The organism is Paraburkholderia sp. BR10954 (genome assembly GCF_040965775.1).
GTDB classification, from domain to species: Bacteria; Pseudomonadota; Gammaproteobacteria; order Burkholderiales; family Burkholderiaceae; genus Paraburkholderia; species Paraburkholderia youngii.
Genome location: NZ_JBFRCK010000030.1, coordinates 57539 through 102009, shown reverse-complemented (window position 1 = coordinate 102009; position 44471 = coordinate 57539). Strand labels below are relative to the sequence as shown.

Genomic DNA, 44471 nt, shown 5'->3' with positions numbered 1-44471 from the left:
CAGGGGTTCCTGCATCTCATCCATTCCGCGCATCGCATCCGCTGCCAAAGATCATGAACACGATATCCATAACGCCCGTCCCTCAAACCCCGTCTACACGGGACCCAAATTCAACAGCCTGCTAGGCCAGCGCGGCAAACGCTATGGCCTGCAGACGATGTGCGAGGGTGGCGGTCTTGCCAATGTGACGATCGTCGAGAGACTTTGAGAACTGCGCACAGCGGCGCGATGATTCGCGCCCTGTTGTGCCAGAGTTCCCGCTAGACGATCTCAGCGTATTAGCCCAAGCTTGCGCGCGATTGAGACTGCCTGCGTGCGGCTGCGGGCACACAACTTGCCGTTGATATTGCGCAAGTGGGTGCGAACCGTGCTGTCTGACACGAATAGGTTTTCCGCCATTGCGGCATTCGAGTAGCCTTCGGCAAGCAACTGCAATACTCGCAATTCCTTGCGCGTCAGCGGTTCCGGCAGGACTTTGGAGCTGCACGATGAGGCAGGCACGACCTCGGCCGCAGGTGAAGCGCCCAAGGCGTGCAGCAGTCGCCGCATATACTCGCCGAGAAGGGGCGAATTGCCCGAGTCTTCCTGCGTAACGGTGTGGCATTGTTCGAGCAAGGGAATCAGCACGGGGCCTTCATCCAGGATCACACGCACAAAGCCTTCATGACACGTGTGGTGCAATACGGGCATGGCCATGTCGACTGCGGCCTGCGCCATCCCTTTGCGTTGCAAGGCGAGCGCCGCGAGAAGGCCCAGTTTCAGCGCGCGGGTGCGCCGCTCCGATTGTTGCGCCTCGGCAAGCGCAGGTTCGAGCTGCGTCAAAGCGGCATCAGGGTCGCCGAACGCGATTTCCCAGCGGGCCCGGCCGATGACAATGTCCTCGACGTCATTGGCGGGCAAGCTGAGGCGAGCCACGCGCTGCCACAATTCGGCGTCGTCACCGCGATTCAGCTCTTCCTGCGACAAATCGGCGTATCCCTGCAGCAGCAAAAGATGGGAACGCTCAAGCCTCGATGATGCGAGAACACGCGATAATTGACGCTCGACGCCCAGGTATTCCAATTCGGTCAGAAATCGCAACGACCGATCGACATCGCCTCGCTGAAATGCGATTCGCGAGCGCATGCGGTAGCCCATGATGATGTGATCGGGGAGGCCGACATCACGCGCAAGCGGTAAATAGACATTGAGCATGTGCTCGGCCTCGTCGACGTTGTCGGCCTCGTAGACCGAACTCGCGTAGAGCACGCCGGCCCATGCGTTGCCGCTCGTCAGATTGTACGAAGAGGCGCGTGTCGAGCCGACCGCGATGCGATAGCGGGCCGACGCGTCGCGCAGGCGCCCCTGTTGCAGGTCGACAAGGCCTTCCGCCGATTCGGTGTGCATGCGAATGAATTCTCCCTTGTTCTGTACGCGGCGTGCGTTCTCGAACAGGCTGTGCGCCTCATGAGGTTGACCCAGCACGGAGACAATGTGCCCCATCGAGTTGCATAGCACGCCATCGGCAAATGCGTTGATCGACGGCAGGTCCGCAAGCGCCTGCCGGCCGAGGGCATAGCCTTCTTCGAAGCGATCCATCATGGCAAGCAGCATCGGCCGTTGCCCGTTCACATGCGCGAGCACCTCGGGATCCTGGCTTTGCGCGAAGCCTGTTCGCTCCAGCTGTTCCATCGCCTGCAGCGGCCCTTTGGTAAAGGCCAATGCCCAGACGGCAATCACCTGCAAACGCGGGTACATGGCCAGCTCGCGGGGCTGAAACGCCTCGAACCAGCGCGCCAGCAAGCGCATCCGGCCTTGCTCAAGGAAATGATCGACGTGTTGCGCGAGCATTGACAGGGCATACGGACGGTCCGCTCCTTCAAGTGCATGATCGATTGCAGGCACGAGCTGACGCCGCTCTTCGTACCAACCGGCGGCGGTCAAATGCAGGCGAACGATCCTGTCGGGCTGCTCGCGGCGCAATTGCGCACAAAGGTAGTCGGCGAACATGCTGTGATAGCGCCATGTGCGCTCTTGGCCGTCTACCGGCGTGAGGAACAGATTGGTCGCCACAAGGCGGTCCAGTATTTCGTTCGCATCCAGTCTGGGATTCAGGGTTTGGCAAAGGGACGGGCTGAGCTGCCGCAGGATGCTGGTTCGCAGCAGGAACTCACGTATTTCCGCAGGTTGGTGCGCCAGTACGTCCTCTGCCAGATAGGCGGCCACGTCGCGATGCGAGCCCGAGAAACGTTCGACAAAATCGCTTTGGACACCGTGACGTGCAAGAGACATGACGGCCAGTGAAAGCGCTGCCGCCCAGCCCTCGGTTTTGTGGTGCAGGCGTTTCGCGTCATCGGGCGAGGGAGGTGTTTCCATTCGTAGTTCGAACAGACGTTGCGTATCCTGCTGAGTAAAACGCAGATCCTCCGTGTCGATTTCCAGCATGGCATCCTGGACCCGCAGGCGCGCGATGCCGATATCGGGTTCGGCGCGTGTGCCAATGATGATCTGGCAGTTGCGCGGCGAGTGCTCGATGAGTTCGCGTACTAGGCCGATAACGGCGGGTTCGCCCAGCTTCTCGAAGTCATCGAGAAACAGGGCAAATCCTGTTACCTCGCGAGATATCGCCTTCAGTATTTCCAGCGGGTTGGCCACAGGAAGCTCATCGAAGCCGGTCTGGACGAGTGCCGTGCGGAAGCAATTGATGAAACGAGGTACGTCGTTGTCGGCGTGCTCGAGCGTAATCCAGGCGGTGTAGACGTTCGCCTCGTCGAAGTGTCGTCGCGCTTGCGCCATCGCCGTCGTCTTGCCAAAGCCTGCCGGTGCGCGAACCAGCACCAGCCTGGCACGAGATTGCGCGATGCGTTGACAGACATCGACGCGCGCAACCTCGTAACCGGTGGGTTTGGCGGCCACAGGCATACCGACTGGATTGGGATTGCGGGGCAGCGGAGAGAACGACACTGACGCATTCATCATTGGCTCTCTACAGGTGAACTTGGATTGCGCGTTCTGATGATGATTCGTCACGCGGGCCATGCGATAAAGATGCTAGGCGCGGCTGTGGCCATCGACTAGTCCGCATGAATGGATTTCACTCGTCCAAAAATGCGGGTAATTCGCGATCGTCGCCTGTATCTGAAGCTCTCCCGAATCGGCGCACGGCGATTGCCGTCGACCATGGACGGATGAAATCCGTCAGCACCCGCTAATCGACGAACCCGTTATTGCCTAGCATTTCCGTACGCACTGCGAGTGCGGTGAAATCGCATCGCATTACTCAACCTCTTTGGACCTACAGCCATGGCGACGATTCTTCATATCAATAGCAGCATCCGCAGTACAGGCTCCGTTTCCCGTCAGCTGTCATCTGAATTCGTGAGTAAATGGAAGGTCGCCAATCCACGCGATATCGTGATCGAGCGCGACCTGGCGCAAGATCCGGTTCCGCACCTGACTGAACAAATGATGGGGGTGTTTTTCACTCCGGCGGATCAGCGCTCGCCGGAACAAACCCGGACCGTTGAATTGGCCGACGCACTCGTGGAGGAATTGCTTCGCGCCGACGTCATCGTGCTCGGAGCACCGATGTACAACTTCTCGATTAGCTCGGCGCTCAAGGCGTGGATCGATCACGTGACGCGTGTCGGCGTGACTTTCAACTACACCGAGACGGGAGCCGTCGGGCTCGTCAGGGACAAGAAGGTCTATGTCTTTACGGCTAGCGGCGGCGTTTATAGCGAAGGCCCCGCTCAGTCGATGAATTTTCAGGAGACCTACCTCCGGGTGATTCTCGGCTTTATCGGCCTGACCGATATCACAGTGGTGCGTGCCGAAGGTCTGGCAATGGGTGAGCCGTCAGTGGACGCCGCATTGAACCACGGCCGCGAGATGATTGACGGACTGATCTCCGCTTGATGTCGGATAGATAGCCCTTCTGCGAGGAAAAGCGAGAGTTCCGGCGGCTGATGATAACCGCGGCGGCGCTCAGATACGTCAATAGTACTGAGGAAAGCGATGGCTCATGTTATTGCGGCTCCATGTGTGGCGGATTACTCATGTGTGGAGATCTGTCCGGTCAACTGCATCAGCCCTCGCGCCGCCGACCGGGATTTCGACGACGCCGAGCAGCTGTATATCAATCCCGATGTCTGCATAGATTGCGGGGCTTGCGTCGAAGTCTGCCCTGTATTGGCGATTTTCGAAGCGGATTGCTTGCCGGAGAAGTGGCGGCATTACGCTCAAGTCAACCGTGAGCACTTCCTCGGAAAGGGGGAGTGAGTATGCCGTTGCCGTTGAGAGTGGCGGTTGTCGGCGCCGGGCCGGCCGCCATGTATGCCGTCGGGCATCTGCTTGAAACAGGCGGCCTCACGCCGGATATCGACATCTTCGAACGATTGCCCAATCCGTGGGGTTTGGTGCGAGCGGGCGTGGCGCCGGACCACCCGGAAAAGAAGCTGGTGGCAGACCGTCTTTTCGATTTCTATCTGAAGGATCCCCGCGTGCGCTTTTTCGGCAATGTCGAGATCGGCACCGATATCAGCCACACCGAGCTCGCAGAGTGGTACGACGCGGTCATCTATGCCGTTGGCGCGAGTGGCGATACAAGAATGGACATTCCGGGTGAAGCCTTGCCGGGATGCTGGGCAGCGCGGGAATTTGTGGGGTTCTACAACGGCTATCAGGACTACCGGCATCTTGCATTCGATTTGTCGTGCGAAAGGGCGCTGGTGGTCGGCAACGGCAATGTCGCGCTTGATGTTGCCCGCATTCTGACGATGCCGGTGGCGGAACTCGAGCGCACGGACATTGCCGACCATGCGCTCGCAGCGCTGCGTCATAGCGCGATTCGCGAGGTGGTCGTGCTCGGCCGTCGCGGCCATGAGCAGGCAGCGTTTCACAATCCCGAACTGGAGGAACTGGCACATCTGGAAGGGGTGGATGTGGTCGTCGAAGGGGATGCGTTGCCCGGCGAAGACGAGACGATCCCGAGCCATTTGCATTGGGAGACGCGACGCAAGGTAGCCACGCTCCGGCAGATCGCTGCACGGCGCACGCATCCGTCGAACAAGCGTATCGTCCTGCGCTTCCTGGCGTCACCTGTCGAGTTGCGTGGCCGCGGCAAGGTCGAGCAGGTTCTGGTCGCACGCAATCGTCTTGAGCAGAACGATCGCGGAGTCCTGACGGCAAGACGCACGGACGAACAATCGATGCTGAATGCGGGCCTGGTGCTGCGCGCCATCGGCTATCGAGGCACCCCTTTTCCCGGCCTGCCGTTCGATGAAAGCCGCGGCGTCATTCGGAACATCGACGGGCGTGTGACCGATACACATGGATGGCTCAAAGGGGCCTATGTGACCGGCTGGATCAAGCGCGGCTGCCGCGGCATTATCGGCAGCAACAAGAAATGCGCCGGCGCGACGGTGGAGAAGCTGATCGAAGACGCAAGGAGCAATCGATTGCCGCGGACAAGTCTCGACAGGGACGCAGTGCCGGCGCTAATCAGGCAAAGGAAGCCGGAGGTGGTGTTACGTCGGGACTGGCTGGCTATCGATCACGCGGAAATGGATGCGGGCCGCAATACGGGGCGGCCTCGTGTCAAGAAGACCGATGTCGCCAGCATGCTGGCTTGTGCGGCGGCGGCGCGTTAATTTCGCATTCGACGAGGGAGAAGCGTCTTGGTGCAAGCAAAGCATACCTTTTGCCGGATATGTGATCCTCATTGCCCGTTGCTCGCCGAGTTCGACGACAAGGGGAAAGTGATTCGCCTGAGCCCCGATTTCGATCATCCCAGCGGCGGCGTTGCCTGCCACAAGGGACTGTCCTACCTGGAAGTGCATTACAATCCTGATCGCCTGAACTGGCCGAAAAAACGCGCGAATCCCCGCTCCGAAGCGCGTGGCGATTTCGTCGAAACCGATTGGGATACCGCAATGGCCGACATTGGCCGGCAATTGAAATCTGTTCGGGATCGCTATGGGCCGGACTCGGTCGCCGTATATATGGGCAATCCGTGGTCGTTCGACACAGCGGCTTTCATGACTGTCGGCCAGTTCCAGGACGCAATCGGCACGCGCATGCGCTTCAGTGCGAGCACGCAGGATACGGCCAACAAGTTCGTTGTGGCGGGTGAGATATATGGGTCGCAGATGTCGTTGATGATGCCCGATATCTACCATACCGACTATCTGCTCTGCCTCGGCTCGAATCCGAACGTTTCGCGATGGGTGATGTTCTCTACGCCGAATGACGGCGGCGACGCACTGAAGCAGATCACACGGCGAGGTGGCAAGGTGCGCTTTGTCAACCCGCGAAAGATCGAGTCTTCCACCGCCGAGACAGGGCCCACGCTACGCATCAAGCCTGGCACGGACGTCTATTTTCTTGCCGCCCTGCTTCACGAAATCGTCAACCGGGGCGGCGTGAACGAATCGTTGGTGGCTCTGTATGGCAAGCATTTCGACGAGCTGATTGGCTTTTTCCGAGACTATCCCGCATCCAGAGTGGCGCCGGTCATCGGGCTCGATGCGCAGGTGGTGGAGGAGGTAGCTGCGGAGATGATCGCGGCCAGATCTGCAGCCGTCTATATCGCAACAGGTGTCAATCAGAGCCAGCAGGGAAACCTGTGCTACCTGCTCGCGGAGATGATCAACTTCGTCACCGGAAATCTCGGGCGGCAGGGCGGCACCTACAAACCAAATGGACTGCTGAATTATTTTCCGCCGCGTGCGCCGCTGCGGCCCATGGCAACCTCTGTCGGAACATTCGATGTACCGGAGCCGATGGGACACGCGGCATTGCCGGCGGCGCAGTTGCCGGCCCTCATCGAAAACGGTGACGTGCGCGCATTGATCGTGCTGGCCGGTAACCCGCTGCTCACCGTGGGCGGCGGCGATCAGCTGCGCGAAGCGTGCGAAAAGCTGGAGCTCATGGTGAGCGTCGACATCTTTCGCAATGCGACTGCGGAGATGGCCGACTACGTGCTCCCCGCGACGGATTGGCTCGAACGTAGGGACGTCAACACGCTGATGAGCGGTTTGCAGTCCATTCCATATGTGCAATACACGGACGCCATGGAGCAGCCAGCCGAAGGCCGGCGCAGCGGATGGTGGATCCTGGCTCGTATCGCGCAGGCGGCGGGCTTGTCGTCGCCGCTCGATGACAAGCCCAGCCTGAGCGACGGATCACATGAGATCGACGCGATTCTGTCGATGGGAAAACTCTCGATCGACGCGCTGCGAGCAATGCCTGCGCAAACGGCGACCTTTCCTCAGGGAGACCGCGCGATGCTCTTCGAACGCTGTCTCCAGCACGAGGACCGGACGATTGATTGCTTCCCCGCGGCATTCGTCGAAACAGGGCTCATTGCGCGTTGCCATGCCATATTCGCGCAGCGCCTGCTGGAACCGGATGACACGCTGAGACTTATTTCGCTGCGCACGCGTTACATGCATAACAGCTGGTTCGCGAATCTGGAAAAGTTTCGGCTCGGCCGGCAGAGCATCAACCCGCTGAACATCTGTGAGGAAGATGCGTCAGCGCATGGCCTTCACAATGGCGATGCAGTGCGCGTGTTCAACCAGTACGGGACCATCGAAACGCGGGTGCTGATCAACAACCATCTGAGATCAGGTGCCGTTGCGATGACTCACGGGTACGGTAATGCGCACGCGTATGGGCTATCGGTGGCATCCCGCAAGGCGGGCGCCAACTGCAACGCGTTGATGCCAACGAACGCGGACGCGGTCGAACCGTTGAGCTACATGTCGTGGATGTCCGGCGTACCGGTGCAGATCGAGCGAATCGTAGTGTCGTGACCGATGATCCGGTGCCGCATCGTCGGTCTTTGCGAAAACAGGATCGTCGCATCCGACGATGCCAGGACAGGCCCCACCCTCATAAACTGAGTCGGGATCACCTGGTCGTGAACCTTCATCGATGGACCTGTCATGACATTTGAACTGATTGGCGTGGAAGAGGATTTCAGGCGCTCCGTCAGGGCGTTTCTGGAGACGGATTTGACTGCCGGCCTGCGCGAGGCCGGTCGGCGCAGTTCGGGAATTTTCGCCGACTACCCCGACGCGATTCGCTGGCACCGCGCGCTTGCACGCCGAGGCTGGAGCGTTCCGCACTGGCCCGTCGAGCACGGTGGCACAGGGTGGTCGCCATTGCAGCATTACATCTTCGCAAGCGAACTCGCGGACGCGGACGCCCCAATGCGCTCGCCGGTCGGCACTCACATGGTTGCGCCGGTCATCATTGCGTTCGGTAGCGAAGAGCAGAAAGCACGCTGGTTGCCCGGCATTCGCAACGGTGACGACTACTGGGCCCAAGGTTACTCAGAGCCGCAGTCAGGTTCCGACCTGGCATCGTTGCAATGTCGCGCCGTGCTGACGGCGGACAACACGCACTATGTCATCAACGGCACCAAAATGTGGACCACGCACGCGCAATGGGCAAACAGGATGTTTTGCCTTGTACGCACATCCAATGAGGGCAAGCGGCAGCACGGCATCAGTTTTCTATGCTTCGACCTCGACCTGCCTGGCATTACGATTCGGCCGATCATCAGCCTGTCCGGCGATCATGAGCTGAACCAGGTGTTCTTTGACGATGTGCGCGTACCTGCGTCGGCACTGATCGGAGAGCAGGACAAAGGATGGACGATAGCGAAGTATCTACTCGAACATGAGCGTGGGGGAATGTGGGCGCCGCTCCTGCGTGCGCGACTGCGGCGTTTGCATAAGGCAGCGAGCGATGCGTGGGCTCATCTTATGCCAGACAGCGCACCGTGCGTCGAACTCGCGCGCAAACTGATTGAAATCGAATTGGAAATCGATGCGCTAGAGGCGGTTGAGATTCGCACGCTACGGGCCCAGGCGCGAGGTGAGCCGACAGGGATCAGTCCTTCGATAGGCAAGGTGAGCGGGACCGAGACGCGGCAGAGATTGACCGAGCTCGGAATCGAGATTGCCGGTGCGTACGTGAACGCGGGGCTGCGCATGGATTCAGCGGAGCAGGGCGAGTTGCCAGTGCCGGAGGATTCCGTGTTCAACATGGCGGCCTATCTCAACGACCGCGCCGCATCGATCTACGGCGGAACAAACGAAATACAACGCAACATCATTGCAGCGCATCTGCTGGCGCGTTGACGATATCGCACGAGGCTACCTTGCATATGACAGATACCCAAACCATGCTGTATGACAGCCTGCAACGCTATCTCGACGAGCAATACGGCTTCGAGGCGCGCTCACGCGCACTTGCGGCAGCGGTTCATGAGCCGCCGCAGTTGTGGCAGGGCCTCGCGAACGATCTCGGCATCCTCGGCGCAAGCCTGCCTGAACAATGGGGCGGTCTCGGCGGCGGCGTGATAGAGAATCAGCTGATCATGGAGCTTCTTGGCGGAGCGCTTGCGGGTGAGCCTTACCTGTCGACCGTGGTGATCGGCGGTGGGCTGTTGCGCCGGATTGGCGGCAGCATGGCCGAGCGCCTGATTCCGCGCATTGTCGACGGCACGGCCGTGTTTGCATTCGCGCACGTCGAGCCGCCCGGGCACTTCGACCTCACGGATGTTCGGACCACTCTTTCGCACGACGGCGGCACGCTATGCCTGAATGGCCGGAAGGCGGTCGCGTATGGCGCGCCGTGGGCAACCCATCTCATCGTCACCGCACGCAGCGCGGACGCTAGCAATCAGGACATGTCGGTACTGCTGATCGAGCGGGACGCGCCGGGCGTCGTGATGCGCGAGTACCCGACGCGCGATGGCGGGCGGGCGGCGGAAATCCGCTTCGATCAGGTGCGCGTCGCTCGCGACGCGCTGCTCGGTGACGAGGGTGGGGCACTGCCTTTGCTCGAGGAGGTCCTCGACGAAGCGGCGCTCGCGGTGTGTGCCGAGGCCGTCGGTGCGATGCGTCGCCTGATGCGTGACACGCTCGAATATGCGCGGGAACGCAAGCAATTCGGCGTGCCGCTTGCGAGTTTCCAGGCATTGCAGCATCGGATGGCAGACATGTTCATTGCCCTCGAGCAGGCGGACGCATTGACGCAAAGCGTCGTTTCATGCCTCGACAGGCTCGGGCCGCAACGGGCGCGTGCGGTGTCGTCGGCCAAGGTCGCGGTCTGCAAGGCCTGTCGCAAGGTGGGGCAGGGTGCGGTCCAGATACACGGCGCGATGGGCATGACCGAGGAACTGGCTATCGGCCACTACTTTCGGCGTACGACCGTGATCGAAAGTCTGTTCGGATCTCTTGACTACCACGTGCGCAGGTACGAGCGATTGGGACGCGAGTTCGCTTGAGCGGCCGCGCCTCGCCGTCCTGCTCCGCTATGCGTTGCATCTGACATTGCCTCCGATTCTGGACGGGTGAAATCAGATTTCACGCTCTAGTCAATGAACATGACCGTGCATAGGATGCATTCATGCGGCACCGACCCGTTGACTCGCTGGGCAGAGACCGATGCAGACCGTTTCGGAGGTGAGAGATGGACTTCGCAAAAGGTAGGTTGCGTTTGCAGGTCGAAAAATGGTTTGCGCCGCATGCCGCGGCACCGGTTCGCGTCACGCGGATCAGCGCCGCAAGTTCCGGCTTGACGCGTTGCGTCCGTGTCGAAGCCCTTCGCGTGGGCGGCCCCGTTACCATTTTCTTCTTCCGGCACGGCAACGGGACATGGTGCGTGTTTCCTCCCCGATCGGAACGTCCGGCCATGCGCGCTTGATGGCGCTGTGTAACTGCCGACACGACGCGTGCTGCCCGGTAAATCTCACCAACGACATGGCCGAAGCCGCCATTGCAGGTTCTTGCGAGAAAATCCCCGATGTCCGGTTCCGCACCGCCTTCCTATGCACCCGATGTGCGCAACACCAGCGATTCGTCGGTGATTGTCGCGCTAGTCGCCGCCGCGTTCTTTATGGAGAACCTGGATGTGACGATCATCACGACGGCGCTGCCGCAGATGGCGCGCTCGTTGAACGTCACTCCAGCCGACCTCAGCATTGGCGTCACGTCGTATCTGCTGGCGGTCGCGGTGTTCATTCCGCTTAGCGGCTGGGCCGCCGATCGCTTCGGCGTGCGCACGCTTTTCACGAGCGCGCTGGCCGTCTTCACGGCGTCGTCGGTCTTGTGCGGCATGACCGACGGCCTCGCTTCATTCACGGCGGCGCGCATTGCGCAGGGCATCGGCGGCGCGATGATGGTGCCCGTCGGACGGCTGGCCGTGCTGCGTGCGACGCCCAAGGAAGACCTGATGCGCGCGATCACGCTCATCACCTGGCCGGGACTCGTCGCGCCTGTCATCGGGCCAGCGCTCGGCGGCTTCATCGCGGCCTATTCGTCGTGGCGCTGGATCTTCTATCTGAACCTGCCGCTCGGATTAGTCGGGATGCTGCTGTCCCTGCGATTCGTCAGCAATGCGGGCAGAGATACGCAGCGTGCGTTCGATTTTCCCGGCTTCGTCCTCTGTGGCTGCGCCTGCACGATGCTTCTGTATGCGATGGACCTGATCAGCAGGAGTGTCGTGCGATGGCACGAGGTGCTCGTATTTCTCGTTGTAAGCGGTGCGACTGCCGCCGGTGGTTTCGTCCATTTGCGGCGGACACGAAACCCGGTCGTTGATCTCTCCACGTTTCGTGTGAAGACATTCCGCGTTGCGCTCGGCGGCAGTTCGTTGCTACGGATTGCGAACAGTAGTTTGCTGTTTCTGTTGCCGCTGATGTTCCAGATCGGCTTCGGCGTCGATGCGTTCGAATCAGGATTGCTTACCCTGTGGGTGTTTGCCGGTAATCTGTCGATGAAGCTGGTCACCACGCCGATCATGAAGCGCTTCGGCTTCCGTGCGGTGCTGCTCGTCAACGGGACGGTCAATGCGGCCGTGCTTGCGGCGTTGAGCTTTCTCGATCCCGCGACGCCCTATGCATGGATTGGTCTCGTGCTATTCGTGAGCGGACTCTCCCGCTCGTTGCAGGCCACGGCCTTTAATACGCTCGGCTTCGCGGACGTGTCGAATCTGCAGATGAGTGCCGCCACCACCTTGTCGAGCACGTTGAACCAGCTAACGATCGGCGTTGGCGTGGCGTTCGGCTCCATCGTGCTGCGCGCTGCCGAATGGTTGCACCAGCATGACTCGCAGGCAGTCAACCTGAACGACTTCACACTTGCGCTTGCCATCATCGCTGCGTTCAGCCTTGTCGCTATCGTCGACGTATTCAGCCTCGATCGCGATGCGGGCGCGCAGGTGAGCGGCCATGGCCGGCGCGCGTCTACCTGACGCGTTGAAGCTCGCCGTTCGTCTTACAGCTTTACAACATGTTCGTGGACAGAACGTGTTGCAGGCCATCAATCATTCACCAGGAGTGACCAGCATGAACCATGGAACGAAGAGGATTCAACCGCTAGACGCCGGTCGTAATACGAATGAACATAGGCAAAACGGCGCAATGGGCGACGACAGTCGCGAGGACGCGGCCCAGGCGGCGCAGAACTGGGCGTGGTCCAACGCACAAGGTCACTATGACTGGATGGATTCGCATACGCCATCCGCGAGCATCGACTAGTATGACATCCCGTAAATATGTTGAATAAATAACTGGTTCGATTATCATGCCTGGATGAGCCGAGGCCGCCATGCAACGCCAGTGAAGCTGGCGAATAAAGAACGACGAGAACTACTATCGCTGATTGAGCGGAAGACGGCTGCGCAGCGAGATGTGATGCGCGCGCGTATCGCGTTGTGGGCCCACGAGGGTCACTCCCGGCATTTCAGCCGCTTCGGCACTCGCCGCGATCAATGCCGGCTGCGATGCGGTCGACGGCGCGCTCGATGCAATGAGCGGCCTCACTTCGCAGCCGAACCTGTCGAGCATTGCCGCGGCACTGGCCGGCAGCGAGCGCGATCCTGGGCTCAGTCTGGAGCGGCTGCACGAAGCGTCGATGTACTGGGAAGGCGTGCGTCGCTACTATGCACCGTACGAATCGGAGATCAGGGCCGGCACGGCAGACGTCTACCGTCACGAAATGTCCGGCGGCCAGTACACGAATCTGCGGGAGCAGGCGCGCGCGCTCGGAATCGAACATCGCTGGACCGAGGTGTCACGCGCGTACGCGGACGTCAACCGGATTTTCGGCGACATCGTCAAGGTAACGCCGACCTCGAAGGTGGTCGGCGACATGGCGTTGACGATGGCGGCCAACGATCTCAGCGCGGCCGATGTGTGCGACCCGAGGAAGGAAATTGCTTTGCCCGAATCGGTCGTGTCGCTGTTCAAGGGCGAGCTTGGCTTCCCGCCCGCCGGCTTTCCGGCGGAACTGTCGCGCAAGCTCTTGCGAGGCGACCCGCCGCCGCCGTACCGGCCCGGTGACCAGGTTGCGGCCGTCGATCTGGACGCGGCGCGCGCGCAGGGCGAGGCAGCCTGTGAAGAGGCACTGGACGACAGGCAACTCGCTTCGTACCTGACGTATCCGAAGCATACGGTCGACTTCCATGCACACCTGCGTGCCTATAGCGATACCTCCGTATTGCCCACGCCCGCTTTCCTGTATGGCCTGCGGCCGCAGGAAGAAGTTGCGGTCGATATCGACGCGGGCAAAACACTGCTCGTCTCGCTGCAGGGACAGCACGCCGACGTCGGCGAGGGCATGGTGAAGGTTCAGTTCGAATTGAACGGACAGTCGCGCACTGCCGTCATCGAACAGCGCAGTACCGTGCAGACGGGACCGGCGCGAAAGAGCCGGGCGGTTGCCGATCCGGCCGATCCATTGCATATCGCCGCGCCGATGCCGGGCTCGATCGTCACGGTTCCGGTTCAGCCCGGGCAGTGCGTATCGGCCGGCAGCACACTGGTCGCACTTGAAGCGATGAAGATGGAGACGCACATCGTGGCCGAACGCGACTGCGAGATCGCCGCCGTGCATGTGCACGCGGGAGACCGTCTGGCGGCGAAGGATCTGTTGATCGAGTTGAAGGCTGCGGATTGAGTGCGGCGGCGAACGGGGAGGGCGGCGCCCCTCCGGCTCTGGATGGACTTCTGGCCTCCGCTTACCGCCTCATGCGTGCTATACCTTCTGCGCCTGTTCCCATGCTAGCTCCGCAACGCGCACGAAGCGGTCACTCGTGGCGCGCGCGTCGTCGCTGACCGCCGTGCCGCGCGCTACGCGTGCGCGGATGCCGTGCAGGATCGCCGCGAAACGGAACATGTTAAAGGCGATGTAGTAGTCGAGATCGGCGATCCGTTCGCGCCCGGTGCGCTGGCAATAGGTCGCGACGTAGCTTGCTTCGGTGGGCAACCCCAGTTCGGCGAGATCGAGCCCGCCGATCCCACCGAGGATATCCTGGGGCATGCGATACATCATCGCGTGATAGGCGAAATCCGCGAGCGGGTCGCCGAGCGTCGACAGTTCCCAGTCGAGCACGGCAAGCACGCGAGGCTCGGTTTGATGAAACACGAGATTGTCCGCGCGGAAGTCGCCATGGGTCAGCGTGGTTTGGTCACCGGCAGGCAGATGGGCCGGCAACCACTCCACGAGGCGGTCCATGTTCGGGTCGCGGCCCGCGGCTTCGTCAGCAAGATACTGACGCGACCAGCGCTCCACCTGCCGTGCGACGTAACGTCCCGGCCTGCCGTAGTCTGCGAGTCCGAGCGCCGCATAGTCGAGCGAGTGAAGCTGCGCGAGTGTGGCGTTCATCGCATCCATGTATGCCGCGCGCTCGCCAGCGGGTACGCCGCGAAAGCCCGACTCCCAGAAAATGCGGCCCTCTATCATCTCCATGACGAAAAAGCCGCTGCCGAGCACGCTTTCGTCCTCGCAAGTGCCGAAGATCTTCGGCACCGGAAATCCCATCGGGCTGAGCGCCGCCATCACTCGCGCCTCGCGCTCCACCGCGTGCGCGCCCTTGAGCAATTGGCCGGGCGGCTTGCGCCGCAATACGTAGTCGCGCCGCGGCGTCTTTAGACGATAGGTCGGATTGGATTGGCCGCCCTTGAACTGCTCGACTTGCAACGGACCCGCATAGCCGGCTACGTTGTTTTCCATCCATTGGGCTAACGCGAGTTCGTCGAACTTATTCTGTGCCCGGATCGGCCCGGTGCCGGAGAATTGCTCAGTGCCCTGCACGATAGCCTCCTTCGAGCGCCGTGCGCTTGATCTTCTTCGCAATCGACCACTTGTGCACCTCGGTCGGACCGTCATAGATGCGGAACGCGCGTATCTCGCGAAACACCTGCTCGACGATCGAATCCCGCGACACACCGGAGCCGCCCATTGCCTGCACGCATCGATCGGCCACGCGAAAGAGCGCATCGGACACGGCGACCTTCGTCATCGAACTTTCGGTCGTGCCCATATGACCCGCATCGAGCACGCCCGCGCACCAGTCGATCATCAGCGCCGCCTGCTGCAGATCGATCAGATTCTCGGCAAGCATGAAGCCCACGCCTTCGTGATCGATGAGCCGCTTGCCGAACGCATGGCGCCGCGTTGCATAGGCCACGGCAATCTCGTGCGCGCGAGTCGTTGCACCGAGCCAGCGCATGCAATGCGACAGACGCGCCGGAGCCAGACGGATCTGCGCATAGTCGAACCCTGCGTGCACTTCGCCGAGCACGGCGCTCGCCGGCACGCGCAACCCTTCGATGGCAACGCGGGAGTGCCCGCCCGGCATCGAACTGTCGATGGTATCGAGCACCTTCACGATCCTGATCGCCGGATGGGGAAGGTCGACGAGGAACATGGTCGCGCGTGGCTTGTCGCCGTCTTCCGTGCGCGCCATCACGATGCCGACAGCCGCTCCATCGGCGCCGGTAATGAAAGTCTTCGTGCCGTCGATCACCCAGTCGTTGCCGTCGGGCCGCGCGATGGTCTTCAGCATCGACGGATCGGAGCCCGCGCCTTCGTCTTCGGCGGGCTCGGTCATGAAGAAGGCCGAGCGTGCTTCGCCCGACACCAGCTTCGCCAGAAATCGCTGTTGCTGCTCGGGCGTCGCCACCTTACCGAGCAGGAACATGTTGCCTTCGTCAGGGGCCATCGTATTGACCGCGACCGGGCCGACCGGCGAAAGCCCCGAGCGTTTGAGCACGGCAGCCGTTTCGAGCTGGGTCAGGTGTTCGCCGTTGGCGAGAATGTGCGGCGTCATTACGCCGGCCTCGCGCGCGAGACCGCGCAATTCGGCGACTAATTCGGCAGAGGGGCCGTGTGGTCCAAGGCGCGGGTCGTGCTCGTACGGCACGACCCGATCGCGGACGAATGCCTCGACGCGGTCCGCGAGTTCGCGGCTGCGTTCGGTGGGACAGGGAGTGAACATCTGCGGCTTCCTTACTAAAGACTACTGACGAGGTGGCCGCCATCGACGGACAGAACCGCGCCTGTCATGTAGCGTGACGCATCCGATGTGAGCAGCCGCATCGGGCCGTCTAGGTCGTCCAGCCGCCCGAGCCGGCGCTGCGGGATACGTTTGATCAGCGCCGCGCCAGCGGGTGTCTGCCAAAACTGCTGGTTCAGTTCGGTTTCGATGTAGCCCGGCGCGAGCGCATTCACGCGAATGCCGTAACGCGCCCATTCGAGTGCGAGCGACTTCGTCAGCTGAATCACGCCGGCTTTGGACACCGCGTAGGGAAGCACGCCACCAGCCTGACGCAGGCCGAGAATGGACGCCACGTTGACGATTGCTCCGCCGCGCGCCTGCATGGCCGGCGCAACAGCTTGAGCGAGGAAAAACATGCCCTTGAGATTGGTGTCGAGCACGCTGTCCCAGTTCGCTTCGGACTGCTCGAGAGCCGGACCTTCGGTGACCACGCCGGCGTTGTTGACAAGAACGTCCGGCGCGCCGACGGTTTGTGCCAGTGCTTTGCGCGAAGCCGCATCGTTGACGTCGAGCGGCACACATGTGACGTGACCTCCCGCCGCACGCAGGCTGGCGGCCAGCGTTTCCAGCGCGCTCACCCGCCGCGCCGCGACGAATACTTCTGCGCCCCACGCCGCAAAGAGCTTCGCGAAGTGCGCGCCCAGTCCACTCGATGCGCCCGTTATCAGCACGCGCTTTCCTGCCAGGTCGTTCAACGTCGATGGCACGGCTGCCTCCTTCAATTGTTCCAATAGATTGTTGGACAATTATATAGAACAAAATTGTCGTTGGATTAGCTGTTACAATTTCAGGATGACCAGAAAACTTTCCACAGAGCGTGTGATGGACCCCATGGATGCGGCCGCTTTCGCCGAGACCGGGTCCGCCTCGGACGCAGTATTCTTCGGGGTGATCAGCGGCCTCGAGAACCAGACTTTCGTGCCTGGCCAGCGCCTTGTGGAAGGGGATCTGGCCACGACTTTCGGCGTGAGCCGCAACTCGGTACGCGAGGGCTTGCAGCGTCTGGTCGCGGAAGGCGTGGTCGACCTGCTTCGTCACAAGGGCGGTGTGATCCGCTCATTGAGCGTTCAGGACACACTCGATGTACTCGACGTCGCCGAATTGATGACCGGCCTGCTTGCGCGCGCTGCCGCACGCATGAAGCCGGCGGCGGCGCAGGCGCGTGTGATCGAGCAGATCATCGGCGACCTGAATGCGGCCGACGAGGCGCGCGACGTCGCGGGGTTCTCAATGGCGCGGCGGCGTTTTTACCGGGCACTGCTTGAACTCGGCGGCAATGACGAATTGAGGCGCCTGTTTCCGGCGATCCACATGCCGATCGTCTATGCGCAGTACCGTCTGCCATCATTGCAGCAACTGCGATTGCGCGACTACGGCCGCATCGCGGCGGCGGTGCTTGCCGGCGAGGCTGACAAGGCCGAGGCGCTTGGCCGTGAGCACGTGCAAAACGTTCGGCGCTGTATCTGTGGGGCGGAACCTGCGGTGATGCGGTGATGACATCGACCGCCGCAAGAGCTTCCGCTCAAGCACATACAAGCTGTCGTCATTGCGTGAGTGCATCGTTCATTCGCGAAAGAATCGCGTTGGCATTTGACGTTTGATGAACGATACGATATGGTCTCACCTCTCTGACGCGGGGTGGAGCAGTCTGGCAGCTCGTCGGGCTCATAACCCGAAGGTCGTAGGTTCAAATCCTACCCCCGCAACCAGAGCCCAGTAAGGCTTTGCAGGATTTCTGAAGTTTTGGGCGAATCCTCCCTTTCCCAAATTTTGGGTAATAGGTGGGCAAAACTGGCGAAAATCCGGCAGACATCAGCAGCACACAGAACCCGCTCTAGGCGGGTTTTTGCTTTTGGGGCCTCTGAGGGCTTCCAGCCCCTCACCCCTCCATCCACCTGCTGCACCCCTCCAGCCTGTCCACAGCCCGGATGTAGAGCCTGTGCGTGCTTTCAGCCTGTGCGGAATGGTTTAATAGCGTTAGCCACCATGATGTTTCCGCAAACGGGAAGGACTATGGACAAGGAAGCGATTTTGCGAGCAGCCGGTATTGATGAGGAAACGCTTCACCAGCTTCAGGTCGGCGACAAACCGATATCGGTGCGCTTTGACTTCTCTCTCCCCGTCGCACAGAGATTTTCGGACCTAATCGGCGTCAGGATTGATCTGGAGGCTGTCGAGAAAATGTGCGCCGCCTAGCTGAGCTTTATACTCAAACAAAGAGAGTCAAGAAGATGAGCAGACAACGCGGGCGCGCTACACGCTGAATTCAAGCTGGAAGCGGTTTGGCTGGTCAACGCCGGTTAGAGCGCTGCGGGGGTGGGCGCCCGCGACCGACGGACTGCGCAATCCGACGGGCCGTGTCGATGACGACGGCACCGCGCCGACCTGGGCGATCACGTCGACTGTGAGCGGGAATGGCGATCTGGAGCCGACCCGAATTGGCTGGTAGCGATTCGCGATATTGTCAAGAACAAGAGGGCTTTGGGCGTAGCGTAGGAAAGGTTCTTAACGCTGTGCAGCGAGGGTTTCGCGGAGTGCTAAGAGGTGTTTCGTTCGAGCGCTTGCGCAATTGCACAAGCGCTCGACAACTGAAAGCAAATCACCCACGAGGCGGATGAACGCGCGCTGGGGTCGGCGGCGCGAACGCCGCGCACCCGGCGCGGCCGGTGAATACGCCAATCAGCGGCATCGCCCAGATCTTCACGGCTCGTGATCCCCAAAGATCGCAGGCCTGGCCAACGTGATGGTTCAGGCAAGCTGAAAAATTGCTGACAGGTTGACGCGCATGGGGAGCGGACCATGGCATGGTGACCCCGGGACTGAGACATCAGCCATGCGGGGCGCGGCCGGACATTTCGATCAGAAAAGCACGCCTCTCGGTGTGTGAGTGTGTTGTTGTCGAACGAGGGTTCGTTTATGTGCGTCATGCGACTGCCGACTTTGCGACAGCGTGGCGTGGTTAGCGGTTCTATCGCGGTTCAACCCTGTACTAGGACAGCACGAGTGCAGTCTGGAGAATACGTAAACGTGATTAATTTGTGAGACCGCCGCAGGCAGATTGAACTGGCCCACAGCTCATAAGCGCCGGCCGTCAGGATAATCGACTGTCCGATTCGTGCGCGACAAGTCGATTACATGAGACGCTAGTCGGCCATGAAGCGTCATTTGCTCGTACTGTTGCGCAGACGTTCAAACGTCGGTTCCAGGGCCACAAACGGCCCCTCGCATTCTTCGGTCCAACTTAAAAGTCCGATTTCAAGCTGCGCGCTCAACAAGCCGTGCATCTGAGGAACGAATTATTTCGCGTCACACGAGACGTGCCGCCTAAGAACTAACATGGAAATATCGCTCCGACGCATTGATGAGCGTGTCGATGAGCCTTAGCAGAGCGCGCGCCCAATCCCTTCACGAGACGTTTTGCAGCGCTGCCCCTGGCACGCGGTCAGGATGAAGTTTCCACGCCATGCCTATCAGTTCGGCGAGCGAGCCGGCTTTCATCTTTCGCATGACCTGCCTGCGGTGCATCTTCACCGTGATCTCGCAGATGCCCAACTCGCCCCCCACCTGCTTGTTCAGAAGGCCGGTCACCACGAGCGTCATGACCTCGCGCTCGCGACAGGTAAGTGACGCGTAGCGATCCCGGATCGATTGCATCCGGGCTTCCTCGCGTAGTGCCACGCGGCTGCGCTCGATTGCGTGCCGGATGGCATCGAGCATCACCTGGTCGTCAAAGGGCTTGGTAAGAAACTCAACCGCTCCAGCTTTCATGGCCCGCACCGTCATTGGAACGTCGCCGTAGCCGGTGATGAAGATGATTGGCATGTCGGTGCGCTCGGATGCAATCAGGTTCTGCAGGTCGAGGCCGCTGAGATCGGGAAGAGCGACGTCCAGCACCAGGCAGTTCGGGACCGTCGCGCGCGGGCGCCCGAGAAAGTCCTGTGCGCATGCGTACGTCTCCGCCCTGAGGCCGGCAAAGCGAATCATCGCTTCGAGCGACTCACGCACCGAGACATCGTCGTCGACGACGAAGACGACCGGCGTGCCTTGCGCCGACGACAATTCGTGTTCAACTGCTTGGTCTGGTGTCATTTCGAACTCCATGCGTAGGCACCTGGATGAATCATTCGACCTGGAGTGCAGCCCGGATCGCTCCGAGCATGGCAGTGTCGCTGAAAGGCTTGAAGAGGCAATCGACGGCACCCTGTTCGAGCATGGTGGCCGAAGGGTTTCGTCTCCTTGCGCCGTGATGAAGACGATCGGAACATTTCGCCCATGCCGCCGCAGTTCGCGCTGCAGGTCCACGCCGGACATACCTGGCATGGCGATATCGAGAATCAGGCAGTGCGCTGCGGCGACACAGTCAGATTGGAGGAACTCCTTCGCCGAAGTAAAGGCTCGGACTGCAAAGCCGAATTCGTTCAACAGGTCGGGCAGCGATTCACGTACCGACTCATCGTCGTCGACCACTGCAATAAGCGAGCGCTCGGCCATCACAGGTTCCTCAAGATCAGTTCCTTGTCCGGCCGTGCGGGCATGCGTGTCTCATCGGAACGGTCTATGTCCGCCATGTGCTCCACTCGACACGGGATGGAAAATGAAAACGTGGCGCCGAACCGCTCGTTGGAGGTGCCCCACAGGTGGCCACCGTGGCTTTCGATAATGGAGCGGCTCACGGACAGACCGATGCCCATACCTTCCCGTTTGGTCGTGTAGAACGCATCGAAGAGCTTGCGGGCCTGCTGCGGGTCAAAGCCCACGCCCGAATCGGACACGGCAAGCTGCACGGAGTTGTTATCGTCGCGTTCGATCCTGACCAGCACGTGCCGCGGACGGTCGTCGACGCCATCCAACGCCTCTATGGCGTTCAGAAGCAGGTTCAACGCCACCTGCTTGAGCTGAACCCTGTCGCCTGTAACGGGCGGAAGGTTGTCGGCTGTTTCCAGTCGTAGCACTATCCGTCTCGTACGGATCTCGCAACGCAGTAGCTCGATAACGTCATTCGCGGCTTCGACGAGGTTGACCGCATCGGTCGGGACGGCTTTCTTGCTGAACAGAGCACGCAGACGTGTCATGACCTCCGACGCGCGGTGCCCGTCACGAATCGTGCGCCGCACGGTCTCGAGCGCGCCTTCGATATTGGGCGGCTGCGCGCTCAGCATCCGCAGGCCGGTGCTGGCGTTGGTCATGATGCCGGCCAAAGGCTGGTTGATCTCATGAGCAATCGAGGCTGTTAGCGTCCCCAGGCTGTTGACCCGGTTCGCGTGGGCCAACTCGGCGTGCAGGCTGGAGAGCACTTCTTCGGACCGTCGCCGCTCGGTGACATCATGGACGGCGCCGACATAGTCAAGCCAGTCCTGCGGGTCACGCGTGGCGTGAGCCTGTATACGCACATTCCTGATTGAGCCGTCGGACAGCAGTAGACGGTGTTCGAATTCGAGGTGTTTGCCGCCTTGCGCGCGCTCAATCATTTCATGAAGAAGATGAAGGTCAGCTGGATGAGTCCGGGCAGTGATCATGTCCAGTGTGATTTTCACCCCTGGCTCGACGCCGAAGATGCGATAGAGCTGTTCTGACCATGTGAACGAGCCAGTCTCCGGACGCCAGCAAAAGCTTCCGCTCAGACTGAGCCTTTCCACGTTGGCCATCAGCGCGGCACTCTTGCGCAGTTGCTCCTCCGCCAGTTTGCGGGCTGTAATGTCGTGCGTCACACTCAGTTGCACGATCGCTCCGTCGCTGTCGTGCAACGGTGCGGCATGGGTTTGCAGATGCTTTCGCTCGCCGCGCACGGTGATGAAGTCGAATTCCAGATAATCATCCTTGCCTGAGCAGACATTTCTGTGGAACTCGACGTATCGCGCGCGATGCTCGGGAACGACGCAATCGAAGTAGCACTTTCCGATTGCGTCCTCCGCGCGCGTCGATCCCAATGTGCGGCGTCCAGCTGGATTGACAAACAACACCGTTCCGTCGTTGGCGAGGATCGTCACGCATTCCTGTGTGGTGTCGACGATCGTGCGGAAACGTTCCGCGCTCCTCTCCAGTGCGAGGTCGCTCCGCGCACGCTCGATCGCAATGCTCGCGAGGCATGAAAGTCTTGCTGTCAGATCGGATTGAAACGGAGTAGGGGTGCCGGGCTCCGACCGAAACAGGGTGAAGGTTCCCAGCACCTGGTGTGTGCGGGAGAGAATCGGCGTCACCCAGCACGCGCTCACGCCATGCGCAAGGCTCAGGTCGCGCCATGCCGGTGTCCAACGTGAGTCCGATGCGATATTGGATACGATCACGGGTTCCTTGAGGACCGCGGCCATGTCGCTAGGCCCAGCGTCAACGCGGACGGGGGTGCCAGTTGGAGGATGGGTAAAGATCGACGAGACGCTCGGCGCACCCGCTGGCTGGAAGGTCATGTCGCCGGGATCGATCAGTGAAATGCTGCAAATGCAATCGCTCGTGATCTCTTCGACCAACCGACACAGGTCATCGAGAACGACAGGTAAAGGTTGCCCCATGACGACCATTTCGAGCAGGCGCCTCTCGCCTGTAAGCAGCGCCTCCGCCTGCTTGCGGTCGTCGATATCTGTCTGCAGGAAGTACCAAAGGGCAATTCGCCCCTCGTTATCGCGCAGCGGAAAGCCTTGCACGCGAAACCATCGATAAACGCCGTCGACACGGCGATGGCGGGATTCAGAATCGTAAGGCTCGCCAGTTCTAATCGACGCGTAGAATCGGGCAATGCTCGCTTGTCGATCCTCCGGGTGGGTAAAATCTTTGCTAACCCACTGCTTCAGTTCGTCAAGCGTCGCGCCCGTATATTCAAGTGTATGACGGTTGGCGTGAGATAGCTTCCCCTCCGGCGTGAACAGAATCACGTGAGTAGGCAGACCGCATACGATCAGCCGAAAGCGCGCCTCCTGTGCCCGTAGTGCGGCTTCGGTTTGCTTACTGTCCTCGATATCCGCGTTGATCCCACACCACTTCACGACTTCACCCGCTGCATCGACAACGGGACTCACGCGGCACAGAAACCAGCGATATGTGCCATCGCAGCGTCGCATTCGTGCTTGCGCCTCGCCTGATTGGCCAGAAGCGACGATTGCCCGCCAGGATTCGAGCAGCGCGGAGCGGTCGTCGGGATGGATGGATTGCCAGCCATCTCGCGACGCCTGATCTACGGAAAGCCCCGTATACTCGCACCAGCGTCGGTTGACGAATTCAATACGGCCGTCGGGTAATGCGGACCATACCAGGCCCGGGAGTTCGTCCACAACACGACTGAGCTCAGTTTTCATTGCGTTCCCTTCCCGAAGGCATGTGGCCGTGCGAGCTTTTTCACTTTCGGAGATCGGACCGCGGGTGGGATTCCGGGCGCCCACGAGCTTGTCCCAACCCGCTGGATATGTAGAAGCAGGATTACCTATATGGCGAACGCCAGTTGTCTTCAGGCATTGTTCCGACGATGGCGACCGAATTGCGCGTCGAGCAGCGCAACGTAAGGAATCGAGGAATCGAGCGCGTTGAAGTTGCTTGCATTGCGTTTCAGATATTTATTTCGCATGCCCAAATCAGCGAAGCCTGAGCGAGACGGAACGATGTAGTCTCGTTGCGACTGAAAGTGGGCGTGTGCGTCGCGCACACGCGCTCCCAACACTGTCAGTCTCCAGAACCGGCTGGTCACGACGCTGTCGCACGGGCATTGCGACGGAACGATTGCGGTGGTTGCCCAAACACACGGAGGAATGCCTCCCGCATTCTACGAAGATCGGAAAAGCCGCTTGCAGCAGCAATTTGATTGACTGTGTGCCGACTCTCCTCGAGCATCAGGCGTGCTGTTTCAAGCCGCAGTCGCTCAACCGCCTTTGCCGGAGTTTGCCCCGTCTCCTCGCGAAACGCGCGGCTAAACTGTCGTGGGCTCAGCCGCGCGACCTCCGCCAAACGCTCGATTGAAAGCGGCTCCCTAAGGTTCTGCTTTGCGTACGTCAGCACTGCCTGAATGCGGTCGGATTTTGGTTCGAGTTCGAGCAACGCCGAGTGCTGTGACTGTCCACCTGTGCGCCAGTGATAAACAACAAGGTCGCGCGCAACCGCTCGCGCCAGGTTGGCGCCGAGATCGTTTTCTACCAGTGCGAGCGCAAGATCGATGCCGGCCGACATCCCGGCCGAGGTCCAGATTAGTCCATCCTCGATAAAGATCCGGTCGTCGTCTACCGTGACAGAAGGAAATCGTGTCCGCAGCTCGTGGGCGTGATACCAATGCGTGGTCACGCGGCGGCCGTCGAGCAATCCAGCTTCCGCAAGCACGAACGCACCCGTGCAGACGGAAGCAGTACGACGTGCTGTTTCGGCACTGCGGCGCACATATTGCAGCAGTCCCGGCGGCGGTCCGATATCGGCCGGATTGCTGCCCGCAAAAATGACCGTATCAAACACGCGATGGTCTATTGCCTCAGTCAGTAACGCAAGACCGCTTGAGGAGCGTACCGGGCCACCCCGTTCGGACACGTTAAAAACTTCATAAAAAGGCTTGTCGACTTCCACATTCGCGAACTCGAACACCGACTGAGCAGCGAGCGCCATCGAGTAGAATCCGTCGAACACCACGAACGCAATTGTCGGCATGGCTGCCTCCTTACCGGCATTTATACGGTCAATTGGTCGATGCCTGAAAGGACGTATAAACTACGTTTTCCGGACGCGCCGATTCAGGAATGCTCCTACCTATTCGTAGCTTCCGGGACGCATCTATTGGATCGACGCATGACGGTCCTGAACGCGGCAACCGGCCGAGGATGTGTGGGAACCGCTTTTTCCACTTCGGGTCATTCGCGTTCGATCAGGTCGAATCTGGGCTGGCGTACCGTCTCAAGCGCGAGAACGCCCCTCGGGGCGTCAGGCTCCAACCATCTTCAACGCCTTTATCGTTCTAGCAACCCCAAGTATATTTACGACGCGTTTGATGTTGTAGGCCAGCATCCGAAGGCTCATTTCGGTGTTCAATCGCCCCAGCGTTCGGGTCAGGAAGTGAGTAGCACCCATCCAGTGCCTGAGCGTGCCGAAGACATGCTCGACAGTGCTTCTGCGGATGGTCATTACGTCGGGCTTGCGGTCAAGACGACGTTGCATGGCTTCCAGGGCCGCGAACAAGGTTGTGAGCGCCGGAGTCTCCAGGCGGCAACGCGACCGCCGCACACCCACTCTCATAGGAAGTAGGACACGATGACGACGCCTTCTCCGGACTGGACGCCGGCGGGGCTGATCCCGGCGTCCTTGCTACCTTTTTCTGAAGACTACGCGATTGACGAACGCTGTGCCGCGGATCACCTGCGGCGTCTGGGCGGTGTCCGCGGCGCGTCTGCAATAACAGTCAACGGCCATGCATCGGAGGTGAGCGCATGCACGTTCGACGAGCAGCGCCGGATCCTGGATCTGGCACTTGACGAGATCGGCAACATGGTGCCCATCATTTGCGGCGTATATTCGCTGACGGCGCGCTGGAGGCTGCGTGCATCGCCCGGGCAGCGGAGCAGGCCGGTGCGTCGGCCCTGCTCGTGTTTCCGCAGCCGACGATGGTAATGGGCGGGCAATTGCGGCCCGAAATGGTGATCAATCATTTCAGGCTGATCGCCGATGCATCGAGTTTGCCGCTCATTGCGTTCCAGTATTCGGTGGCAAGCGGCCTCGCGTATTCGTTCAACACGATGCTCGCGATGTTCGAGGCTGTGCCGACGATACGCGCGATCAAGGACTGGTCCGAACCGATGGTCCACGAGCGCAATGTGCGAACATTTCAACAGTTCGACCGTCCGGTCAACGTGTTATCGACGAACAGCTCGTGGCTGATGAGCTCGCTCGTGACGGGGTGCAAGGGGTTTGCTATCGGGTGCGGGTGCGGGCAGTGTTGTGGCTTCTCAACAGGTCGAACTGTTCGAGGCGGTACAGCGCAACGACTTGGTCGCTGCACGCACGGTCAACGACCGTCTTTACCCGTTGCAGCAAGCCTTTTACGCGCCGCCTTTTCTCGACATGCACAACCGCATGAAAGAGGCGCTCGTCATCTTGGGACAATTCAGGAGCGCAACGGTAAGGCCACCGCTCTTGAAACTTGACGCCGGTGAAATCGAACGTGTGCGCGCCGCCTTGATCGAGTCGGGTTTGCTTGAGCGAACCGCGCACCCTTATCGGAATAGAAGTTGAATGTCATTTCGACGGCGCGGATTGCGGCCTCCGGAGGATGAAAGTTCGTCAGCATGTAGGGCTGAGCACCCGCCAATCGAGTTGGCGGCATGGCCGTTGTACTCTGGAAGCAGCCGTTGACCTCGCATCAGTCCGAACGTCTGGAGTGGGTCGCGTGCTGCCGGTCGAGACGCGACTCACACTACCCCGGGTAGGGGCATGCGAACCTCCGGCCCGAAAGCTAGGTTCTCGAAAACGATGAAGGCCATACACGTGGCGGGCGCTTGAGGCAACGGGCGGGCCTCAAAGCAGGGTAAAGCGCAATCTCTGCTCTAGCGCTCTATCCTTGGTCCCGGTGTCACCTAATGGACCAGGAGGGTATCGACCGTGACTCGGGGCGCAGTGAATTCAAAATTGGTCCGTGCGCCGACTGTTTCCATACAGCCTCATACATTCGGTGACCCACTGAGTGTCACGACGGTCAACGAGGTTTGATTTGTTCGGGCGACGAACACCCTCATTAGAAACAGCGGTCGATGCGCCCTAACTTATGCGGCGGTGCAGCGTAATTCAGACTGGTCATGTTCCACATATGATCAAGGTAGCAAGCCGCTCGGAAGGCCCGGCTGCAGCATCCTCGCAGCCGGGCCGTTGGCTCATGGCAACAGCCTTGTCCCATCAGCGGGAGAGCGGCTCATCCCTAAGTGATGTCATGTCGATGAGAAAGCGGCTCATCGCCAGCCACGAGACGCTCAACTGCCTGGTTAATGCCGACTCTCCGGTCATGTTCCCTGTTTCACCCGGCACCTTGCTGCGCGTTCAGTGAATCACACGCGCCACACCGCGCCCGCGCGGATCCGCAGCCGCTTCCGGCGTGTCGTCGTTGATCTTGATCGCCTGAATGTCGCCATTGAAGTCCTGGCCCTTCAGCACATAGCCCTTCGCCTCGAGCTGCTTCGCGAGGTCCCCCTCGATCGGCTTGTACGGCTCCCAGAAGATCGTGTTCGGTGGCAGCAGCTGGTGATGGAATCGCATCGCGGCGACCGCATCTCCAAGCGGCATCTGGAAGTTATAGATGTTGGTGATCACCTGGAAGATCGACGTGAAGATGCGCGAGCCGCCCGGCGTACCGATCACTAGCGACACCTTGCCGTCTTTCGTCAGGATGGTCGGGGTCATGGACGACAGCGGACGTTTCTTCGGGCTGATCGCGTTCGCGTCGCTGCCCACCACGCCGAACATGTTCGGCACACCCGGCTTCGCCGAGAAGTCGTCCATCTCGTCGTTCAGCACAATGCCAGTGCCTTCCGCGACGACACCTGAGCCGAAATAGCCGTTGATCGTGTAGGTGTTCGACACCGCGTTACCCCATCTGTCGACCACCGAGAAATGCGTTGTCTCGGCCTTCTCGGGCATCGACGTCCCGCGTCCCGGCTGCACGCTCTTCGTGTCCGATGGCGTGTCCGGATTCACTTCGGCGGCACGCTTCGCGAGGTACGTTTCGTCGATCAGTTGCGCGACCGGCACCTTGTAATAGCCTGGGTCGCCGAGATATTGCCCGCGATCCGCGAACACGCGCTTCTCGATCTCCGCGATGAGGTGAATGTATTGCGCCGAATTCAGCTCGACGCCTTCGAACTTTGGCTTCAGAATGGCTTTCATCTTCAGCAGCTGCACGAGACCGACACCGCCCGAGCTCGGCGGCGGCGCGGTGATCACCCGGTACCCGTTCCAGTTCGCCTCGATTGGCTGGCGCCACACGGCCTTGTATTCCTGCAGGTCGCGCTTCGTGATCAGGCCGTGGCCGTGCATCGACTCGGCGATCAAGTCGGCTGTCTTGCCGTTGTAGAACTCTTTCGCACCCTGATTCGCGACGCGCGTGAGCACCGCGGCAAGCTCCGGCTGCTTGAAGTTGACGCCCTGCTTCATGCCGCCGAAGTACCTGTCGAAGTTGGTCTTTCCTTCGAATTCCTTCGAGGCGTCTTCGTTGCGCTTCGCGAGCTGCTCATCGACTTCGAAGCCGTCGCGCGCATACTTGATCGCGGGCGCGAGCACCTGCTTCCACGTCAGCCTGCCGAAGCGGTGGTGCGCTTCCCACATGCCGGCGACCGTGCCCGGCACACCTACGGCATAGTACCCGTACAGGCTCTTGCCCTTGATCACGTTGCCGTCTTTGTCCAGGTACATTGTTTTCGTCGCCTCGAGCGGCGCGCGCTCGCGATAGTCGATGAAATACGGCTTGCCGTCGACGTAAAGCGTCATGAAGCCACCGCCCCCAATGTTGCCTGCTTCCGGATAGGTGACCGCGAGCGTGAACGCGATCGCTACCGCCGCATCGACGGCGTTGCCGCCTTCCTTGAAGATCTGTTCGGCGGCGTCGGCACTGTACTTGTCGGCGACCGCGATCGCGGACGCGGTAAGAACAGCCGGCCTCGCCGCCGGAGGTTTCGCATACGCCGGCGAGGTTTCAAGAAATCCGGTGCAAACGCCGAGCGAGACCAGCGCCACGCCGGCCATCGAGAGCTTTGCCTTGTCGATCAGCTTCACGGTGCATCCTCCATTTCGGTCTTATTGATGCGACGAAGTAATCCGCTATGGGCTTATAACACGCAAACTGCCTGTTTGCGAAGCGCACCATATCCGTCTCATGGCGGTTGGGACCCAATAGCCTGCCAAGTCCGCTCGCCTTAGGCCCCAAAGCATTTGGAGGTGCATATAGGGGCTGCAGAAGTGCTTTCGAGGAACTGATGAAAGTCTTCGAACGCAAGTTGACGGCGCCAGATAAAGTGGCGAATCGCTGTGCGCACGGAACCACGTGGAGGAGGGGCGGACGCGTAACCGCAACAACTCAGAGAACTTTTGGCGAAGTGGGAATGGCGCAGTGGGAGGGTCGCCCGCTCGTCCGGCGGGACCGTGGGTCGCGTCGCTCCCCCAGTCTTCTGCAATGGCCGCAAACTGGTACCCGGCTGATTCGGCCGAGTACGGCCATGAAGGGACGTTCGCTGAGCACGCCATTTGGACATTCAGGAGGCGGCTTCGCGTACCAAACGGTCACTGGATAAACGGTCCACAGTGAATGTGGGAATTGGCGGTTCGCCAAAAAATCCAGTGGAGCGTCGATTTGCGGAAAACGGCACGACTGAGCGGTAGCACCTCTGGTTTGGATCCTCACGCCCGAACTGTTCGCCCGGGCGCATGAGGTAACTCAGTGGCCATTAACCTTCGGTTCGTTCATTAGTCACTGAAGAGTTCACGACGCCTTGAGCGCGGCGACGAACTCGTTGGTGTAGGTATGGCCCAGGTCAATGCGCTTACCCTTGATCGCCGGATTGATGGTCGACAAGACCTTCAGGACGTTTTCTGGCCCTCCCGCCGGCATTTTTCCATCGGGCGTGTACATGGCCATGGTGGACTTCAGCGCCTGTACATAGAGCGGCTTGTCTCCACCGTAGTAGTCCTTTGGGATCTTGTCCGCAATTTCCTCGGGGGAATGCGTGTGGATGTACTCCATGGTTCGGGCAATCGCGTGCGCCAAGCCCGCTGCTGCCTGTTGCCTATGCGATGCCAGCTAGACCGCATTGACGTCGCTTGCGGCGCGACCGGTCCGCTTCGGCGCCACTAGCGTGGCGCTGTGTCGTTCAAATAGTTGCCCCCCGACAGCCCGGCCTTCACCTGCCGAGTGAAGTCGTCGGTGGACACCTCCTCCGCGCCGGCCTCGATAGCTTCGTATGCCTGGCGCACAACGTCGGCCGGGGTCGCCTTCGGAACCTCGAATCCCCGCACAAGCTCCGTGTCGATAAAGCCGGCATGCAGCGCAACGACCTGAGTGCGCTGTTCGCGCAGCGATTGGCGCAGGCCGTTAGTCAGCGCCCACGCGGCCGACTTCGACACGCCGTAGGCAGACAAGATAGGCCTGTTCACCCAGCTCGCGACAGACAGCACATTCAAAATTGCGCCGCCGCCGTTGGCGGCAAGGCCGCCCGCGAACGCTCTTGACAGCGCCAGGATGCCGAACACATTGGTTTCGAAATGGTCGCGCAGCGCGTCGAGCGCACCGTCGTCCATCAGGCTACCGACCCGTGCGATGCCCGCATTGTTGATCAGCAGCGTGACGTCACGGGCCGCGTCTGCGGCCGCGGCCACGGCCGCTGGATCGGTCACATCGAGCTTCACCGGCACGACGCCCGGCAGCGTGACGCTGGCGGGGTCGCGTGCGCCCGCATACACCTTCCGCGCCCCTCTTTGGAGGGCCTGTCTCGCGAACTCCAGGCCAAGCCCACGGTTCGCGCCCGTCACGAAAACAACACTATCTTCGATCTTCACAATCTTTCCTTTCGCATAAAGAATCGCATGCGCGTCGCCTCGCGGCGCGTCTGCGATCCGGTGGTAACAAGGCTGCATTCGCGTACCGAGACATTGTGTCGTGCATTTCTGCGCAACAGCTAATCGCGTCGCGCAGCCGCCGTCGGATCGCTTTTGTCGGATGATTTGCGACTTTTCTCGCTTCGCATTCGACAATGCTGCAGCATATAACTATGAAAATCATAGTGTCAAGCGACTGCGGGAGTTTTCTTGACGGTTTCGGGGAGGGGGACAGTTCGTAATGCCGCCTGTCCTTTGGGGGAAGCCTGTCCGCAGACGGCCGCGACGTCGCTGGCACGCCTACATCACCAGCGCCAGTGACGCGTCGCTAACTGACCCCAATGTTGCGGGAGACATCGTGCGATTGAGTGAACAGCTTGCTTGCACGGATAGCCCTCGTTACCCACACGAGTCACATCATCGGCCGACGACCGACTAGGTGACACGATGGCTTGTAGGTCTAAGGGTCGGCTGGTCTAGTCAGGCGAAATCATCGGAGCTGCGGGTGATCCTCTTGCACCTATCGGTATAGCGTATGCGATTAAATCTTTTGCGATTGACACGGGGAGCATCTTTCTCCATCATGCAACGCAAGCGATTACATCGCATGCGATATAAAGCGCTTGACTCCCTCTTTCACACAGGAATCCATCATGACCAAGATTGATCAAGTCCTCTTTTCGGGCAACTCCAACGCCAGGTTCAATCACGACCCCGATCTCCAGCGCGGCGAGCACGGCGTGCTTGACCTCAAGCTGTCGGCGCTCAACGACGAAGGCCGCGATTTCCTCGCCACCGAGCTGCACCCGCGAGCCGAGCAGTTGTTCTCGGGCGCGTGGTCGGCCTGTTATATCAGCGCGTTTGAGATTGCGGCCTCGCTGAAGAAGGTCACCCTGCCTCCCGATTATTCCGTGGACATCCAGGTCAGTGTCGGAACGGTCGGCAACGGATTTTGCCTGGGCGCCCAGTTCACCGTCCGCGCACCCGGTCTGGCAACGGAAGTCGTAGAGGCGATCGCGAACCGCGCCCACCAGATCTGCCCGTACTCGAAGGCTGTGCACGGCAACATCGAGGTCGCCCTGAACGTCGTCACAGCGTAACTGATACAGCGCATACGATTACATCTCGCACGATTTAAATACGCTTGATACCCTCATAGACACAGGAATCCATCATGGAAAAGATCGAAAAAGTCCTCGCTGCAGGCAATTCCCACGCCACCGTCAACCGCGATCCCAATGTCCAGCCCGGTGAGTTTGGCGCCTACGACCTCAAGCTGACAGCACCCGGCGTCGAAGACGTCGAGTTCATCGGCACTGATCCCCACCCGAGAGCCGAGCAACTGTTTGCCGGCGCCTGGTCGGCCTGCTACACCACGGTGTTCGGGATGGCGGCCCAACTGAAGAAGGTCACGCTGCCGTCTGACTATTCCGTGGACATCAAGGTGAACATTGGTCAGACCGGTAGCGCATGGTTCCTCGGCGCCAATTTCGACATCCGCGTTCCCGGTGTGGAAAAGCAAGTCGTTGAGAAAATCGCGCATCTGGCCCATCAGATCTGCCCGTACTCGAAGTCCGTACACGGCAACATCGAAATCGCCACAAACATCGTCACGCAGTAACCCGACTGGGCACGCGCTTCCCCGCCGGAACACGTGCCCGTCACCAACACATCTTTTTCAGGAATTCCCATCATGAAGACCAAGCTCATCTTTGCATTGCTCGTCGCCGTTTCGGCGTCCATCACCGCACCTGCGTACGCCAGTGGCTATGGCCCCGCACCCTTCTATAAGCCATCTGTTGGCGCACCCGCTTCGCAAAGCGGTCAGAGCTTGCGAACCATTGCAGCCGAACGGCAGGACGCAACCAGCCAGGAAAAGGCATATGGCGGTGCAGTCTCCGGACTGTCGCAAGCGGGCCGCCGAGTTGCCGTTTCGCCGCGCGATAACCTGCTCGAGCACCACTAAGTCGTGCCCTCCGCCTCTGGGCCGTTGCGCCGCGTGGTTGCTTCTTCGCGACGGCCGCAGGATTGGGCGGTTCATCGTTTATTCACCAAGGGAAATGCAGACAATGTTCAGTCATGTTGCGGTCGGCACTAACGACCTTGAAAAAGCAAAGCGGTTCTACGATGCCGTGCTCGGCGTTCTTCAATATGGTGAGGGCGTCACCGACGACAACGCGCAGCGTCGGCGCTATGTCTACCGTACCGACATGGGGCTTTTTATTGTCACCCAGCCACTCAATGGTCAGCCTGCAACTGCTGCGAATGGTGGAACGATCGGCTTTAACTGCCAGTCGCCAGAGGAGGTCGACCGATGGCATGCCGCGGGGGTCGCCAACGGCGGAAAATCAGACGAGGCGGCGCCGGGCGTTCGCCAGTCAGGGGAACACGGCCTTTACCTCGCATATTTGCGCGATCCGGACGGCAACAAGCTCTGTGCTCTCCATCGGATTCCGGCCTGACGTATCTATCGGGAGGCCCCTAAGCGGCAGGGTGGGGCGGGCCGGGCGATATCAACGATGCAGAATGGCCGTCTCCGGGCACTTCCCACGGCGCTGTGCTTTGCGAGGCACCGCTGTGGTATACATACCATTGCGATATAATCGCGTGCGATATAATGTCTATGCGACATCTGCTCCAGCCAAAGGGGATAAACGTGAAATCAAAGGATGCACTGGCACTCGAAGATCTGACGCTCTCTAACTACTTGTGCTTTGCGGTTTACTCCGCGAACCTCGCTTTCGGCAAGGCGTACAAGCCGATACTCGACGAGCTCGGGCTCACCTACCCGCAATACATTGCGATCATTGCGTTGTGGGAGGAAGACAACCAGACCGTCAGCGGTCTTGGCAGCAAGCTGTTTCTTGAATCCAACACACTTACGCCGATGCTGAAGAAGCTCGAGGCAATGGGTTATCTTGAAAGGCAACGTGATCCCGGTGATGAGCGCCAGGTACGGGTTAGTCTAACGAAGAACGGCCGACGCTTGCGCGAACGTGCCATGAAGTTGGACCCCGTTCAGACGGGGTTCGCGCCCGACGATTTCGCGAAAATTCAGACGGCGATCGTGACGTTGCGCAACAATCTTATCAAGTCAGTGCAGAGCGACGAGTGAGCACTTAACCGTTGTAATGCAGCGGCGTCCGTCATGAACAATCAGCGGACTCGTGGGTTTCATCGACCGTATTGTTGTTTCGCTGCAGATTGAGAGGGCCTTGACACCGGACGTAGTTCATTGACGGCGCGCTCAGATCCGCCAGATATGAAGGCGCAGCACATACGACAAGTTCGGGTTCGCAGAGGGAGCCGCATAACGGAATTGCCTTTGCTCAATTCGCCATATTGGGTTTGAACTATCCGGATTTCGGATTGCCGGAATCATCGGGACTACGCAAAAGGTAGTCGATAGTCCAGACCCCGATTCCGTTCAGCGTGAAACGAAAAAGTTGGTCGGAACGTCGCCACATACTGAACGCGAACGCGGGACGTGGCTGACGAACGACCTTGTGATTCCGTCGGCCGAGCGTCCGGAATCAGTCGCGCGCTGAGTCTGAATCAAGCAGCCTTATCGGCCTTTGCTACGTCTTGCCGTGCTGCACGCTCCTGAGCGTAAGAAGGACTCAATTCAGCTTTTAGATCTTCACGCCGCAATGGCTCGCCGCAGGCCTGGCAAACGGTGCCAATGCCAGCATCGTAACCACAGGTGAGATGGGTATAGCGCACCGCGACGTCCTCGCCCGGCGACTTATGCCACGTTTCGCCCCACTCGCGAAGGGCGAGGATGACGGGGTAGAACGCTCGTCCCATCTCCGTGAGTTCGTATTCGAAACGAGGAGGTTTTTTCATGTAGCGCTTACGCTCGATCATGCCATCCGCTTCGAGCCGCTTGAGCCGGGACGAAAGCATCTGCGGTGTCGCCTGTGACTGTGCCAGCAGGCTGTCGAATCTTCGGTTACCCATGAACAGTTCCCGCACGATCAGAACCGCCCAGCGGTCACCGATAATAGCCTGAGACCGAGCGACCGGGCACAGCGTATCGCACTTCTCGGACAGTGCAGCCATTCAAGACCTCCATCGACATCGCAACAGTAAATATGATATTCATATTTATGATAGCACGACTTCGTGTCGCGACGCACGTGACAGGAACTCATGACTTCGCCGACATCCATTGATCTCGAGTTCCCGACACGATTGCAAGCTGACCGAGCGATCAGGCTTTGGAAAACTCGCCGTCGGTGAGACGCCAGATGCTGCGCGGATTGTTTTGCCGCAAGGCCTCCGGCAGCAGGTCGTCCGGGAACCCCTGATAGCAGACAGGTCGGAGAAAGCGTTCAATCGCACTCATGCCAACAGAAGTAAAGCGGCTGTCCGACGTAGCGGGGAAAGGACCACCGTGAATCGATGCGTATGCCACCTCTTGCGGATGCGCGAATGCATTGATGACAATGCGCCCCGTGCGGCGTTCGAGAAGCGGCAGCAGGCTGGCAGCGAGTGCATGATCTGCGGATTCGATTTGCATAGTTGCTGAGAGCTGGCCGCGAAACTGCTTTGCGATCGCAATCAGTTGCTCGACATCCCTCACACGGACGAGCAGCGCAGCAGGACCGAATACCTCTTCCGACAGAGACGGGCTCTCTAACACGCGTTCGCCGTCCACCTCGAAGAGAACTGATTGACCGTCCCACGCACTTTCTGGTTCGCCGCCCACTGCGATCCTCCTTGCACCCGCGTGGCTCTGACGCTCCACGTTCTTCCGATATGCAGTGAAAATGCCTGGCGTGAGCATCGTTCGCGCCTGCATTGCCTCGACGCGAGAGATCATCGCTTCCTTCAGTTCGAAATAGCCATCTCCGTCTATGGCGAGCAGGATGGCGGGTTTCAGACACGCCTGACCGACGGTAACGAGCATGCGTTCAGCAAAGCCATCGCCGATGGTGGCTCCCCGGGCCGCGAGCGCAGCCGGTAGTACAAAAGTCGGATTGACGCTCGTCATTTCGGTGAATACAGGTATTGGATCCGGCCGCTGTTGTGCCCGCCGGAATAGTGCCATACCACCGGCTTCCGATCCTGTAAAGGTCACGCCTTTGATGAGCGGATGGTCGACCAGCGCCTCACCAATTTCATTCCCGCTGCCGCGGATGAGAGAAAAGACGCCCTCGTGCAAGCCCGAATCTTTAACAGCCTGTTGGATAACCCGCCCCATCATTTCTGACGCGCCGGGATGCCCGTTGTGGGCCTTCAGGATCACGGTACAGCCCGCGGCCAACGCTGACGCCGTGTCGCCGCCCGCCACCGAATAGGAAATCGGGAAATTGCTCGCCCCAAAGATCGCGACCGGACCGAATCCGATTTTCTGCATCCGATGGTCCATCCGTGGACGGGGTTGACGTTCCGGCTGGGCCCGATCAATCGTCGCCTGGCGGAACCGGCCTTGACGAACGACGGTCGAAAACTGGCGAAATTGGAGCGCGGACTTTGCTGCCTCTCCCTCAAGTTGAGCGACCGGCAAACCGGTTTCCAGTGACGCGCGTCGAGCGAGTTCTGGTGTTATGACGTCAAGGCCCTCAGCAATTCGCTCGAGGAAATCGGCGCGTTCGGGAAGGCTCGTGGCGCCGTAGCTATCGAATGCATCGTCGGCGAGTTGCGCAGCGCGATTAACCTCTTCGATTCCGCCAAATGCAAAGAGCGGTTCAATCTCGACATTCAGTGCGGGATTCAGCGCCTTCATGCTGCCGGCCGTCGCAGCGATTTCCCGGGCACCAATTAGTAGGTTGCCGGTGAGTTTCATGAGTGTTCCTTTTGATCAACGGGAAGTGCGGCGACCAACTGGGCCGTCGTAAGGATTTCATGGGCGAAGGTCGGCCCGTTCAGTTCGTGTGCGGCGCGCATCATCTCCTTGGTAAACGCGGCCGTCGCGTCTCGCACGAGCGTAACGTGATAGCCAAGTTCCATGGCGAAGCGGCTCGTGGACTCAATGCAGGTGTTCGCCAATAGGCCGACCACAATCACGTGCGTGATGCCTTGCTGTTTGAGTTGAAAGTCGAGGTCTGTGTTTGCGAAGCCACTTTGACCCCAGTGCTCATGGACAATGATATCGCCTTCCTGTGGCACAAAGTCAGCATGCCATTCTCCACCCCAAGTACCCCTGGCGAAGGTGTGGCGCTGTTGAACGAGGCGTTGAGTTGGATTCGGATGATCCCAGTTTTCGTAGTCTCCTGCTTGCCAGCGGCGATGCGGGACGTAGACAACCTTAACATCAGCTTTTCGTGCGGTATCGACAGCGGCGCGGAGGTTGGTGAGTAGGCGCACGTCTGTAGCGACGTCGCGAAGCATCGGAAAAAGCTTGCCGCCTTCCGAGAGAAAGTCGTTGTAGGGGTCGACCAGCAACAGGCCAGTGCGTGCTGCGTCATACCTGAGGTTGAACATTTCGGTACTCCTTTAAGAAGATGTGCGAGTACCCCGCTTCGCGTTTCCCCGGCTATGCATCTCGCTTCTATCGGACGGTTCGGGACCTTTCGCGCGTCCATCTGGATGTGCCAAGGATATAACTATGATAATCATATCGTCAAGCGCGGAGAGAGTTACTCAGCATTCGCGGATTGGTAAGAGTTATGCCCGACGTGACTGTGCGGGCTGGAGAGGGCGCGGGGGAGCCGGGAGACATCCTCCTCGGTGAGCTCTAGCTCTCGACCTAAACTCTAATGATGACCAGACGGCGGTCGCTCTATGCCAGCGTTTAGTCCAGGCGGAATCATGCGAGCTGCGGGTGATCCTCTTGCACCTATCGGTATAGCGTATGCGATTAAATCTTTTGCGATTGACACGGGGAGCATCTTTCTCCATCATGCAACGCAAGCGATTACATCGCATGCGATATAAAGCGCTTGACTCCCTCTTTCACACAGGAATCCATCATGACCAAGATTGATCAAGTCCTCTTTTCGGGCAACTCCAACGCCAGGTTCAATCACGACCCCGATCTCCAGCGCGGCGAGCACGGCGTGCTTGACCTCAAGCTGTCGGCGCTCAACGACGAAGGCCGCGATTTCCTCGCCACCGAGCTGCACCCGCGAGCCGAGCAGTTGTTCTCGGGCGCGTGGTCGGCCTGTTATATCAGCGCGTTTGAGATTGCGGCCTCGCTGAAGAAGGTCACCCTGCCTCCCGATTATTCCGTGGACATCCAGGTCAGTGTCGGAACGGTCGGCAACGGATTTTGCCTGGGCGCCCAGTTCACCGTCCGCGCACCCGGTCTGGCAACGGAAGTCGTAGAGGCGATCGCGAACCGCGCCCACCAGATCTGCCCGTACTCGAAGGCTGTGCACGGCAACATCGAGGTCGCCCTGAACGTCGTCACAGCGTAACTGATACAGCGCATACGATTACATCTCGCACGATTTAAATACGCTTGATACCCTCATAGACACAGGAATCCATCATGGAAAAGATCGAAAAAGTCCTCGCTGCAGGCAATTCCCACGCCACCGTCAACCGCGATCCCAATGTCCAGCCCGGTGAGTTTGGCGCCTACGACCTCAAGCTGACAGCACCCGGCGTCGAAGACGTCGAGTTCATCGGCACCGATCCCCACCCGAGAGCCGAGCAACTGTTTGCCGGCGCCTGGTCGGCCTGCTACACCACGGTGTTCGGGATGGCGGCCCAACTGAAGAAGGTCACGCTGCCGCCTGACTATTCCGTGGACATCAAGGTGAACATTGGTCAGACCGGTAGCGCATGGTTCCTCGGCGCCAATTTCGACATCCGCGTTCCCGGTGTGGAAAAGCAAGTCGTTGAGAAAATCGCGCATCTGGCCCATCAGATCTGCCCGTACTCGAAGTCCGTACACGGCAACATCGAAATCGCCACAAACATCGTCACGCAGTAACCCGACTGGGCACGCGCTTCCCCGCCGGAACACGTGCCCGTCACCAACACATCTTTTTCAGGAATTTTCGTCACGAAGGCCACGCTTGTCGTTGTCTGCTTTCGTGTCGAAAGCGTCTGCGGAAGTAAAAGCTGGCAGGGCACGAGATCACCCTGAATCCAAAACTGGTCTTCGAATCTCCTTAGGAGAAGCACCATGTCCGACCCTTTGCAGTTCGCCATCGACCGCACCAATCCGGGCCGGTGGACGATCACCTTCAGCAATCCACCGATCAACATGTTCGTTCCTTCAACCATTGTCGAATTCGGAGCGTTACTGACCGACCTCGAGGCGGACCCTTCCGTGAAGGTCGTAGTGTTCGAGTCAGCTGATCCCGAGTTTTTCGTCGCCCATCTCGACGTGGCCAAGGCAGCGGAGCGACCGGAGGTTCTAGGCTTTTGGCGCGATTCTGTGTTGCGCCTATCGGCGATGCCAGTCGTGAGCATCGCCAAGATTCGAGGGCGCACCCGCGGCATTGGTAACGAGTTCGTGCTTGCGTGCGACATGCGTTTCGCCAGCCGGCAGAACGCGATCTTCGGCAATCCGGAGGTCGGCGTCGGCTTGGTCCCAGCCGGCGGAGCGCTGGAATGGCTTCCCCGCCTCGTGGGCCGCTCGCGGGCACTCGAGTTTGTCCTCAGCGCCGACGACTTCGACGCCGACATTGCCGAACGCTATGGCTGGGTGAACCGTGCGCTGGACGATGACGACCTCGATGGCTTTGTCGATACGCTTGTCAGACGGCTGGCCTCGTTCGACCGTGAGACGCTCGCTGCGGCGAAAGCTCAGGTCAATCGTTTTGGAATTCCGACGTCTGCCGAACTGCAATCGAGCATTGACCTGTTCTTCCCGGCGCTGGCCTCGCCAGCTGGCCAGGCCCGCCGCGCCAAGCTTCGTGGCCTGGCCTACGGCGTCCCGAGCGACTTTGAGATGAACTTCGGCAGGTATCTGCCTCAGCTAGGGCAGGCAGGCAATGACGACCCGGCGGCGCCTTTCACTGGCGCACCGGAGCGCTGAGCTGCCTCGTGCTATTCGTGCTGCGCCAGTCGAAGCGACGCGCCACAGCGTATTTGCACATCGCGTTCCCTGCACCGCAGACGGCGTCCCGCCATTCGCAATGCCTCGGTGCCGTCTGTTTGTCCCAAGCTTTGCCGGACAGCCCTCGGTATAGAGGCCAGCCGACTCAGCCACGTTGGGCCCGGCGTAACCGCCGCGCCCAAACGAATGGCCTCACTCGTCCAATAAACAGCCGGAGAAAGAATGGCTTTCAAAGAGTATTCAGAGCAACGGCGACGTCGCGGCCCAGGAACAAGACGCGATACGCATCAACGAACTAGCCTATCGCTATATCGACGAGATTTTTTTTGTGAGGCGTTCGCATACGCAAGTTTCCGGAATTTCCGGCTTGAGCGCGACAAGGAGTTCAACTTTCGGATAAGCGAGCATGAGGCGATCGTCCTGGGATTCTTCGAGCACGTATGGGTCGATGGCCAGTTTGGCGGCGGTGGACATTCTGGTTAGACCGACGCGCTGAGAGCGGTCTTGTATTTCAAACAGCCATATTCGCAATCGAGTTCGATCAGGAAGGTCGAATCCGGTATGGGACCGAGGGCGTATGGGACGCAAGGATACAGCGTAATCCGAGGGATCCATGGAGGTCTCGTGATCGCCTGATATCGAATGTAGTTGCTGCAATTCAGGGACCTATTGACGCATTCGCAAGCGACAAGAGGTCCGGGATCCGCCGCACTACCGCCTCAGATTGTTTGGTAGATATTCGTGCCGCAGATAGAGAGCAATCCAGCATCGTGTCCATTTTCGACTGCCCAACATTCAACTGTTCGTCATCACAGCATTCGCACCGAGGAGCCTCGCAATGATCAAGCAGAAAATTTCTTTCGATAACGCGCAGGGTGAATCACTGGCAGGACTCCTTGAGCTTCCTGACGAGCCTGTTGCATATGCGCTGTTCGCGCACTGCTTTACTTGCGGTAAGGACTTGAAGTCGGCGTCGAGGATCGCACGAACTCTGACTGAACAGTCGATTGCTGTACTTCGCTTCGACTTCACAGGGCTTGGTAACAGCGATGGCGACTTCTCCAACAGTAATTTTTCCTCCAACATCAGCGACCTGTTGGCGGCGGCGGATTTCCTTAGAACGGCATATCAAGCGCCAAGCATACTGATTGGACATAGTCTGGGTGGTGCGGCAGTTCTGGCCTCAGCTTCCAAAATACCGGAATCAAAGGCGGTCGTTACGATCGGGGCACCTGGTGACGTAGGTCATATCAAGCATTTGTTCAAAGACAGCATCGAATTAATCGAGGAGCTGGGCACATTGACTGTTCAGCTCGCCGGGCGGAACTTCACGATCAAGCGGCAATTCCTTGAGGACATCGATGAACACCGGTTAGAGGAGAAGGTCGCAAAGCTGGAGAGGGCATTACTTGTCCTCCATTCTCCTCTGGACGACACCGTCACCATTGACCAAGCGCAAAAAATTTTCCTTGCGGCGAGGCATCCAAAGAGTTTCCTATCGTTGGACCGAGCTGACCATCTGTTAAGCGACAGCAAAGATGCAGAGTATGTAGGACGCTGCATCGCAGCATGGGTGTCGCCGTATCTCGACAGCGAACGTAGGTCAGCGAATTGAGGATTTACCGGGAGCGCTCGGCGAATGAGATTTTCGACGAAGTTCGCGCTGAAGCGCGACGTATTGCGGCTTGGTTCTACAAGCGGCCGCTAGTCTGCGTGAGCTCAGATCGTCACGAGTGTCTGATCAAGGCGTAGGATAAAGAAGGGTACTGCAGCGATTGACGGCTCGCGGGACACGTTGTGGCCTCCTGTCGGAGGTGCTTGTCCAATCGAGTATGTGTCAAAGGCCGTCGACGTGCCGGCGACGGGGTACGAGCGACTGACCGCTGCGGGTCGTCAAAAGACGTTCGGCTTACCGAGTGTCGAACGGCCGAGATGGGTCGGGAAGGCTCACTCGTCCTTAACGAGGGCCAACATTCGCCTTACACCGGTTTGCGAATGTCGGCGACGTGACGGGCAACTGCCGCACGTCGTCGGATCGGCGACCGTCAGCTACGCCCGACCTACTTTCCTTAAGACGCCAGCCTGGATGTCCGCACCGCTCGGCTATTGCGTCAGCAGATAATCGAGTTCTTCAGTAAGCGTCGGTCCTTGGGCGCCGAAAGCCGGCGATAGCCTATCCTGCCATACCTCGTTGTTATTCTTTTTCTTTTGTCATCCGCAAATCCTGTGAGTGTGGTCGCCGGTAGTCGCGCAAAAAGATGAACACCTGCCGAAAAAAAATGTACTCGTCCGCGCAGCAAAGTGAAGTGACCCGGCCGAAAAATGGCGTATCTCGTGAGCGGGTCGGCCCTCCACACGCAAATAAATGATTGACCCGAATCGCAAAGGCATGACTGATGGCGCAACATGGATGAGCATGGGCTGCCGTGCTCCGCACGGAAAAATTCAAAGGCCGTATTGAATCCGCGTGCCAGGATGCAGACGCTCGCGCAAATTGAACAAAGACATTTCCGCGCGGCCCCGCAGGAATGGCATCGGACGGACACGTCACATCAACTCCAGCGGTCATTCGACGCAAATTGGCGAGTGACGGATTTCATGTGCTGCCCGTTGTCAACGCAGAGCCTCTGATCATTCGACTGAAGGCCGATGCACTCGTATTGGTCGACGCGCAAATCCCGGTACGTTGCGCGCGCGCGACGGCGCAAAAAAAAGTTTGTTATTCCAGAGAAGTCCTACTCAATCCAGCACATTCCATCACGCCGATTCGAGCCTGTTTCCAGGCATTGACGTGCGCCAGTCCTCTTTGCAAGATGGCATGAAGGCAGTGTGCAGGAGCGAATCATGCCGGTGATGAAAAGCTTTACCCAGGCGCAATGGGACGCCGCAGCGCGCCGTCTCGGTTCTCTGCCGGAAAAGCCCGCGCATGAGCACCGTGTCAACGTCCGGGATGCAATGAAGTCCATGCAGCCTCAAATCATCGATGCGCAGAGAAAGGGCTACACACAGGAAGAAATCGTCGAGCAGATCGCCCAGGACGGTGTAGAGATCAGTGCCAGCACATTGCGATACGCGATGCAGCGTGCTGCCAAAGAAGAAAATGCAGTGCAGGCGGAGCGGCACGTTGCTACGAATACCGCCGTGACATCGTCTCGCGTAAAAAAGGGCAATCAGGCGAAGCCACTACATTCTGGCCATGCGCCCGCCAGATCACAACAGAACGGGGATGGGGGAATCACCAGGCCGGATCGCAAAGAGGTTCAGGGCTTCCTCGGATTTCCGATCAGGCCGGATACCGAAAACCTGTAGAGGTATGAAATGGCAATGGAAAATCCTCCTATCTATATGATCGGTGGCAGCAAGGGTGGCGTTGGCAAGAGTTTCGTCACGCTGGCGCTGGTCGAATATCTCCGGCGCACGGATGTCCACACCGTCCTGGTGGAGACGGACACGTCAAATCCCGATGTCATGAAAGCCGTCCATGACGAAATCGAATGCGCTTCATGTGATCTGGATGAGGCGGGCGGCTGGATCGATTTCGTCAATTTCTGCGATGAGCATCGGGATGCGACAGTCATCGTCAATACGGCGGCGCGCAGTCAGGCCGGCGTTGCCCGGTACGGCGGAACGCTCGCCAGTACGCTGGATGACCTGGCCCGGCGTCTCGTCGTGTTATGGGTCATCAACCGGCAGCGCGACAGTCTCGAACTGCTGCTTGAATTTGGCGAAACATTCCCGCGTGCGCTCACACATGTCGTGCGCAATTGTTACTTCGGCACGCCGGACAAGTTCACGCTGTACCGTGAGTCGAACCTCCGCAAGGCCGTCGAGGCACAGGGCCGGTCGCTGGATTTTCCCGATCTCGCGGATCGCGTCGCGGACGAGTTGCGTAGTCAGCGTACCTCGATCCGCAAGGCGTCGGAGACCATGCATATCGGGCAGCGCGCGGAGCTCTTCCGCTGGCGGGCGCTGTGCGACGCGATGTTCTCAAAGGTCATCGGCGTTGACCGAACGGTTCATGAGCACTAGGCAATCGAGATCGGCCGATCCGCTCACCCGCCTGTTTCATGAAGTCTGCGGCGATGTTCCGGACGAGGCCAGCTTGGCCCGCATGCGCCGGGTGTCGGTCGCGCTGAATCTGCACGACAATGACGCGCTATGGTCGATGATTGCTGTGCTCGAATACTACGCGCGGCTGTATGAAGCTATGCCGCAGCGAGTCCGGTGGGCGGGTGAAGGTAGTCTCGAAGCAGCGCGCCGGGAAACCGGCGGCGCAACCGATGCCCTGATGCAGCAGCATCGCGAAGCGCTTGAGCGGTGCAAGGCGACGATCCAGCTCGCGGAAAACCTGATCCAGGAACACGAGGTCCGCTATCGGGCAGCACTGGCAAGCCTGAATGAGGCCGCGATAACGGGTTTGATCGAGCGCATGTCGAATCAGGTCGCGCGTGTGGCGGGTAACCGGCTGATCGGCGCGGCGGCGGCTTCAGGACGCGAGCAACGCGAGCGCTTGGGCGGCATGCTTGCCGCATTCGAACGGGCGGTGGATACATCGGCGGCGCGGGTGGAGGCGATGGCGACCGGAATGGAAAAACGTTTTGCACGCTCGATTTGTCGCCTGTTGCTGGTGGGCGGTGCCGTTCTC

41 protein-coding genes, 1 tRNA gene and 3 pseudogenes (1 of these 45 cut by a window edge) are annotated in these 44471 nt (G+C 59.7%); 28 read left to right on the top strand and 17 right to left on the bottom strand.

Features of this window, described 5'->3' with window-relative positions:
* The coding region (locus AB4Y34_RS31560) for a hypothetical protein (protein ID WP_368718254.1) at positions 1-208 on the top strand (208 nt) is incomplete at its 5' end.
* A gap of 62 nt (positions 209-270) precedes the next feature.
* Here AB4Y34_RS31560 and AB4Y34_RS31555 read toward each other — a convergent pair.
* Positions 271-3018 (bottom strand): LuxR C-terminal-related transcriptional regulator, encoded by a 2748-nt coding sequence (locus AB4Y34_RS31555; protein ID WP_368718253.1) that lies wholly within the window; start codon positions 3016-3018, stop codon positions 271-273.
* Between the two features lie 264 nt (positions 3019-3282).
* On the opposite strand from AB4Y34_RS31555, the gene AB4Y34_RS31550 reads away from it, so the two are divergent.
* The 9 genes and pseudogenes from AB4Y34_RS31550 to AB4Y34_RS31510 form a co-directional block, all read left to right on the top strand.
* The gene (locus AB4Y34_RS31550; RefSeq protein WP_368718252.1) at positions 3283-3897 is read left to right on the top strand and encodes an FMN-dependent NADH-azoreductase; all 615 of its coding nucleotides are present in this window, start codon (positions 3283-3285) and stop codon (positions 3895-3897) included.
* A 99-nt stretch (positions 3898-3996) separates the two neighbouring features.
* Positions 3997-4260 (top strand): ferredoxin family protein, encoded by a 264-nt coding sequence (locus tag AB4Y34_RS31545; protein ID WP_368718251.1) that lies wholly within the window; start codon positions 3997-3999, stop codon positions 4258-4260.
* Positions 4261-4262: 2 nt separating this feature from the next.
* The gene (locus tag AB4Y34_RS31540; protein ID WP_368718250.1) at positions 4263-5630 is read left to right on the top strand and encodes an FAD-dependent oxidoreductase; all 1368 of its coding nucleotides are present in this window, start codon (positions 4263-4265) and stop codon (positions 5628-5630) included.
* A gap of 78 nt (positions 5631-5708) precedes the next feature.
* Entirely contained in the window at positions 5709-7796 is a 2088-nt protein-coding gene (locus AB4Y34_RS31535) for a molybdopterin-dependent oxidoreductase (protein ID WP_368718249.1), read from the top strand.
* A gap of 132 nt (positions 7797-7928) precedes the next feature.
* Positions 7929-9131: an acyl-CoA dehydrogenase family protein gene (locus AB4Y34_RS31530; protein WP_368718248.1), complete on the top strand. Its 1203-nt coding sequence runs from the start codon at positions 7929-7931 to the stop codon at positions 9129-9131.
* Between the two features lie 26 nt (positions 9132-9157).
* Positions 9158-10282 carry an acyl-CoA dehydrogenase family protein gene (locus tag AB4Y34_RS31525; RefSeq protein WP_368718247.1) on the top strand — a complete coding sequence of 375 codons (1125 nt, stop codon included), beginning with the start codon at positions 9158-9160 and terminating at the stop codon, positions 10280-10282.
* 518 nt (positions 10283-10800) lie between these two features.
* Entirely contained in the window at positions 10801-12249 is a 1449-nt protein-coding gene (locus AB4Y34_RS31520) for an MFS transporter (protein WP_368718246.1), read from the top strand.
* A 94-nt stretch (positions 12250-12343) separates the two neighbouring features.
* Entirely contained in the window at positions 12344-12535 is a 192-nt protein-coding gene (locus AB4Y34_RS31515) for a hypothetical protein (RefSeq protein ID WP_368718245.1), read from the top strand.
* 199 nt (positions 12536-12734) lie between these two features.
* Positions 12735-13955: pseudogene (locus tag AB4Y34_RS31510) on the top strand (biotin/lipoyl-containing protein); the annotation flags it as partial.
* Positions 13956-14033: 78 nt separating this feature from the next.
* Here AB4Y34_RS31510 and AB4Y34_RS31505 read toward each other — a convergent pair.
* Genes AB4Y34_RS31505 through AB4Y34_RS31495 form a run of 3 tightly spaced genes read right to left on the bottom strand, consistent with a single transcriptional unit; the run spans position 14034 to position 17045 of the window.
* Positions 14034-15092, bottom strand: coding sequence for a phosphotransferase family protein (locus AB4Y34_RS31505; RefSeq protein WP_368718244.1), 1059 nt, complete (start codon positions 15090-15092; stop codon positions 14034-14036).
* Complete coding sequence (locus tag AB4Y34_RS31500; protein WP_368718243.1) at positions 15079-16278, bottom strand: acyl-CoA dehydrogenase family protein; 1200 nt, start codon at positions 16276-16278, stop codon at positions 15079-15081. Before AB4Y34_RS31500 ends, AB4Y34_RS31505 begins: the two co-directional genes overlap by 14 nt.
* 14 nt (positions 16279-16292) lie before the next feature.
* A complete protein-coding gene (locus tag AB4Y34_RS31495; RefSeq protein ID WP_368718242.1) occupies positions 16293-17045 on the bottom strand; it encodes an SDR family NAD(P)-dependent oxidoreductase in 753 nt (250 codons plus the stop codon).
* 115 nt (positions 17046-17160) lie between these two features.
* On the opposite strand from AB4Y34_RS31495, the gene AB4Y34_RS31490 reads away from it, so the two are divergent.
* The 3 genes from AB4Y34_RS31490 (at position 17161) to AB4Y34_RS31480 (ending at position 18534) form a co-directional block, all read left to right on the top strand.
* Positions 17161-17832, top strand: coding sequence for a GntR family transcriptional regulator (locus AB4Y34_RS31490; protein ID WP_368718241.1), 672 nt, complete (start codon positions 17161-17163; stop codon positions 17830-17832).
* Between the two features lie 138 nt (positions 17833-17970).
* Positions 17971-18047: transfer RNA gene (locus AB4Y34_RS31485), tRNA-Met, on the top strand.
* Positions 18048-18351: 304 nt separating this feature from the next.
* Positions 18352-18534 (top strand): hypothetical protein, encoded by a 183-nt coding sequence (locus AB4Y34_RS31480; protein WP_368718240.1) that lies wholly within the window; start codon positions 18352-18354, stop codon positions 18532-18534.
* A gap of 1209 nt (positions 18535-19743) precedes the next feature.
* Here the strand turns inward: AB4Y34_RS31480 and AB4Y34_RS31475 are convergent.
* The 5 genes and pseudogenes from AB4Y34_RS31475 to AB4Y34_RS31455 form a co-directional block, all read right to left on the bottom strand.
* On the bottom strand, positions 19744-20427 hold the full coding sequence (locus AB4Y34_RS31475) for a response regulator transcription factor (protein WP_368718256.1): 684 nt from the start codon (positions 20425-20427) through the stop codon (positions 19744-19746).
* A gap of 195 nt (positions 20428-20622) precedes the next feature.
* Positions 20623-20829, bottom strand: a pseudogene (locus AB4Y34_RS31470) (response regulator); the annotation flags it as partial.
* Entirely contained in the window at positions 20829-23624 is a 2796-nt protein-coding gene (locus AB4Y34_RS31465; RefSeq protein ID WP_368718239.1) for a PAS domain S-box protein, read from the bottom strand. The pseudogene AB4Y34_RS31470 and the gene AB4Y34_RS31465, both read right to left, overlap by 1 nt.
* Before the next feature lie 382 nt (positions 23625-24006).
* Complete coding sequence (locus tag AB4Y34_RS31460) at positions 24007-24951, bottom strand: GlxA family transcriptional regulator (protein ID WP_368593039.1); 945 nt, start codon at positions 24949-24951, stop codon at positions 24007-24009.
* A 270-nt stretch (positions 24952-25221) separates the two neighbouring features.
* A pseudogene (locus AB4Y34_RS31455) lies at positions 25222-25464 on the bottom strand (transposase); the annotation flags it as partial.
* An 84-nt stretch (positions 25465-25548) separates the two neighbouring features.
* Here AB4Y34_RS31455 and AB4Y34_RS31450 point away from each other — a divergent pair.
* Positions 25549-25905 carry a dihydrodipicolinate synthase family protein gene (locus tag AB4Y34_RS31450; protein ID WP_368718238.1) on the top strand — a complete coding sequence of 119 codons (357 nt, stop codon included), beginning with the start codon at positions 25549-25551 and terminating at the stop codon, positions 25903-25905.
* A gap of 34 nt (positions 25906-25939) precedes the next feature.
* On the opposite strand, the gene AB4Y34_RS31445 is transcribed toward AB4Y34_RS31450, so the two are convergent.
* Positions 25940-26074: a hypothetical protein gene (locus tag AB4Y34_RS31445; RefSeq protein WP_368718237.1), complete on the bottom strand. Its 135-nt coding sequence runs from the start codon at positions 26072-26074 to the stop codon at positions 25940-25942.
* A 158-nt stretch (positions 26075-26232) separates the two neighbouring features.
* Between AB4Y34_RS31445 and AB4Y34_RS31440 the strand changes: the two genes are divergently transcribed.
* Both AB4Y34_RS31440 and AB4Y34_RS31435 read left to right on the top strand, forming a co-directional pair.
* Positions 26233-26526: a dihydrodipicolinate synthase family protein gene (locus AB4Y34_RS31440; protein ID WP_368718236.1), complete on the top strand. Its 294-nt coding sequence runs from the start codon at positions 26233-26235 to the stop codon at positions 26524-26526.
* Positions 26527-27097: 571 nt separating this feature from the next.
* Positions 27098-27331 carry a hypothetical protein gene (locus AB4Y34_RS31435; RefSeq protein ID WP_368718235.1) on the top strand — a complete coding sequence of 78 codons (234 nt, stop codon included), beginning with the start codon at positions 27098-27100 and terminating at the stop codon, positions 27329-27331.
* On the opposite strand, the gene ggt is transcribed toward AB4Y34_RS31435, so the two are convergent.
* From ggt to AB4Y34_RS31420, 3 genes are all read right to left on the bottom strand, one after another.
* The gene (gene ggt / locus AB4Y34_RS31430) at positions 27325-29052 is read right to left on the bottom strand and encodes a gamma-glutamyltransferase (protein ID WP_368718234.1); all 1728 of its coding nucleotides are present in this window, start codon (positions 29050-29052) and stop codon (positions 27325-27327) included. The two genes, AB4Y34_RS31435 and ggt, sit on opposite strands and share 7 nt — an antisense overlap.
* Positions 29053-29755: 703 nt before the next feature.
* Positions 29756-30040, bottom strand: coding sequence for a hypothetical protein (locus AB4Y34_RS31425; protein ID WP_368718233.1), 285 nt, complete (start codon positions 30038-30040; stop codon positions 29756-29758).
* Positions 30041-30123: 83 nt separating this feature from the next.
* Positions 30124-30828: an SDR family oxidoreductase gene (locus tag AB4Y34_RS31420; RefSeq protein WP_368718232.1), complete on the bottom strand. Its 705-nt coding sequence runs from the start codon at positions 30826-30828 to the stop codon at positions 30124-30126.
* A gap of 692 nt (positions 30829-31520) precedes the next feature.
* On the opposite strand from AB4Y34_RS31420, the gene AB4Y34_RS31415 reads away from it, so the two are divergent.
* The 5 genes from AB4Y34_RS31415 to AB4Y34_RS31395 all read left to right on the top strand — a co-directional run bounded on the left by AB4Y34_RS31415 (position 31521) and on the right by AB4Y34_RS31395 (position 33982).
* A complete protein-coding gene (locus AB4Y34_RS31415) occupies positions 31521-31967 on the top strand; it encodes an Ohr family peroxiredoxin (protein WP_368718224.1) in 447 nt (148 codons plus the stop codon).
* Positions 31968-32041: 74 nt separating this feature from the next.
* Positions 32042-32488, top strand: coding sequence for an OsmC family protein (locus AB4Y34_RS31410; protein ID WP_368718231.1), 447 nt, complete (start codon positions 32042-32044; stop codon positions 32486-32488).
* A 72-nt stretch (positions 32489-32560) separates the two neighbouring features.
* Positions 32561-32833, top strand: a complete 273-nt coding sequence (locus AB4Y34_RS31405; protein WP_368718230.1) for a hypothetical protein — start codon at positions 32561-32563, stop codon at positions 32831-32833.
* Positions 32834-32936: 103 nt separating this feature from the next.
* Positions 32937-33329 carry a VOC family protein gene (locus tag AB4Y34_RS31400; RefSeq protein ID WP_368718229.1) on the top strand — a complete coding sequence of 131 codons (393 nt, stop codon included), beginning with the start codon at positions 32937-32939 and terminating at the stop codon, positions 33327-33329.
* A gap of 194 nt (positions 33330-33523) precedes the next feature.
* The gene (locus tag AB4Y34_RS31395) at positions 33524-33982 is read left to right on the top strand and encodes a MarR family winged helix-turn-helix transcriptional regulator (RefSeq protein WP_368718228.1); all 459 of its coding nucleotides are present in this window, start codon (positions 33524-33526) and stop codon (positions 33980-33982) included.
* Positions 33983-34422: 440 nt separating this feature from the next.
* On the opposite strand, the gene AB4Y34_RS31390 is transcribed toward AB4Y34_RS31395, so the two are convergent.
* From AB4Y34_RS31390 to AB4Y34_RS31380, 3 genes are all read right to left on the bottom strand, one after another.
* Positions 34423-34929: a winged helix-turn-helix transcriptional regulator gene (locus tag AB4Y34_RS31390; RefSeq protein ID WP_368718227.1), complete on the bottom strand. Its 507-nt coding sequence runs from the start codon at positions 34927-34929 to the stop codon at positions 34423-34425.
* 151 nt (positions 34930-35080) lie between these two features.
* Complete coding sequence (locus AB4Y34_RS31385; RefSeq protein ID WP_368718226.1) at positions 35081-36658, bottom strand: aldehyde dehydrogenase (NADP(+)); 1578 nt, start codon at positions 36656-36658, stop codon at positions 35081-35083.
* A complete protein-coding gene (locus AB4Y34_RS31380) occupies positions 36655-37296 on the bottom strand; it encodes an isochorismatase family cysteine hydrolase (protein ID WP_368718225.1) in 642 nt (213 codons plus the stop codon). The genes AB4Y34_RS31385 and AB4Y34_RS31380 overlap by 4 nt, the downstream gene beginning before the upstream one ends.
* Positions 37297-37784: 488 nt before the next feature.
* Here AB4Y34_RS31380 and AB4Y34_RS31375 point away from each other — a divergent pair, with 488 nt between their 5' ends.
* From AB4Y34_RS31375 to AB4Y34_RS31365, 3 genes are all read left to right on the top strand, one after another.
* A complete protein-coding gene (locus tag AB4Y34_RS31375; protein WP_368718224.1) occupies positions 37785-38231 on the top strand; it encodes an Ohr family peroxiredoxin in 447 nt (148 codons plus the stop codon).
* Between the two features lie 74 nt (positions 38232-38305).
* Entirely contained in the window at positions 38306-38752 is a 447-nt protein-coding gene (locus AB4Y34_RS31370) for an OsmC family protein (RefSeq protein WP_368718223.1), read from the top strand.
* Positions 38753-38947: 195 nt separating this feature from the next.
* Complete coding sequence (locus AB4Y34_RS31365; RefSeq protein WP_368718222.1) at positions 38948-39805, top strand: enoyl-CoA hydratase/isomerase family protein; 858 nt, start codon at positions 38948-38950, stop codon at positions 39803-39805.
* A gap of 327 nt (positions 39806-40132) precedes the next feature.
* Here the strand turns inward: AB4Y34_RS31365 and AB4Y34_RS31360 are convergent, their stop codons facing one another.
* Positions 40133-40300 carry a hypothetical protein gene (locus tag AB4Y34_RS31360; RefSeq protein ID WP_368718221.1) on the bottom strand — a complete coding sequence of 56 codons (168 nt, stop codon included), beginning with the start codon at positions 40298-40300 and terminating at the stop codon, positions 40133-40135.
* Between the two features lie 364 nt (positions 40301-40664).
* Here AB4Y34_RS31360 and AB4Y34_RS31355 point away from each other — a divergent pair, with 364 nt between their 5' ends.
* The 4 genes from AB4Y34_RS31355 to AB4Y34_RS31340 form a co-directional block, all read left to right on the top strand.
* Positions 40665-41441 (top strand): alpha/beta hydrolase family protein, encoded by a 777-nt coding sequence (locus AB4Y34_RS31355; protein ID WP_368718220.1) that lies wholly within the window; start codon positions 40665-40667, stop codon positions 41439-41441.
* A gap of 1229 nt (positions 41442-42670) precedes the next feature.
* Positions 42671-43135: a hypothetical protein gene (locus AB4Y34_RS31350; RefSeq protein WP_368718219.1), complete on the top strand. Its 465-nt coding sequence runs from the start codon at positions 42671-42673 to the stop codon at positions 43133-43135.
* Positions 43136-43144: 9 nt separating this feature from the next.
* Positions 43145-43855 (top strand): protein mobD, encoded by a 711-nt coding sequence (locus AB4Y34_RS31345; protein WP_368718218.1) that lies wholly within the window; start codon positions 43145-43147, stop codon positions 43853-43855.
* On the top strand, positions 43830-44471 hold the 5' portion of the coding sequence (locus AB4Y34_RS31340; RefSeq protein ID WP_368718217.1) for a hypothetical protein. It continues 108 nt past the right edge of the window; 642 of the gene's 750 nt are visible here — the first part of the coding sequence; it begins with the start codon at positions 43830-43832; the stop codon falls past the right edge of the window. Before AB4Y34_RS31345 ends, AB4Y34_RS31340 begins: the two co-directional genes overlap by 26 nt.

Excerpts from the sequence above, each read along its gene's own strand:
- AB4Y34_RS31360 (WP_368718221.1), bottom strand. The coding sequence starts at position 40,300 with ATGTCCACCGCCGCCAAACTGGCCATCGACCCATACGTGCTCGAAGAA.
- AB4Y34_RS31465 (WP_368718239.1), bottom strand. The coding sequence starts at position 23,624 with ATGAAAACTGAGCTCAGTCGTGTTGTGGACGAACTCCCGGGCCTGGTA.
- AB4Y34_RS31450 (WP_368718238.1), top strand. The coding sequence starts at position 25,549 with ATGACGACGCCTTCTCCGGACTGGACGCCGGCGGGGCTGATCCCGGCG.
- AB4Y34_RS31500 (WP_368718243.1), bottom strand. The coding sequence starts at position 16,278 with ATGTTCACTCCCTGTCCCACCGAACGCAGCCGCGAACTCGCGGACCGC.
- AB4Y34_RS31380 (WP_368718225.1), bottom strand. The coding sequence starts at position 37,296 with ATGTTCAACCTCAGGTATGACGCAGCACGCACTGGCCTGTTGCTGGTC.
- AB4Y34_RS31530 (WP_368718248.1), top strand. The coding sequence starts at position 7,929 with ATGACATTTGAACTGATTGGCGTGGAAGAGGATTTCAGGCGCTCCGTC.
- AB4Y34_RS31480 (WP_368718240.1), top strand. The coding sequence starts at position 18,352 with ATGGACAAGGAAGCGATTTTGCGAGCAGCCGGTATTGATGAGGAAACG.
- AB4Y34_RS31490 (WP_368718241.1), top strand. The coding sequence starts at position 17,161 with ATGGACCCCATGGATGCGGCCGCTTTCGCCGAGACCGGGTCCGCCTCG.
- AB4Y34_RS31405 (WP_368718230.1), top strand. The coding sequence starts at position 32,561 with ATGAAGACCAAGCTCATCTTTGCATTGCTCGTCGCCGTTTCGGCGTCC.
- AB4Y34_RS31460 (WP_368593039.1), bottom strand. The coding sequence starts at position 24,951 with ATGCCGACAATTGCGTTCGTGGTGTTCGACGGATTCTACTCGATGGCG.
- AB4Y34_RS31385 (WP_368718226.1), bottom strand. The coding sequence starts at position 36,658 with ATGAAACTCACCGGCAACCTACTAATTGGTGCCCGGGAAATCGCTGCG.
- AB4Y34_RS31525 (WP_368718247.1), top strand. The coding sequence starts at position 9,158 with ATGACAGATACCCAAACCATGCTGTATGACAGCCTGCAACGCTATCTC.
- AB4Y34_RS31520 (WP_368718246.1), top strand. The coding sequence starts at position 10,801 with ATGTCCGGTTCCGCACCGCCTTCCTATGCACCCGATGTGCGCAACACC.
- AB4Y34_RS31550 (WP_368718252.1), top strand. The coding sequence starts at position 3,283 with ATGGCGACGATTCTTCATATCAATAGCAGCATCCGCAGTACAGGCTCC.
- AB4Y34_RS31540 (WP_368718250.1), top strand. The coding sequence starts at position 4,263 with ATGCCGTTGCCGTTGAGAGTGGCGGTTGTCGGCGCCGGGCCGGCCGCC.
- AB4Y34_RS31375 (WP_368718224.1), top strand. The coding sequence starts at position 37,785 with ATGACCAAGATTGATCAAGTCCTCTTTTCGGGCAACTCCAACGCCAGG.
- AB4Y34_RS31350 (WP_368718219.1), top strand. The coding sequence starts at position 42,671 with ATGCCGGTGATGAAAAGCTTTACCCAGGCGCAATGGGACGCCGCAGCG.
- AB4Y34_RS31355 (WP_368718220.1), top strand. The coding sequence starts at position 40,665 with ATGATCAAGCAGAAAATTTCTTTCGATAACGCGCAGGGTGAATCACTG.
- AB4Y34_RS31515 (WP_368718245.1), top strand. The coding sequence starts at position 12,344 with ATGAACCATGGAACGAAGAGGATTCAACCGCTAGACGCCGGTCGTAAT.
- AB4Y34_RS31545 (WP_368718251.1), top strand. The coding sequence starts at position 3,997 with ATGGCTCATGTTATTGCGGCTCCATGTGTGGCGGATTACTCATGTGTG.
- AB4Y34_RS31415 (WP_368718224.1), top strand. The coding sequence starts at position 31,521 with ATGACCAAGATTGATCAAGTCCTCTTTTCGGGCAACTCCAACGCCAGG.
- AB4Y34_RS31410 (WP_368718231.1), top strand. The coding sequence starts at position 32,042 with ATGGAAAAGATCGAAAAAGTCCTCGCTGCAGGCAATTCCCACGCCACC.
- AB4Y34_RS31555 (WP_368718253.1), bottom strand. The coding sequence starts at position 3,018 with ATGGCCCGCGTGACGAATCATCATCAGAACGCGCAATCCAAGTTCACC.
- AB4Y34_RS31475 (WP_368718256.1), bottom strand. The coding sequence starts at position 20,427 with ATGACACCAGACCAAGCAGTTGAACACGAATTGTCGTCGGCGCAAGGC.
- AB4Y34_RS31365 (WP_368718222.1), top strand. The coding sequence starts at position 38,948 with ATGTCCGACCCTTTGCAGTTCGCCATCGACCGCACCAATCCGGGCCGG.
- AB4Y34_RS31370 (WP_368718223.1), top strand. The coding sequence starts at position 38,306 with ATGGAAAAGATCGAAAAAGTCCTCGCTGCAGGCAATTCCCACGCCACC.
- AB4Y34_RS31390 (WP_368718227.1), bottom strand. The coding sequence starts at position 34,929 with ATGGCTGCACTGTCCGAGAAGTGCGATACGCTGTGCCCGGTCGCTCGG.
- AB4Y34_RS31345 (WP_368718218.1), top strand. The coding sequence starts at position 43,145 with ATGGCAATGGAAAATCCTCCTATCTATATGATCGGTGGCAGCAAGGGT.
- AB4Y34_RS31435 (WP_368718235.1), top strand. The coding sequence starts at position 27,098 with ATGATCAAGGTAGCAAGCCGCTCGGAAGGCCCGGCTGCAGCATCCTCG.
- AB4Y34_RS31400 (WP_368718229.1), top strand. The coding sequence starts at position 32,937 with ATGTTCAGTCATGTTGCGGTCGGCACTAACGACCTTGAAAAAGCAAAG.